Annotated in this window: 38 protein-coding genes and 3 pseudogenes (1 of these 41 running past the window's edge); 20 read left to right on the top strand and 21 right to left on the bottom strand. The window is 68.8% G+C overall.

From position 1 onward, the window contains the following. The 3 genes in view from ACYVKA_RS05525 to ACYVKA_RS05535 are tightly spaced (at most 54 nt apart) and all read left to right on the top strand, a layout consistent with a single transcriptional unit that may run on beyond the window. Positions 1 to 77, top strand: the final stretch of a protein-coding gene (locus ACYVKA_RS05525; RefSeq protein WP_460703670.1) for a glycogen debranching N-terminal domain-containing protein. Its footprint begins 1,888 nt before the window's first position; 77 of the gene's 1,965 nt are visible here — the last part of the coding sequence; its start codon lies off the left edge, out of view; the stop codon is at positions 75 to 77. A gap of 54 nt (positions 78 to 131) precedes the next feature. Beyond that, positions 132 to 1,571, top strand: a complete 1,440-nt coding sequence (locus ACYVKA_RS05530; RefSeq protein ID WP_394275138.1) for an APC family permease — start codon at positions 132 to 134, stop codon at positions 1,569 to 1,571. Then, positions 1,571 to 2,314, top strand: coding sequence for a gamma-glutamyl-gamma-aminobutyrate hydrolase family protein (locus tag ACYVKA_RS05535; protein ID WP_394275137.1), 744 nt, complete (start codon positions 1,571 to 1,573; stop codon positions 2,312 to 2,314). The genes ACYVKA_RS05530 and ACYVKA_RS05535 overlap by 1 nt, the downstream gene beginning before the upstream one ends. A 97-nt stretch (positions 2,315 to 2,411) precedes the next feature. On the opposite strand, the pseudogene ACYVKA_RS05540 reads toward ACYVKA_RS05535, so the two are convergent. After that, positions 2,412 to 3,794: pseudogene (locus tag ACYVKA_RS05540) on the bottom strand (GntP family permease). Between the two features lie 353 nt (positions 3,795 to 4,147). Here ACYVKA_RS05540 and ACYVKA_RS05545 point away from each other — a divergent pair. The 3 genes and pseudogenes from ACYVKA_RS05545 to ACYVKA_RS05555 form a co-directional block, all read left to right on the top strand. Continuing rightward, a complete protein-coding gene (locus tag ACYVKA_RS05545; protein WP_460703672.1) occupies positions 4,148 to 5,014 on the top strand; it encodes an ABC transporter ATP-binding protein in 867 nt (288 codons plus the stop codon). Beyond that, positions 5,014 to 7,545: an ABC transporter permease gene (locus ACYVKA_RS05550; protein ID WP_460703674.1), complete on the top strand. Its 2,532-nt coding sequence runs from the start codon at positions 5,014 to 5,016 to the stop codon at positions 7,543 to 7,545. The genes ACYVKA_RS05545 and ACYVKA_RS05550 overlap by 1 nt, the downstream gene beginning before the upstream one ends. A 528-nt stretch (positions 7,546 to 8,073) precedes the next feature. After that, positions 8,074 to 8,919, top strand: a pseudogene (locus ACYVKA_RS05555) (IS481 family transposase); the annotation flags it as partial. A gap of 5 nt (positions 8,920 to 8,924) precedes the next feature. Here the strand turns inward: ACYVKA_RS05555 and ACYVKA_RS05560 are convergent. From ACYVKA_RS05560 to ACYVKA_RS05570, 3 genes are all read right to left on the bottom strand, one after another. Next, positions 8,925 to 9,725 carry a transposase family protein gene (locus tag ACYVKA_RS05560; protein WP_460703676.1) on the bottom strand — a complete coding sequence of 267 codons (801 nt, stop codon included), beginning with the start codon at positions 9,723 to 9,725 and terminating at the stop codon, positions 8,925 to 8,927. 146 nt (positions 9,726 to 9,871) lie between these two features. Further along, the gene (locus ACYVKA_RS05565) at positions 9,872 to 10,030 is read right to left on the bottom strand and encodes a hypothetical protein (RefSeq protein WP_460703678.1); all 159 of its coding nucleotides are present in this window, start codon (positions 10,028 to 10,030) and stop codon (positions 9,872 to 9,874) included. Positions 10,031 to 10,383: 353 nt separating this feature from the next. Then, complete coding sequence (locus ACYVKA_RS05570) at positions 10,384 to 16,794, bottom strand: DNRLRE domain-containing protein (RefSeq protein WP_460703680.1); 6,411 nt, start codon at positions 16,792 to 16,794, stop codon at positions 10,384 to 10,386. A gap of 421 nt (positions 16,795 to 17,215) precedes the next feature. Here ACYVKA_RS05570 and ACYVKA_RS05575 point away from each other — a divergent pair, with 421 nt between their 5' ends. Then, positions 17,216 to 17,608, top strand: coding sequence for a hypothetical protein (locus ACYVKA_RS05575; protein WP_460703682.1), 393 nt, complete (start codon positions 17,216 to 17,218; stop codon positions 17,606 to 17,608). Between the two features lie 40 nt (positions 17,609 to 17,648). Here the strand turns inward: ACYVKA_RS05575 and ACYVKA_RS05580 are convergent, their stop codons facing one another. Next, positions 17,649 to 18,734 carry an NADH:flavin oxidoreductase/NADH oxidase gene (locus ACYVKA_RS05580; RefSeq protein WP_460703684.1) on the bottom strand — a complete coding sequence of 362 codons (1,086 nt, stop codon included), beginning with the start codon at positions 18,732 to 18,734 and terminating at the stop codon, positions 17,649 to 17,651. Positions 18,735 to 18,863: 129 nt separating this feature from the next. Here ACYVKA_RS05580 and ACYVKA_RS05585 point away from each other — a divergent pair, with 129 nt between their 5' ends. Beyond that, the gene (locus ACYVKA_RS05585) at positions 18,864 to 20,195 is read left to right on the top strand and encodes an MFS transporter (RefSeq protein ID WP_460703686.1); all 1,332 of its coding nucleotides are present in this window, start codon (positions 18,864 to 18,866) and stop codon (positions 20,193 to 20,195) included. Here the strand turns inward: ACYVKA_RS05585 and ACYVKA_RS05590 are convergent. The 4 genes and pseudogenes from ACYVKA_RS05590 to lipB form a co-directional block, all read right to left on the bottom strand. After that, positions 20,176 to 20,457 (bottom strand): hypothetical protein, encoded by a 282-nt coding sequence (locus ACYVKA_RS05590; protein ID WP_460703688.1) that lies wholly within the window; start codon positions 20,455 to 20,457, stop codon positions 20,176 to 20,178. The two genes, ACYVKA_RS05585 and ACYVKA_RS05590, sit on opposite strands and share 20 nt — an antisense overlap. A 121-nt stretch (positions 20,458 to 20,578) precedes the next feature. Next, positions 20,579 to 21,502: a lipoyl synthase gene (gene lipA / locus ACYVKA_RS05595; protein WP_460703690.1), complete on the bottom strand. Its 924-nt coding sequence runs from the start codon at positions 21,500 to 21,502 to the stop codon at positions 20,579 to 20,581. Then, a complete protein-coding gene (locus ACYVKA_RS05600) occupies positions 21,499 to 21,858 on the bottom strand; it encodes a lipoyl protein ligase domain-containing protein (RefSeq protein WP_460703741.1) in 360 nt (119 codons plus the stop codon). Before ACYVKA_RS05600 ends, lipA begins: the two co-directional genes overlap by 4 nt. Positions 21,859 to 22,023: 165 nt before the next feature. Next, positions 22,024 to 22,434 (bottom strand): annotated as a pseudogene (lipB, locus tag ACYVKA_RS05605) (lipoyl(octanoyl) transferase LipB); the annotation flags it as partial. Positions 22,435 to 22,655: 221 nt separating this feature from the next. Between lipB and putP the strand changes: the two are divergent. Continuing rightward, positions 22,656 to 24,164, top strand: a complete 1,509-nt coding sequence (gene putP / locus ACYVKA_RS05610; RefSeq protein ID WP_460703692.1) for a sodium/proline symporter PutP — start codon at positions 22,656 to 22,658, stop codon at positions 24,162 to 24,164. 182 nt (positions 24,165 to 24,346) lie between these two features. Further along, positions 24,347 to 24,709 (top strand): NifB/NifX family molybdenum-iron cluster-binding protein, encoded by a 363-nt coding sequence (locus ACYVKA_RS05615; RefSeq protein ID WP_394276405.1) that lies wholly within the window; start codon positions 24,347 to 24,349, stop codon positions 24,707 to 24,709. A gap of 93 nt (positions 24,710 to 24,802) precedes the next feature. Here the strand turns inward: ACYVKA_RS05615 and ACYVKA_RS05620 are convergent, their stop codons facing one another. Together ACYVKA_RS05620 and ACYVKA_RS05625 are read right to left on the bottom strand one after the other, a co-directional pair. Next, positions 24,803 to 26,284 carry an amino acid permease gene (locus ACYVKA_RS05620; RefSeq protein ID WP_460703694.1) on the bottom strand — a complete coding sequence of 494 codons (1,482 nt, stop codon included), beginning with the start codon at positions 26,282 to 26,284 and terminating at the stop codon, positions 24,803 to 24,805. 162 nt (positions 26,285 to 26,446) lie between these two features. Then, complete coding sequence (locus ACYVKA_RS05625) at positions 26,447 to 27,265, bottom strand: IclR family transcriptional regulator (protein WP_460703696.1); 819 nt, start codon at positions 27,263 to 27,265, stop codon at positions 26,447 to 26,449. A 90-nt stretch (positions 27,266 to 27,355) separates the two neighbouring features. Here ACYVKA_RS05625 and hutH point away from each other — a divergent pair, with 90 nt between their 5' ends. From hutH to ACYVKA_RS05640, 3 genes are read left to right on the top strand one after another with little or no spacing between them, the layout of a single operon-like run. Then, a complete protein-coding gene (hutH, locus tag ACYVKA_RS05630; protein WP_460703698.1) occupies positions 27,356 to 28,906 on the top strand; it encodes a histidine ammonia-lyase in 1,551 nt (516 codons plus the stop codon). After that, positions 28,903 to 30,075, top strand: coding sequence for an imidazolonepropionase (gene hutI / locus ACYVKA_RS05635; protein WP_460703701.1), 1,173 nt, complete (start codon positions 28,903 to 28,905; stop codon positions 30,073 to 30,075). Before hutH ends, hutI begins: the two co-directional genes overlap by 4 nt. After that, on the top strand, positions 30,072 to 33,092 hold the full coding sequence (locus ACYVKA_RS05640; RefSeq protein WP_460703703.1) for a urocanate hydratase: 3,021 nt from the start codon (positions 30,072 to 30,074) through the stop codon (positions 33,090 to 33,092). Before hutI ends, ACYVKA_RS05640 begins: the two co-directional genes overlap by 4 nt. A 67-nt stretch (positions 33,093 to 33,159) precedes the next feature. Here the strand turns inward: ACYVKA_RS05640 and ACYVKA_RS05645 are convergent, their stop codons facing one another. Together ACYVKA_RS05645 and argE are read right to left on the bottom strand one after the other, a co-directional pair. Then, the gene (locus ACYVKA_RS05645) at positions 33,160 to 34,638 is read right to left on the bottom strand and encodes an APC family permease (protein ID WP_460703705.1); all 1,479 of its coding nucleotides are present in this window, start codon (positions 34,636 to 34,638) and stop codon (positions 33,160 to 33,162) included. A 53-nt stretch (positions 34,639 to 34,691) separates the two neighbouring features. Further along, positions 34,692 to 35,924, bottom strand: a complete 1,233-nt coding sequence (gene argE / locus ACYVKA_RS05650) for an acetylornithine deacetylase (RefSeq protein WP_460703707.1) — start codon at positions 35,922 to 35,924, stop codon at positions 34,692 to 34,694. Positions 35,925 to 36,073: 149 nt separating this feature from the next. Here argE and ACYVKA_RS05655 point away from each other — a divergent pair, with 149 nt between their 5' ends. Genes ACYVKA_RS05655 through ACYVKA_RS05665 form a run of 3 tightly spaced genes read left to right on the top strand, consistent with a single transcriptional unit; the run spans position 36,074 to position 37,698 of the window. Continuing rightward, complete coding sequence (locus ACYVKA_RS05655; protein WP_460703709.1) at positions 36,074 to 36,547, top strand: DUF1707 SHOCT-like domain-containing protein; 474 nt, start codon at positions 36,074 to 36,076, stop codon at positions 36,545 to 36,547. Position 36,548: 1 nt separating this feature from the next. Next, on the top strand, positions 36,549 to 37,358 hold the full coding sequence (locus ACYVKA_RS05660; protein WP_460703711.1) for a hypothetical protein: 810 nt from the start codon (positions 36,549 to 36,551) through the stop codon (positions 37,356 to 37,358). Continuing rightward, the gene (locus ACYVKA_RS05665; protein WP_460703713.1) at positions 37,351 to 37,698 is read left to right on the top strand and encodes a metallopeptidase family protein; all 348 of its coding nucleotides are present in this window, start codon (positions 37,351 to 37,353) and stop codon (positions 37,696 to 37,698) included. Before ACYVKA_RS05660 ends, ACYVKA_RS05665 begins: the two co-directional genes overlap by 8 nt. Positions 37,699 to 37,815: 117 nt before the next feature. Here ACYVKA_RS05665 and ACYVKA_RS05670 read toward each other — a convergent pair whose 3' ends face one another. Continuing rightward, on the bottom strand, positions 37,816 to 38,493 hold the full coding sequence (locus tag ACYVKA_RS05670) for an Rv0909 family putative TA system antitoxin (RefSeq protein WP_460703715.1): 678 nt from the start codon (positions 38,491 to 38,493) through the stop codon (positions 37,816 to 37,818). A 194-nt stretch (positions 38,494 to 38,687) separates the two neighbouring features. Here ACYVKA_RS05670 and ACYVKA_RS05675 point away from each other — a divergent pair, with 194 nt between their 5' ends. Then, a complete protein-coding gene (locus ACYVKA_RS05675) occupies positions 38,688 to 40,478 on the top strand; it encodes a glycoside hydrolase family 13 protein (RefSeq protein ID WP_460703717.1) in 1,791 nt (596 codons plus the stop codon). Here the strand turns inward: ACYVKA_RS05675 and ACYVKA_RS05680 are convergent. From ACYVKA_RS05680 to ACYVKA_RS05690, 3 genes are all read right to left on the bottom strand, one after another. Beyond that, complete coding sequence (locus tag ACYVKA_RS05680; RefSeq protein WP_394276796.1) at positions 40,465 to 40,734, bottom strand: acylphosphatase; 270 nt, start codon at positions 40,732 to 40,734, stop codon at positions 40,465 to 40,467. The two genes, ACYVKA_RS05675 and ACYVKA_RS05680, sit on opposite strands and share 14 nt — an antisense overlap. Continuing rightward, the gene (locus ACYVKA_RS05685; protein ID WP_460703719.1) at positions 40,731 to 41,180 is read right to left on the bottom strand and encodes a hypothetical protein; all 450 of its coding nucleotides are present in this window, start codon (positions 41,178 to 41,180) and stop codon (positions 40,731 to 40,733) included. The genes ACYVKA_RS05680 and ACYVKA_RS05685 overlap by 4 nt, the downstream gene beginning before the upstream one ends. A 414-nt stretch (positions 41,181 to 41,594) precedes the next feature. After that, positions 41,595 to 42,143 carry a YceI family protein gene (locus tag ACYVKA_RS05690; RefSeq protein ID WP_460703721.1) on the bottom strand — a complete coding sequence of 183 codons (549 nt, stop codon included), beginning with the start codon at positions 42,141 to 42,143 and terminating at the stop codon, positions 41,595 to 41,597. A gap of 331 nt (positions 42,144 to 42,474) precedes the next feature. Here ACYVKA_RS05690 and ACYVKA_RS05695 point away from each other — a divergent pair, with 331 nt between their 5' ends. The 3 genes from ACYVKA_RS05695 to ACYVKA_RS05705 all read left to right on the top strand — a co-directional run bounded on the left by ACYVKA_RS05695 (position 42,475) and on the right by ACYVKA_RS05705 (position 45,793). Next, positions 42,475 to 43,689, top strand: a complete 1,215-nt coding sequence (locus ACYVKA_RS05695; protein ID WP_460703723.1) for a S8 family peptidase — start codon at positions 42,475 to 42,477, stop codon at positions 43,687 to 43,689. A 159-nt stretch (positions 43,690 to 43,848) separates the two neighbouring features. Further along, a complete protein-coding gene (locus tag ACYVKA_RS05700) occupies positions 43,849 to 45,129 on the top strand; it encodes a citrate synthase (RefSeq protein ID WP_394276801.1) in 1,281 nt (426 codons plus the stop codon). A 118-nt stretch (positions 45,130 to 45,247) separates the two neighbouring features. Continuing rightward, positions 45,248 to 45,793 (top strand): hypothetical protein, encoded by a 546-nt coding sequence (locus tag ACYVKA_RS05705; RefSeq protein ID WP_460703725.1) that lies wholly within the window; start codon positions 45,248 to 45,250, stop codon positions 45,791 to 45,793. Between the two features lie 76 nt (positions 45,794 to 45,869). Here ACYVKA_RS05705 and ACYVKA_RS05710 read toward each other — a convergent pair whose 3' ends face one another. The 4 genes from ACYVKA_RS05710 to ACYVKA_RS05725 all read right to left on the bottom strand — a co-directional run. After that, entirely contained in the window at positions 45,870 to 47,603 is a 1,734-nt protein-coding gene (locus ACYVKA_RS05710) for a fumarate hydratase (protein ID WP_460703727.1), read from the bottom strand. A 79-nt stretch (positions 47,604 to 47,682) separates the two neighbouring features. After that, positions 47,683 to 48,243 (bottom strand): hypothetical protein, encoded by a 561-nt coding sequence (locus tag ACYVKA_RS05715; protein WP_460703729.1) that lies wholly within the window; start codon positions 48,241 to 48,243, stop codon positions 47,683 to 47,685. Between the two features lie 142 nt (positions 48,244 to 48,385). Then, the gene (locus ACYVKA_RS05720; protein WP_460703731.1) at positions 48,386 to 49,162 is read right to left on the bottom strand and encodes a type 1 glutamine amidotransferase domain-containing protein; all 777 of its coding nucleotides are present in this window, start codon (positions 49,160 to 49,162) and stop codon (positions 48,386 to 48,388) included. 159 nt (positions 49,163 to 49,321) lie between these two features. Continuing rightward, positions 49,322 to 49,682, bottom strand: a 361-nt coding sequence (locus ACYVKA_RS05725; protein ID WP_460703733.1) for an LPXTG cell wall anchor domain-containing protein, incomplete at its 5' end; no start/stop codon positions are given.

The raw sequence follows: 49,682 nt of genomic DNA on the forward strand, positions 1-49,682 counted from the left end.
CCTCCTGCCGTCCGCAGGCCTGGGCCGCCACCAGTGCCGTGGTGGTGGCGCGCGCCCTGGGGGCGTTGCCCGGCTGAGTCCACATCCTGACGGGTCGGAAGGTTCAACCCGTCAGGGCGGAGCATGGGCACATGGCAAAGCCCGCCCCCGCCGCGCCCGCGGCCACCCGCAGCCGTTTCGGCTTCTGGTCCATCGTGCTGCTGACCGTGAACGGCATCATCGGCACCGGCATCTTCCTGTCCCCCGCCGGCGTCATCAAGGTGGCCGGCACCTGGACCCCGCTGGTCTACGTGCTGGCCGGCCTGTTCGCCGGCCTGCTGGCAGTCACCTTCGCCTCCGCGGCCAAGTACGTCAGCGAGAACGGCTCCTCCTTCGCCTACGCCCGCCGCGCCTTCGGCGACGACCTGGGCTTCTACGTCGGCGTCACCCGCTTCATGGCGGGCGCGATCGCCTGGGGCGTGATGGCCACCGCCGTGGTGACCACCGTGCTGGGCATCGTCGGTGGCAAGGAGGCGGTCACCTCCACCAGCACCACGATCGGCTTCGTCGTGCTGATGGCCGTCCTGCTGGCCATCAACCTGGCCGGCACCGGCATCACCAAGTGGTTCAACAACATCTCCACCATCGGCAAGGTCGCCGCGCTGGTGCTGGCCATCGTCGCCGGGTTGGTGGTGCTGGCCCGCACCGGGGAGAACCACTTCGGCGAGATCTCCGGCCTGCAGGCATCCGACGGCAGCCCGCTATTCCCGGCCATGTCCACCACCGTCTTCGTGGGCGCGGTGCTGAGCGCCTTCTACGCCTACACCGGTTTCGAGTCGGTGGCCACGGCCGCCAGCGAGATGGAGCGCCCGGAGCGCAACCTGCCGCGTGCCATCCCGCTGGGCGTGCTGCTGGTGATGGTGGTCTACGTGGGCGTCGTGGGGATCGCCATGATGGTCAACCCCACCGGCATCCTCAACTCCACCGAGCCGGTGATCCTGGCCAGTGCCTTCGCCAACCCGGTGGTGCGCAACCTGGTGGTGCTGGGCGCGGTGGTGAGCATGTTCGGCATCAACGTGGCCGCCTCCTTCTCCACCCCGCGCATCTTCGACGCGATGAGCCGGCAGCGGATGGTGCCGGGCTTCATCAGCCGTGAGTCGCGCCGTGGCGTCCCGGTGGCCGCCTTCCTGCTGACCGCAGGCGTGGCCATCGCCATCCCGATGGCCTTCGGCTACTCGATGCGCGGCATCATGGTGATCTCCTCGGTCTCCCGCTTCATCCAATTCCTGGTGGTGCCGGTGGCCGTGGTGCTCTTCTTCTTGGGCCGCGCCCGCCACCAGACCCTGGCGGCGCACCGCAATGTGCTCACCGACGTGGTGGTGCCGCTGCTGGGCCTGGCCGCCTCGGTCTTCCTGATGGCGCGCTTCGACTGGAAGGGCCAGTTCAGCAATCCCGACGGATCCACCAACCAGTGGGCCGTCTGGGCCATGGTGGTGGGCTACGTGGTGCTGCCGCTGGCCCTGTACATTCCCTGGAAGCTCGGCGCCTACCGCGGCGAGCCCACCGCTCGTCGCGACCCCCTGGAGGCCTGATGTCCACCCGTCCCGTGATCGGCATCATCACGAACCTGGAGCTGGACCCGCACTACCTGTTCCCGGGCTATGCGCGGGTGACAGTGAACGAGGACTACCACCGCTCGCTGCTGGCGGCCGGTGCGGTGCCGGTGCTGATCCCGCCGACGCCGGAGCTCTCGGTGCTGCCCGACCAGCTGGCCCTGCTCGACGGCCTGGTGCTGGCCGGCGGCCAGGACGTCGACCCGCTGCGCTACGGCGCCCAGCCCCGGCTGGAGTGCGGGGTGCCGAACCCGATGCGCGACGCCTTCGAGCTGGAGGCGCTGCGGCTGGCGCGCGAGGCCGGCCTGCCCACCTTCGGCATCTGCCGCGGCCTGCAGATCGTCAACACCTTCCTGGGCGGCACGCTGCACCAGGACATCTCGCACGCCGGCAGCCCTCAGCGCCACATGATGGGCGGCAACCCGGCGCTGGGCGCGCACGCGATCAGCATCGAGCCGGACAGCTTCCTGGACGACGCCTGGGGCACCCGCAGCGCCGTGGTGAACTCCTTCCACCACCAGGCGGTGGACCGGGTGGCCGAGCAGCTGGCCGTGGTGGCCCGCGCCGCCGACGGGATCGTCGAGGCCGTGGAGTACACCGGCGCGGAGTTCGACCTGTTCGCGGTGCAGTGGCACCCGGAGATGATGAGCGGCTCCGACGCCCGGGCCAAGGCCCTGTTCACCTGGTTCGTGGACCTGGTCGCCGGCCGCTGGGAGTCCTGAGCCCGGCACGGCCGACGGCGGGCGGACCCACCAGGGTCCGCCCGCCGTCTGTCAGGTCATGCGATGTCGCAGATCACGACGCCGCCCGGGGTGAGGCTCAGAGCACCGCGAAGAGCAGCAGCGAGCCGGCGAAGCCCAGCAGCGACTCCAGGGTCTGCTGCACCGTCCAGGTGCGCAGCGTGGTGGACACGTCCATGCCGAACAGCCGGCCCACCAGCCAGAAGCCGGAGTCGTTGACGTGGCTGCCGAAGACCGAGCCCGCGGCGGTGGCCGGGGTGATCGCGACCACCTCACCGCTGGAGAAACCGCCTGTGGCGACGGCGGGGGCCATCAGGCCGGCGGCGGTCACCAGGGCGACGGTGGCCGAGCCCTGCGCCAGGCGCAGCACGACGGCGATCACCCAGGCGGCGACGATCACGGGGAGGCCGATGCCCTCCATCGAGTCGCTGAGTGCCTGGCCGATGCCGGAGGTGCGCAGGACGCCGCCGAACGTGCCGCCGGCGCCGGTGATGAGCACCACCGAGCAGATGGGGCCCAGCGAGGAGTCGACGATCTTCTCCAGCGCGGTGCCGTCCTCGCCGCGGGCGAAGCCGAGGGCGACCAGGGCCACCAGCACCGAGATGAGCAGGGCCACGGGTGAGGAGCCGAGCGTGCGGGCGACGTGGAACCAGGTGGCGTCCTTGGAGACGGCGCCGGCGGCGCGCAGGAAGTCGAGGCCGGTGTTCATGAAGATGAGCAGCATCGGCAGCAGCAGCACGAGCACCACAGTGGAGACCTTGGGCGGGTTCTTGACCGCGTCGCCGTCGATGGTGCCGAACAGGCCGTCGGTGTCGGTGAGGGGGAACTGGCGCGCGCAGACCTTGCCCCACAGGTAGCCCGAGACGTACCAGGTGGGGATGGCGATGAGCAGGCCGAGGGCCAGCACCAGGCCCAGGTTGGCGCCCTAGAGCTCGGTGGCGGTGACGGGGCCGGGATGCGGCGGCACGAAGACGTGCATCATCGAGAAGGCGACGGCAGACGGGATGGCATAGCGCAGCACGGGCCCGCCGAGACGGGCGGCGACGGCGAAGATGACCGGCAGCATGACCACCAGGCCGGCGTCAAAGAACATCGGGAAGCCCATCAGCAGGGAGGCGACGCCCAACGCGGGGGGTGCGCGGGACTCACCGAAGAGGCTGATCAGCCGGTCGGCCGGCGCCTGGGCGCCGCCGGAGTACTCGATGAGCTTGCCGAGCATCGCACCAAGCCCCACGAGCAGGGCCACCGACCCCAGTGTGTTGCCGAAATTGCTGGTCAGGGTGGGGACGATCTCGCCCGCCGGAATGCCGGTGGCGAAGGCGGTCGCCAGGCTGACCAGCACCAGGGTGAGGAAGGCGTGCAGCTTGAAGACGATCACCAGCACCAGGATCAGGGCGATGGCGGCGGCGGCGATGCCGAGCAGGGGCATGGCCCCCATTGTCTGGGTCCAGCCGTCGATCATGGGGACTCCCTGTGGGATGGGGACTCCCTGTGGGATGGGCTTTCCGCCAAGGCGGGGAAGGGGTGGTCCGGCCCGGACAGCGGTGGGGTTCAGTGCCGACCCTGCGGCCTCCTGGTGGACATCGTGACTCTAGCCCGCCAGGCCGCTGTGCCGGCAGCCTCCTCGGCCCCCTCCTGGCCCCGGGTGCGCATCAGCCCGGCGGTTGAGCGACCAGGGGGTCCGCACCATCCCGTGGGATGACGCCGCGGGCACCAGAAGGCCACCGTGGTCCGTCGCCAACGGCCCCGGTCCCTTCCTAGGCTTGCCGGGTCGGGAGCCATGGGGCTCCGCACCAGCGAGGAGAGGCTTCATCCATGTCGCACCCAGCATCCGAGCACGAGGTGGTCCACACGTCGGCCACGCTACGCCGTGGGGTGGCCCCGGCGTCGGAAACCGAGGCAGCCGCCCAGTCCGTCCGCCCCCGCCCCGCGCCGCGACCTTCGAGTGGTCGCAGTGGGGAACTGGCGGCCCAGGCCGTCGACCTGGTGAAGGTCTACGGTTCGGGACGCACCCAGGTGCGGGCACTCGACGGGGTGGACGTGGGCTTCGAGAAGGGCTCCTTCACCGCCATCATGGGCCCCTCCGGCTCGGGCAAGTCGACGCTGATGCACTGCCTGGCCGGCCTCGACCGGATCACCTCCGGGAAGGTGGTGATGGGCGACAAGGTGCTCAACGAGCTCAACGACAAGCAGCTCACCCTGGTGCGACGCGACCGCATCGGCTTCGTCTTCCAGTCCTTCAACCTGCTGCCGACGCTGACGGCCCGGCAGAACATCGTGCTGCCGCTGGAGCTGGCGGGTAAGAAGCCTGACAAGGACTTCCTCGACCAGCTGGTGAACTCGCTGGGTCTCGACGAGCGCCTGGACCACCGCCCCAGCGAGCTCTCGGGCGGCCAGCAGCAGCGCGTCGCGATGGCGCGGGCGCTGGTCACCCGGCCCGACGTGATCTTCGCCGACGAACCCACCGGCGCCCTGGACTCCAAGACCGGCACGGCGCTGCTGGGCTACCTGCGTCGCTGTGTCGACGAGCTGGGCCAGACGATCATCATGGTCACCCACGACGCCAAGGCCGCCGCCCACGCCGACCGGGCCCTGATCCTGCTCGACGGCAGGATCGTCGACGACATCGACGGCCCCACCGTCGAGTCGGTCAACCAGGCGCTGACCGAGGTGGGCGCCTGATGTTCGCCGACGCAGCACGCGAGGTGCGACAGCACCCCGGGCGGATCGTCGCCACGCTGGTGGCGATCGCGATCAGCATCGCCTTCATGAGCGGTGTCAGCATCTTCATGGAGACCCAGTCGAAGGCGATGGGCCGCTCGATGGCGCTGCCGACCTCGACGGCAGACCTGGTGGTCGACATCGCCTCCGCCAAGGACGGCACCACCGACGCCCAGGTGCGCAAGGCGGTCATGGGGGTCGACGGGGTGGAGGCCGCCGAGCCGAGCCTCAGCGGCGCCTCCGCCCTGAGCACCGACACGGCCACAGCCTACGCCTCCCTCTACGCCACCCCGGCCGAGCAGTTCCGGTGGGCAGAGCTCACCGAGGGGGCCTGGCCCACCAAGAAGGGCCAGGTGGCGCTGTCCACCCAGCTCGCCGAGAAGCTGGGCGTGAGGCTGGGCGGCACGGTGGCCAATGGCGACCAGAAGCTGACGGTGGTGGGCCTGTCGGACGACCCACCCAGCATGTTCTTCCAGTCGGCCTACCTCGCACCCTCGGTGCTCGCGGGCGAGATGGGCTCGACCGGCGCCAGCCCCAGCTGGGTGCTGGCGCTGGCCGACGGCACCGACCAGCAGGTGGTCCAGGACGAGGTCCGACGCCTGCTGTCGCCCCTGGTCACCGACCCGGACAAGACCCCGTCCGGCGCCACGGGCCGCAACCTGGAGGTGCGCACCAGCGAGCAGGCCCAGGAGGCCGCCATGGATGGCGTGACCGGCGACTTCGACGTGATGAAGTACGCCCTGTTCGTCTTCAGCGCCATCGCCGCCGTGGTGGGCCTGATCACCATCGCCAACACCTTCACCATCCTGCTGGCCCAGCGCCGCCGCCAGATCGGGCTCCTGCGGGCCGTGGGTGCCACTGGTGCGCAGGTGCGGCGACGTTTCCTGGCCGAGGCGGTGCTGCTGGGCATGATCGGCTCGGCCCTGGGACTGCTGCTCGGCACGGTGCTGGCCTGGGCCGGGGCGAGCTACACCAGGGCGACCCACTGGGGCCTGGCCTTCCCGTGGGGCGAGCTGGGCGTCGAGTTCCTCATCGGCGTGGTGCTGACCGTGCTGGCGGCGATGCTGCCGGCGCTGAAGGCCACCCGGGTCTCGCCGCTGGAGGCGCTGCAGCCGGTGGCCACCAGCGAGCAGGTGCGACGCACGTCGATCGTCCGGGCCCTGGTCTGCGGGCTGATCACGCTGGCCGGTGCCTGGCTGGCCTGGCGCTCGCTGCGGGTGCCGGTCGGCGAGGACTCCTCGGTGGCCGACAGCCCGGTGCTGCTGGCGGTGGGCGGTTCGCTGCTGATCACGATCGGCGTGCTCTTCGCCGCACCGATCTACATCCCGTGGGTGCTGCGCGCCCTGGGTCGTCTGCTGGGCTTCGCCGGCCCGTCGGCGCGCCTGGCAGCGAGCAACTCCGCCCGTAACCCGCGACGGGCTGCCGCGACGGCCACCGCGCTGATGCTGGCCTGTGGCCTGATCGTGGCCCTGCAGGTGGGCAGTGCGACGGCCGAGCGCACGGTGCTGCACGAGATCGACTCGCGCTATCCGGTCGACGTCCAGGTCTTCAGCCTGGGCGACTTCACCTCGCAGGACCCGACGGCTGCTGCCCAGCGAGGACTGTCGAACCAGGTGGTGGCCAAGCTCAAGGGCCTGCCGAATGTGGAGCGCAGCGTGGTGATGCAGGGCGGCACGGTGATGGACTCCGAGCACCAGCCGGTCACCGTGGTGGCGCTGGACCCGAAGGCCACGGCCATTGCCCGTGACGAGATGAAGCCCACCGTCCCCGAGGGCGGGGCGCTGACCGACGGGATCAAGGGCGGCACGAAGTTCACCGTCACCGGCAGCAAGGGCCAGTCGGTGACCCTCACTGCCCTGCCGGATGCCGCCGCACCCGTCAAGGACGTGCTGATCGTCTCACCGAAGACGCTGGCGAAGCTGGTGGCCGAGCCCAGCCCGCACCTGTACTGGGCCCGTCTGGCCGACCGGGAGGACATGGGCGCGACGATGGCGCCGCTGCAGAAGGTGCAGCAGGCCTCCCCCGGCGTCTTCGCCACCGGCGCGGTGGCGGAGGCCTACATGGTGAGCCGGGTGCTGGACACGCTGTTGCTGATCACCTCGGCCCTGCTGGGCGTGGCGGTGCTGATCGCGCTGGTGGGTGTGGGCAACACCCTGGGCCTGAGCGTCCTGGAGCGCACTCGGGAGTCGGCCCTGTTGCGGGCGCTGGGGATGCAGCGCGGCGGCCTGCGGCTGATGCTGCTGGTCGAGGCCTTGCTGCTGGGCCTGGCGGGCGTGGTGGTGGGCGTCAGCGCCGGCACCTTCTTCGGCTGGCTGGGGATCAAGGCGCTGCTGCGCCAGGCCGGGATCGACGCGTCGATGCAGTTCGCGACGAACTGGCCGATGATGCTGGGCCTGATCGTGATCGCGCTGGCCTCGGCGGCGGTGGCCTCGGTCTTGCCTGGTCGCAGGGCCGCCAATGCGACACCGACGGAGGCCTTGGCCGCCGACTGACGCATCCGGCCTCGTCATCGGCCTGTTCGTCGGGCCGGTGACGAGGCCGTCGGCTGTGTCGGGGAGCTCCTCCAGCGGACCTGACGAGCTCCGGGAGCCCATTTCAGGCGATTCTTATCCTTTTCTTCTGATCTGGTTGGCCCCCGACCCCGCGAGGTGCTTGAATACGAGACATCACCGACGAGAAGTCCCGCAGGATCCATGACTTGCACGATCAACTCATGAGCCCGTGGTTGGCCGATCGGCACTGACGCTCGTGGTGGTCCACATACGCCCTGGGGGTTGCTGGGGGTGACCAGCAGCCCCCAGGTGCCTCTTTTTTGAACGTGCCAACAGCAGCGGCGTCGCTGACTGGGACGCCCGCCTCCACCAGAGCACCCGGACAGCACGCACCCTCACGCTGGTGGCCGCTACCCCTCTAGGTGTTGGTGGCAGGGACGTTCATGACAGTTTGCGGGTTGACGTGAAGGGAGGACCCCCGTTGGGCTGTGACTTGTCAAAGGTCACAGATGAACAACGGAGGTCCTCATGGCCCACTCTAAAGCCCGTCTGAACGTCAACGGTCGGCGTCTGCTGGTCCAGCGCGTCCGCGAGCACGGCTGGAAGGTCGCCCACGCCGCCAAGGCGATGGGAATCTCACGCCAGTGCGCGCACCACTGGCACAAGCGCTACGACCAGCACGGTGAACCAGGTCTGCATGACCGCTCCAGCCGACCCCGCACCATGCCCCGGCGCACCAACCACCAGGTCGAGGTCCGGGTCCTGGCGCACCGCGCGCTGCACCGGCAGGGCCCGGCCCGCACCAGCGCCGCGACCGGTGTTCCCGCGCGCACCGTCTCGGCGATCTGGAAGCGTCATCACATGCCCCCGTTGGCCCACCTCGATCCGATCACCGGAGCAGTGATCCGCGGCAGCCAGGCCACCACACGCCGCTACGAACGCGAACACCCCGGTGAGTTGATCCACCTCGATGTCAAGAAGATCGGCAAGATCCCCGACGGCGGAGGCTGGCGAAGCCGCGGACGGGCCGCGACCAGCACCGAGAGGAACAAGCGGGCAAAGATCGGCTACGACTACGTCGATGCAGCCGTCGACGACCACACCCGGCTGGCCTACATCGAGATCCACGACGACGAGAAGGGACCCACCTGCGCTGGTTTCCTCACCCGCGCCGCGGCCTTCTTCGCAGACCACGGCATCACCCGTATCGAGCGGGTGATCACCGACAATGCCTTCGCCTACCGCAACAGCAGCGACCTCATCGCCGCGGTCGCAGCCCTCGACGCGAAACAGAAGTTCATCAAGCCCCACTGCCCCTGGCAGAACGGCAAGGTCGAGCGCCTCAACCGGACCCTGGCCACCGAATGGNGGTTTTCTCATCACGCTCCCCGCATATGGGGGGCGATCACGAGGGCTGAGCGGACGATGGCGGTGATTCGCCAGGGGTCGAGGGTGACTTTCTGGAGTGCCTCGAAGTGTTTGAGGATGGCATTGGCTCGTTCGGCTGGTGCGCGGAGTTGGGTGATGAGCCGGTTGCGGGTATTGGTGTCTGGGGCCAGGTGGTGGCCTTTGACGGGGTGGCAGATGCCGATGCCGGCTCCGTGGTAGCCCTTGTCGGTCAACGTTTTCAGCCCTTGGGCTGCGGCTGGGTAGAGGGCTGGCAGGACGTGTTGGCGGGCGGCGGTGAGGTCGTGGGTCGAGTCCGGGGACACTGGCGAGGTCAAGATCGGGAAACCGGAGCTGTCGGTGAGGACCTGGGTGTTGCCGCCGTGACGGTGGTGTTTTCCTGAGTACCAGGCATCGGTGGTTTTCCCTTGTCCGGCAGGGGTGTGGACGGCGGTGGTGGCAATCAGGGTGCCGTCGAGACAGAGGAACGCAGCGCCGTGGGCATGTTGTTCGGCGAGGGTCTCGTGGAGGTCGGGTGCGTGGTCGGCGACCACGTCCAATGCCTCGTGGAGGTAGCGGTAGCAGGTGGCCTTCGACAGGCCATGGTCACGCGCCAAGCGGTGGATGGGGGTCGCATCACACATCCAGCGACTGAGCAGGATCGCTTGGGTCCAGCAAGTGGCGGCTCGTTGCCAGGGACGCCGGTCATGTCGACGTCGGTGGGCCGACAGCCACGCTGCGATGCGGCGCACGATGGTCTCGGGAAGGTCAAGGATGGCACGATCCGACAGCATGCGGGCTCGGATTCTGGTGGACGATGGGTGTCTTGGCAGAAACCAATCCTGCACCACCCGACCCGCATGCACCCACCCGAGTCGACCACCACCCCTTGCCAGAGCATCACTGCCGATGTTCTACAGGCAGCCCTGATGAGAAAACCTCATTCTTGGAATATCGGCATTGAAATGCCCCAGTTCCATTTCTTTTCGATGAGCCTAGAGGCCTCGGAAGTTCCACCAATCTCTTGATTGGAAGATTTTGAAAAAATTAGAAGTAGGCGGGGAATAATAAATATAAAACGAAAGAGACGGCCATCCATGCAGGGATTGTGGCGAGCGACAGGAACCCGCTATTGCCTGCATCCTTAGGTTCGCGTGAGGCGAGTCCGCTCGATAGTAGTTCTTTCAATAGATCTTCCGGCATCAAAAGGTCGGGCCTACCTAAAGTACATATTAGAATCAACCAGAACAAGAGACCCCAAATTAGGATCAATCCATCACTGCGCATCCCGAGATACTCGGATCTCCATACTGAAAGAGTAAGTAACGAGAGTGTTAGTAGTGCAAATGCTATGGAAGCGAAGATGGAACGTATTCTCACTCCCAAGAGAACGGTGCAGGCGAGGAATGGAGGAGTCGCGATCCACCAGACTTCGGAATTCAGATCCATCTCTTATCTCCTGTAGTTGTAGGCCCAGCCGCCAAAGGTGGAGACGCCATGGCTATAAAGCCGGTATCCCACCCCGGAATGACCGTACCCGGTAATCCCCCGCCAGCGACCGAAGGACCTGTTATATCCCCGGGCAGCTCTGCGGTAGGTGCGAACGGTTCGCCTCATCGTGGTAGATCGCCAGCCACCTCTTCTGTAAACCCTTCCGCTGCCGCGTCGGACTGCGTGCGCGAATCTCTTTCCATATTTTGTGGACCCACGGAATCGTGTTCCAAATCTTCCGAATCCTCCTAATGCAACCCCGACGGTAGTTGATGCAAATTGCCTTCGAGCCTTCCGGCGATTACCGCCGCGATAATATGCAGCGGCACTCGCATAACCGGTGATCGCTGATACCGCCGAGCAATAGCCACACAATGGGATATATCCAGCAATCTGAGAGACTCGTGCAAGCCCCCCCGCTAATCGGTTCCACCCACCCCAGTTCCCATCAATGTCAGACTTATTGATGGGGTCATTCGGGTATCCGTAGGTAGTTTCATTTCCTCCATGGACGGGGTCGAGGCTGGTGAATAGTCCGGTGGCTTGGTTGTAGAGGCGGGCGCCCATGAGGGTGATGCCGAGTGCGTCGAGGGTGGCGCGTTCGTGGGCGCCGAGCCAGCCGTAGCCGGCCCCGGCCGCGCCCCCAGCTGTGGCTGTCTTGGTAGTGGTGGGTTGTCCGTATTCGGTGTAGTCGGCCCAGGTGTCGATCCCCGTCGCGGGGTTGGTGCCGTCGAGCTTCACCGTGGCGTTCACGTCCCCGCGCAGCCCGGTCAGGGCGAGCTCGGCGGTGGTGGCCCCGCCGGTGGTGGTGTAGGTGATGCCGAGGCCGTCGCCGGTGAGGTCGGCGTACCGGGTGGTGACTGTCTGCTCGCCGCGCACGTCGACGGTCCAGGCGGGGTTGTCCGACGAGTCGGTGTAGTGGCGTGTGAGGGTGCCGGTGGCGGCGCCGGGGACGGCGATGGGGCCGACGGTGATGTTCTGGGTCAGGCGGCGGCCGGCACCATCCAGGGTGAACGTGACCTTGGTGTCCCCCTGCGCCACGGACTGCGCAGCATCGGAGTCGTAGTAGGCCAGGGCCATGTCGCCGCGGGTGGGGTTGGTGGTGTCGGCGGCGGGGATGCTGGTCTGTCGGCCGAGTGGGTCGTAGACGTAGCTGCCTTGCCCGTTCGCGCCCGTGACAGGCTGGTCCGCACCGTTGAAGGCGCGCGCCGTGCTGGTGGCGCCAGCATCGTCGCAGCCGGTGGTGTTGGCGGCTGTGGTCTGGCTGGTGCGGTTGCCGTTGACGTCGAAGCTGTAGCCGCGGCGGGTGCAGGTCGGGCTTTCGGCGCGGGTGTTGAGGGTCTCATCGACCCGGACCAGGCGGCCGGCCTTGTCGTAGCGGTAGGCCCGGTCGGAGGTGACGGCCGGGCTGTTGGTGTCGGTGTAGGCCGATCCTCCGTCGGTGGACCATTCCCGTACCGTCCTACCCGCAGCATCACTACGGCTGGACCAGCCAAACCACTGCTGATCAGCCACCGCCGCGCCCGTCTCCGGATCCGTGCCCTTGCCGGAGTAGGTCAGGTCGACCAGTTCTCCGGCCGGGTCGTAGGTGTGGCGGCGGATGATCCCACCGGGCAGCTTCTCCAGCGTCGCCGCACCCTGCGCGTCGTAGGCGGCGGTCGCACTGTGGGTGATGCCGCCCGAGGTGGCTTCGGTCTTGGTGACCAGGCCGCGGGTTTCGGCCTTGCCGTTGGCGTCGGTGCCGTCGTAGGTGAAGGTCTGCGACCCGTTGTTGTCGGTGACCTTGACGACTTGGCCGAGCTCGTCGTAGGTGGTTGTCGCTGTGTCCGCCGGCTGCCCGGCGGGGGTGTTGGTGTAGGTGAGCTGACGACCCCACGTGTCGTAGGTCATGGCCGTCGACCCGGCGGTGGAGGTGGTGCCGGTGACCTGCCCGACGCTGTCGTAGCTGGTGGTGACGGCCGGGACAGGGGTGGATCCCGTCAGCCCTGCGCTGGTGGTGGTCACCGTCACGGGCCGCGACTTCGCATCAAAGCTGGTGGTGGTGGTCACGGTCGCCGTTCCGGCGATGGTCTGGGTCTGGGCGGCTTGCCCGTCCCAGGTGTAGGAGACGGTGCGCTCGGTCGGCAGGGTGCCGGCGCCGGGCATCGTCTGGCACACCCATCCGGCCCAGGCCGGCTTCCCGCCACAGGCCGCAACTGTGGGGTGTGTTCCTGCGGTGTAGTAGAGGGTCTTGCGGGTCCCGGCATCGGCGGAGGTGCCCTTGGCGGAAGGCTGGCGCTGTTCGATGATGCGGCCTTGGTCGTCGTAGACGGTCTCCCGGGTGATGTCGCCGGCGGTGGCTGCCTCCGTGGCACCCATGCGGGTGGTGGTGGAGGTGGCCTGGCCCAGTTCCCAGCCGGTCTTGCCTCCGGGCGTGGTGCCGTCATAGGAGGTGACGGTGACGTTGAGCAGGTCGTGGCGGTCCCAGACCTGGTCGCCGGGGGTCACGGTGGAGGTGGTGACTGTGGTCGGCAGGCGGTAGGGCTGGCCGGACAGCGGGTTGATTCCTGCGTGGGGTGCGCCCTGGTCGTAGCTGGTGTCGGTCTGGGGCCTGGCCCACACCTCGACGCCGGCCTCGTCGATGAGGGTGCGGGCGGGGCCGCGGGTCTGGACCACGAGGGTGCCGGCGGGGGTGATGACGTCGCCGGTGGCGTTGGTGATGTCGGTGTTGTAGACGGTCTGGGTGGAGGCTGAGTCGATGTCGGTCATGCCGCCGGTGCGCAGTTGTTCGACCGCGCGGGCGTCCCAGGCCTGGACGATGTTGTCCTTGTCGTCGTAGACGTTGGCGGTCCACTGCCACGCCCCGGCGCCGTAGGAGCCTTCGTGGATGGTGTAGCCCTCCCCATCAGTCAGGTAGACGTTGGCGCGCTGCCACGCCGCATCATTCTTCGCGGGGGCGCCGCTGATCTTCTGGTCGGGGCCGAACACCGCGAACGCCTTCGACGCGCGGCGGGTGAGCGGGTAGCCGTCGAACTGGGCCAGGTCGAGGTTCGACACGTCGGTGGGCTGGTCGTAGACGAAGGCCGCCAGCTGCGCGGTGCGATCACCGGCCGCCACGCTCGACGGCAGTGGGCGGGTGACCTTGTCCAGGCGGTTGTTGGCGTAGGTGAAGGTGAAGCCGTCCTGCCCGGGCGGAGTGATCCCGGCCAGCCGCAGCGTCTTGTCGGCCACCGACCCTGTCCAGGCGTATTTCGTGGTCAGGCCGGTCACGACGTCGGTCTGCGAGGCCATCGTCTTGTACTGAGGGCTGGTCGCATCAGTGTTGTAGGTGTAGGTGGACAGCACCCGGTCCGTGGCCTCGGTGTCGACCTGGGCGGTGATCTGGGAGACCAGCCCTTGGGTGTTGTAGGTGAGCTTCAACACGCGGCACCCGGCAGTGCGGGTCCCCGGCACACATGCCGCAGCACCCGTGGGCACGGGAGCGATGATCGCCGTCACCCTGCCTTGGGCATCGCGCTGGTAGGTCGTCTTGCCCGGCGTGGCCGGATCAGTCACATCCGTGACCGCGAAGACACTGTCCGCCGTCGCCGACGGCGCCGCCGTCGCGGTGAATCGGGTCGTCACCCCATCCTCATCCTTGAGCGTGAGCACCGGGGTGGAGCCCGCCACGCTCAGGGTGATGCCGCTGCTGGCCGTGTCGTCATCGGCCGGCTCATACGTGCCCGCCGCGAACGCAGCGGCGGTGCGGCGTGCCGGGGCCGTGTAGATCAGGGTGTCGCCATCGTCGCTGACCAGCGCGATCGTGCCATCCAGACGGGTATTGTCGACCACCTCGGACGCGGACAGGCCATCATCACCACCATCCAACCCGGCAACCCACCCCGGCCCGAAGACCTGCTTCGCGACGGCGACATCCCCAGCGAACGAGTTGTGCGTGCGGGAAACCCCAATCGCCGAGGTGGGCGACGGCAGGTCAGCATCCGACTCCGAGACCTGCAACTCACCCGTCCACAACGCTACCTGCCCAGGCCCCGCCTCACTGGTCGGGAACCCAGAGCCGAAAGCGTGCGGCACCCGCACCACCCTGCGCACCGGCGAGCACTTCGCAGACCCGCCGTAGGTCCAACACACCCGCAACTCCAACCTCGCCGGGACCCGCTCGGGCACCACCACACCCTGCGCATCGGCCTGACCGACCAGACTGGTGGTGTCCATCAACCCACTGACCGACACCTTGGTCGCATCGGAGCCGAAGGTGAACTGGTTGCTGGCCGGCACCGGCAAGAAGCCCGTCGAACCGGCCACCCGCCACTGCACCTGCCCCGCCGTACCGCCCGGGCCGCCCTGCCCGGTGACCTGCACCACATCCGTGGTGGTCTGTCCCGACACCGGCGCCGACATCGACGGCGTGCCATACCCGAAGCCGTAGGTCACCTTCGCCGACTGCCTGCCCACCGGCGACTGGGCCGTCACCGTCACCGTGTGCCACCCGGCCGTGCCACCCACCTTGGGGATCTGGAACGTCGTGGGTGTCGTGGTCGTCGGCTGCGTTACCGCAGCGATCTTCTCCGCACCACCATCCACCGTGTACCGCACATGCGTCGCCGCCGAATTCGACGTCGCCGCAGCCGCCGTCAACGTCACCGTGCACGTCTCCGCCGGCTTGACCGCATCCGCCCACGAACCCTTCGCCGACGCACACGTCACCGTCGGAACAGGCGGCGGCGACAACGTCACCCAGTACTCCTTGGCCCCCGACCAGGCCGACGACAGCATCGAGTCATTCGCCCGCGCCCGAATCCAGCCATGGTCATTGTCCGCCAACGTCGCCGACGTGCACGACGCGGTGGTGCCCGGCGCCCGGTAGCCGGTCGAGCACAACAGATCGCCATAGCCCGATCCCGGCGAGGTCATCCGGCTGTAGTCGACCTTCACCTGGTTGCCATCCGCATCCGACGGCACCACACCCGTCAAGCTCGGCGTCGGGTAGGCAATGAAGGTCTTGCCACCCACCACCGCCGAGTTCCCCACCGACGGCAGCGCTGGGGCAGCAGGAGCCCGGTCGTAGAACAGTCCAATCACCGGCCGATAGCTCGAATCATTCGAGTAGAACCGCTTCCACCCATACGGATCGGCCTCGTTGTCGGCCCGCAACATCATTCCCACCTGCGTGGCCGTCGAGGCAGACCATGCCTTGGCCTGGGCTGTCATGTCGATGCTCACCCGGCCGTCAGGGCAGGAACTCGACGCCCCCACCGTCTGGGTGCTGGTGGCACGCTTCGTGCCAATGCTGGGCTGCGCCGTCCACCGGGTGGCGGTGGTGGCCAGGCCGGCGTCATACGAACTCCACGGCTTGGCCGTGCACGACCAGGAATGGGTCTCCAACAGACTCAGCGAGGCGCTGGTGATCTGCTTGCCCTTGAACGAGGCGGCATCGAAGTTCATGAACGTGCGTGCCACCTGCCCCGACCCGTTGTTGCCCAACTTCAACTCCGACGAGGCCGACTCATCAGTCCCATAGCCCTGCTGCACGAACGTGTCGAAAGCCGGGGACACGCTGGCCAAGGCATAGGTCGGGTCAATCGTGATGGGAAACGTGCGGGCCGGATTGTTCAGCCACGCCACATCGGCACTGATCCCCAGCGACGCAGTCGACTTCTTGCCCTTGCGCGCCACCGTTCCCAGCACGAACTCGGCCTGCGACGGAAGCCCCCGCCCCTGCACTGCGGCGTCGGCTGCATCCCACATCCGCGGGGCATGCAACCGTCCCCGCGCCACACCCTTGCCGTCACGCAGCTCCACCACACCACCACTGGCCTGGGCCGGAACCACATCACCCTGACTGGTCAGCGTCGTGGGCAGCACCACCCGCCCCTGGCGGCCATAGCGGCGCACCAGCTCCGACACGCCCTTCTTCGAGTGCACCAGCCACACCAGCTCGAAACCAGCCGGACGCACCTCCACCCGCACATCCACCCCCGGCACCACATCCCGATAGGTCACCGTCGACCCGTCCAACACCGGCGCCGGCAACTCCACCCCATCCAACGCCACACCCAGCCCTCGACCGGCCGCATCGACCATCGACACCGCCGCATCACCAGCCTGGTCGGCCAACGCCACCGACCCCGGCACCGCCACCGGATGCACACCCTGCGCGTCCTTCACCACAGTCGTGTCGATCGCCCGCCACCCCTCAGTGGCGCTCGCCGTCGCGTCCTTGAACCGGGCCGGCCCCGACGAGATCTCCTCCTGCACCCGACCATCCGGATGCAGCCACACCCGGCGAGTCTCGGAACGCTCACTGAGCACCTCCACCCGCCGCTGCGACGCCCGCGCAGTCACCGACGCCGACATCCAGTCCGGCCGCACCACATCACCACCCAACGGCACCAACCCATCCACACCAGGCTCCGGCGCCGCCGCCGTGGGCGACGGTGACGGGTCAGGATCATCCGCCCACGCCGGCTCCGCAGGCGACATCGTGACCACCAACGCCAGCGACATCACCCCCACCAACCAGCCACGACCAGCACGAACCAGCCGACCCACACCCCAACCAGACATGACAATCCCCATCTCCACGACACGACGTAGCAGACGCAGACTATGCCCAACAACATGCAGCCCGCCGCGACACGCCCAAGATCTTCAGCCTCACCCCCAAACAGACCACGGGCAATGACGGCAGCACACGACGCAGGCAAACCGCCTGGGGACGAGAACCTGACCGACTGGACCGTCCACACCAAGGCCCCAGCCCGTGCAGGAACGGCATCAAACGGGGGGCGTTCCACGCGCCTACAGTGGACACATGAGCCAACGCCAGCAGGATGCCCGCCGCCGCGTCGAACTGGCCGAGCAGCAGGCCAGGGCCGAGGCAGTCGTCGCCCAGCAGATGATCGACGAGTTCGTCGCCGAGGCCACCCGTCGCGGGATCGCACCCACCGCGCTGCGCGCCACCACCCTGCAGGGCCACCAGGTCAAGACCGACCGGCAGGGCTGGTACCTGCGGCAGAACCAGTCCATCGCCATCGGCACCGACGGCGGCTACTACGTCCTCACCGTCCCGGCCGGGGCGATGGCCCGGCTCACCGGCGTGAAGCTCCAGCCCACCGACCCCCCACTGGTGGTGGGGCGCGGCGGGCGTGACGGCGAGACCGGCGACCTGCGCGAATTCCTCGACTGGCGCCTGGCCGCCGGCTGACCGTCGCCTGCCCCGCCCCCTCAGCTCAGCTCGGCTCAGCTCAGCGCCAGTAGCCACGCCAGCGCTGCTTGGGCCACGGCGCGTCCTCATTGGGCACGCCCAGCACGTGCGCGGCGCGCAGCGGCCAGTTCGGGTCGCGCAGCGCCTCCCGGCCCAGCATCACCGCATCGGCCCGGCCCTCGGCGATGATCTGCTCCGCCTGCTCCGGGGTCTCGATGATGCCCACCGCGCTGGTGGCGATGCCCGCCTCGCGCCGCACCTGTTCGGCGAAGGGCACCTGGTAGCCGGGGCCGACGGGAATCTGCGCCATCACATTGCCGCCGGTGGAGCAGTCCACCAGGTCGACGCCATGCTCCTTGAGCAGCCGGGCCAGGGCGACGGAGTCCTCGACGCTCCATCCCTCCTCGACCCAGTCGGTGGCCGAGATCCGCACCGCCAGCACCCCCTGGTAGCGCTGCCGGATCGCGTCGACCACCTCGAGCACCAGGCGCACCCGGTTCTCGAAGCTGCCACCCCACCGGTCGGTGCGGGTATTGCTCAGCGGCGAGTAGAACTGGTGCAGCAGGTAGCCGTGGGCAGCGTGCACCTCGACCACGTCGAAACCGGCCTTCTCGGCACGCACCGCGGCCTCGGCGAAGGCCTCCACCACGCGGGCGATGCCGTCCTCGTCGAGGGCCTTCACCTCGGTGGTGAACTCCTCACCGGCACCGCGCGCACCAGTGGGGCCGACCGGCTGCCAGCCGCCCTCCTCCACCGGGACGGTGCGCGGCGCGACGCCCTGCCACCAGCGGTCGGTGCTGGCCTTGCGGCCGGCATGGGCGATCTGGATGCCGGTGCTGGCGCCGTGGGAGTGCATGAAGGCGTTGATCCGGCGCCAGGCCGCGACGTGCTCGTCGCCCCAGATGCCGGCGTCGAAGGGGCTGATCCTGCCCTCGGGCAGCACGGCGGCGGCCTCGCTCACCACCAGGCCCCAGCCACCGGCGGCGAAGCTGCCGTAGTGCACCAGATGCCAGTCGCCGACGACGCCGTCGCGCTCCTCGACGCTGTACTGGCACATGGGCGAGACCCAGGCACGGTTGCGGACCTCGAGCCCGCGAAGGCTGATCGGTTCGAAGAGGGAAGACATGTCCCCATTCAAGCCTGGCGGTCAAGTCCGCGGCGGCCACCCGCCCCATCCGGCCTCGTGGGAGCTCCTCGCGCCGGCCCGGTAGCATCGCAGGGTCCCGCACCCGCGGGACCAGACCAGGAGGATGCCGTGCAGTTCGTGCAGAACCTGCGACGACTCCTGCGCCACGACCGCTTCCGCAAGCTGGTCACCATCCGCGCCCTGACCCAGTGCGCCGACGGCACCCTGCAGGTGGGCATGGCCAGCCACATCCTGTTCAACCCCGCCCAGCAACCCACCGCCTGGGCGATCGCGGCGATGTTCGCCATCACCCTGATGCCCTTCAGCATCGTCGGCCCCTTCGTCAGCGGACTGCTCGACCGGTGGTCGCGCCGCACCGTGGCGGTGGTGGTGGACGCGACGCGCTGCGTCCTGGCACTGGTGATCGCGGCGATCGTCGCCACCGGCTCGACGGCACCGCTGGTCTCCACCGCCCTGTTCGGCTGCCTCATGGTGGCGCTGGCCCTCAACCGTTTCGTGCTGGCCGGGCTCAGCGCCGGGCTGCAGCACACCATCGACGACGACGAATTCCTCACCGCCTCGGCGGTGATGCCGATGATCGGCCCCACCACCCTGCTGCTGGGCGGGGTGCTGGCCGGAGCAATCCGGCTGGCCAGCCCCTGGCCGGCCGCGATGGCCGATGCCGTCATCTTCTGCTGCGCCGCCGCGATGTGGGCCACCTCGAGCCTGGTGGCCTCCCGGTTGTCGCCGCGCAGCCTCGGCCCGCTCGACCCCGCACCCCGGACCCGCTTCGTCGAGACCCTGCACGCCCTCCACGACGCCGGCCGCCATCTGGCGCACCGGCGTCCCGCCCTGCTGGGGCTGGTGACCATCACCTGCCAGCGGGTGCTCTACGGACTGACCCTGGTCAGCGTCCTGCTGCTCTTCCGCAACCACGTCCACGCCCCCACCGAGGTGAATGCGGCGATGGCCGACATCGGGCTGTGGATGGCCGCCAGCGGTGTGGGCTTCGCCTGCTCGGTGCTGCTGGTGCCGCCGCTGGCGCACCGTCTGGGGATGCGCGGCAGCATCGTGGTGGTGCTGCTGGCCAGCGCGCTGGTGCAGCTGCTGCCCGGTCTGGTGCTGCGGCGCTGGCCGCTGGTGGTGGCGAGCTTCTTCATCGGCTGGTTCGCGCAGTCACTCAAGATCTGCATCGACACCGTCGTCCAGGCCCATGTCGACGACGAGGTGAAGGGGCGCGTCTTCGTCATCTACGACGTGGTCTTCAATGCCGCGATCGTGCTCGCCTCGGTGCTGGCGGCGGCCATCATCCCGCCCGGCGGCGTCTCACGCCCGCTGATGGTGGCCATCGGCCTGGGCTACCTTGCCCTGGCCACCGGCTTCTGGCTGGCGAGCCGTCCGATGGGCTCGGCCGTCTTCAACCGCGGCACGCAGCTGGGTCTCACCAGTACTCGCGCGTGATCCTCTCGGGCAGCCGGCCCTGCTCCCGGTAGGCCCGGCTGATCGCCGCGGCGATCCGGGTGGCCAGCGACAGGTCACAATTGGTGGGCTTCGGCTTGTCGATGCGATGGCAGATGCCCTGGTCGATGACATAGCGGTGGAAGCCGTGGGTCTGCGAACTCAGCTGCACCCAGGTCTCGTAGATGGCCTGCTTGTCGTCGGCCTCCATCAGCACCAGGTCGAAACCCGTCGACGTGTGCTCCTGCATCCCCCCGGTCATCATCGGTCCCCTCCTGTTGTCTGCAAAAAAATCGGCGCTCCCTGGCAACGATCCCTGCCCACATGGTGCACGAGGGCCGGGCGGGTGTCCCCCCGCCCGGCCGTCGCCGTGCTGTGCTGCCAGTTCAAGCGCGGGCCTCGATCGCCTGGCGGTAGAGGCGGCCGGCGCGGTACGAGGAGCGCACCATCGGGCCGCTCATCACGCCGCTGAAGCCGATCTCGGTGGCCTCCTCGGCCAGCTCGTCGAACTCCTCCGGGGTCACCCAGCGGTCGATGGGCAGCAGGGTGACGGCCGGGCGCAGGTACTGCGTGATGGTCAGCAGCTCGGTGCCGGCATCGTGCAGGTCCTGCATGGCCTGGCTGATCTCCTCGCGGGTCTCGCCCATGCCCAGGATCAGGTTGCTCTTGGTCACCAGGCCGGCCTCGCGGGCCATGGTGAGCACCTCGAGCGAGCGCTCGTAGCGGAAGCCGGGGCGGATGCGCTTGAAGATGCGCGGCACAGTCTCCACGTTGTGCCCGAAGACCTCGGGCCGGGCCTCGAAGAGCTGGTCAAGGAATTCCTTCTTGCCGCTGAAGTCGGGGGCGAGCATCTCGACGCCCACGCCCGGGTTCAGCTCGTGCACCTTGCGGATCGTCTCGGCATAGAGCCAGGCACCCTCGTCTTCGAGGTCGTCGCGGCAGACACCGGTGATGGTGGCGTACTTCAGCCCCATCTTCTGCACGCTCTCGGCCACGCGCACCGGCTCGGCCGGGTCATAGCCCTCGGGCTTGGCGGACTCGATCTGGCAGAAGTCGCAGCGACGGGTGCACTGGTCACCGCCGATCAGGAAGGTGGCCTCGCGGTCCTCCCAGCACTCGAAGATGTTCGGGCAGCCAGCCTCCTGGCACACCGTGTGCAGGTCCTCGCCCTTCACCAGGTTCTGCAGGTCGCGGTACTCGGGACCCATCACGGCCTTGGTCTTGATCCACGACGGCTTGCGCTCGATCGGGGTCTGGGAGTTCTTGACCTCGACGCGCAGGAGCTTTCGGCCTTCAGGTGCAATCGTCACTTCTTCAGGTTACCTTCCCGGGAAAGGTGGGCCGCGAGCAGCGGTTCCAGCCGCTCGGCGAGCTCCACGAGGGTGGGCGGCGGGCCGTCCATCTCGGCCGCCATGGTGGTGACACCGGCGTCACTGATGCCGCACGGCACGATGTTGTCGAACCCGTCCAGCGTGTTGGAGACATTGATCGAGAAGCCGTGCAGGGTGGTCCGCTTCGTCACCCGGATGCCAATGGCGCAGATCTTGCGTTCCGGGCGCATCCCCTGGCGAGGGGGGACGACCCCCCTCGAACCCCCCGCGCTCCGCGCGTCATCGAACGGTCCTCGCACGCTCGGACCATGCCCGCTGCGCTCCGCACCACCCATCGCCTGTCCGACGGCCGGGGCCTGGCCCTCGACGCTGGCCAGCTGCAGACCTCCCGTGGCGGGCGCGGCCACCGCGGGGGCATCGAAGGTGAAGTTGCCGGTGCGGTCGGTGTCGCCGGCCCTGTGGTGACGGCCCGGCTCCACCAGCGGAACGGTGCTGGGGTCGTCGGCGGGCAGCCACACCCCGGTGCGCCCCGGCACCCGTCCCGCAAGGATGCCGTAGCTGGCCAGGACGTCGATGACGGCCTGCTCGACCCGACGCACGTGGTCCACCACGCCCACCCGGTCGGGCAGCTGGACGATCGGGTAGCCGACGAGCTGGCCCGGCCCGTGCCAGGTGATGTTGCCGCCGCGGTCGACATCGACCACCGGGGTGCCGTCGAAGGGCCGCTCATGGGGCTTGGTCTGGCGGCCCGCGGTATAGACGGGGTCGTGCTCGACGAAGATCACCTGGTTGCCGGTCTCGCCCGAGGCAACCCGGGCGTGCACCTCCCGCTGGTGCTCCCAGGCCTCGTGGTACTCCACCCGGCGCGGCGGGTGGTCCTTCAGGCCCAGGTACTCGAACTCGACACTCACCCGGCCGAGCCTACGCCGTCGCCAATCACTCCCGAACGGGCACGAGTTGAGGGTGATCCGCAGGAAAATGGCCAGATCCGCATGCTGCAACCTGCGGATGGCAACACTTTCTTGCGGATCGCGGCCGACGAGGCGTCCGCCGACCGGAGCGTGGATCAACCCCGGGGCGATCCTGCGCGCGGTATCGTTCGACGACCCCATCGACGTGCGAGAGGCTCCCCATGAGCGACACCGCCTTCCAGACCATCGCGATGGTGGTCTACATGGCCGCCATGCTGTTCATCGGCTGGTACTCCTACCGCAAGACCAAGAACCTGAACGACTACATGCTGGGCGGACGCGACCTGCACCCGGCCGTCGCAGCCCTGTCCGCCGGTGCCGCCGACATGTCCGGTTGGCTGTTGATGGGCCTGCCCGGCGCCATCTACGCCAAGGGCCTGGTGGAGGCCTGGATCGCGGTGGGCCTGACCGTCGGCGCCTGGCTGAACTGGAAGGTGGTCGCCCCGCGCCTTCGCGCCTACACGCAGGAGGCCAATGACTCGATCACCGTGCCCAGCTTCCTGGAGAACCGCCTGCACGACCGCAGCCGCCTGCTGCGCGTCGTCTCGGGCCTGATCATCCTGGTCTTCTTCACCTTCTACGTCAGCTCCGGCATGGTGGCCGGCGGCGTCTTCATGCAGTCCAGCTTCGGCATCAACTACCGCACCGGCATGCTCGTCGTGGCCGGCGTCACCATCGCCTACACCCTGTTCGGCGGCTTCCTGGCCGTCAGCTACACCGACTTCGTGCAGGGCCTGATGATGTTCGCCGCCCTGATGGCCGTCCCGCTGGTGGGCCTGGTGAACCTGGGTGGCCTCGGCGAGGTCTCGCGTCTGGTGCAGGCCTCCGACGCGCGGGCCGGCATCGACCGGATGGCCGTGCTGCCGCACCCGTTCACCTCGGTGGCGCTGATGGGCATCATCTCTGCCCTGGCCTGGGGCCTGGGCTACTTCGGACAGCCGCACATCATCGTGCGCTTCATGGCGCTGCGCTCCACCGCCGAGGCCCGCGCGGGACGTCGTATCGGCATCGGCTGGATGCTCTTCGCCGTCGTGGGCGCCATCGCCACCGCCCTGGTCGGTGCGGCCTGGCACCAGAAGAACGGCGTGACGCTGGCCGATCCCGAGACCGTCTACATCAAGATGGGCCAGATTCTCTTCCACCCGCTGATCGCCGGCTTCATGCTGGCCGCGGTGCTGGCGGCGATCATGTCGACCGTCTCCAGCCAGCTGCTGGTCACCTCTTCGGCCCTGGTGGAGGACATCTACAAGGCCCTGGACAGGAACGACCGCACCGACGGCCACCACGTGCTGATGGGGCGCATGGCTGTCCTGGTGGTCTCCGTCGTGGCCGCCGCGATGGCGTGGACGCAGAACGACACGATCCTGGCGCTGGTGGCCTTCGCCTGGGCCGGCTTCGGTGCCTCCTTCGGCCCGGTGGTGCTGCTCAGCCTGTTCTGGCGCAAGCTCACCACGGCCGGGGCCCTGGCCAGCATGGTCACCGGTGCCCTCATGGTGGCCTGGTGGGGCAATGTAGAGGGCGGCATCTTCGACCTCTACGAAATCCTGCCCGGCTTCCTCGCCGCCCTGCTGGTGGCCGTCGTGGTCAGCCTGGTCACCCACCGCCCCCACGACGAGATCACGCGCCAGTTCGACGCCACGGTGCACGCCGTCAAGCACGCCCACGACTGAGAGCGGCTGGTCCCGCGTCCACAAACCACGTCGAGAGCGCCCCTGGTTGCAGATGCTGCGGTGTGGGGCGCCGTGGGTGTGGTTTGTGGACGGGGCGCCCAGTATCCCACCCCTTGGTGCCACGTAGCCTAGGAATGAGGTCCGGCAGCCCGTCCGGGCGACCTGAGCAACGAGGAGCACCGATGATCCTGGCAACCCCCACCACCGCCGACGGCCTCAGCGCCCACGCCTGGGGACGGGCCCACTGGGTTGGCGTCGCCGAGGTGCAGCCGTCGGCCACCGGACCGGTCGTGGTCGACTGGCAGGTGCACGAAGTGGCCTGGGACGAGTCGCACGACGCCGGCACCCACGGTGCGCACCATGCCCGGATCGTGCGCTTCCTCAAGGAGCAGGCAATCCAGGCGGTCGTCGTGGACCACATGGGTGAAGGGATGCAGCGCGTCATGCACTCCATGGGCATCCCGATCCTGCCCGCCACCGAGGGCGATGCCCGCACCTCGGTAGTGGCGGCCCTGGCGGCGGTGCAGCAGGCCGAACAGGACTGAGGTCGCCACCGAGTCGGGCAGGAAGCCCGCCGGGGACGACCGGAGCCCGGCACCCCTCGAGGGGTACCGGGCTCCTGTCGTGCGTCGGGAAGGCTACTTGACCGGCTTCATCAGCTGCGTCTCGTCGGTCAGCTCGTGCACGGTGCGACCCTCACCCTTGACCCACAGGCTGTAGGCGATGGCCAGCAGCACCACCCAGACCACGCCGACGATCAGCGCGATACGGGTCTCGGGGAACCAGCCGAGCACCAGCACCACGAAGACCATGAAGACCAGCGAGGCATAGCTGGCGATGGGCCACAGCGGCACCTTGAACTCGCTCTCGGGACGGCCCTTGGCGGCGATCTCGCGACGCATGGCGATGTGGGACAGCAGGATCATGAACCACACCAGCACCGTGGCGAAGGTGGCGATGGAGGCGATCAGGTCGAAGACATTCTTCGGCATGACAGCGTTGAGCACGGCGGCGATCACCAGTGCCCCGCACATCACCAGCACGGTGAGCCAGGGCACGCCGTGCTTGGAGACCGACGCGAAGGCCTTGGGGGCGTGGCCCTGCTGGGCCAGGCCGTAGAGCATGCGCCCGGCGCCGAAGGTGTCGGAGTTGATGGCCGAGACGGCGGCGGTGATGACGACCGCGTTCAGGATCGAGGGTGCGGCGGGCACGCCCAGCGAGCTGAAGATCTGGACGAAGGGGCTGGCCTCGCCGGTGATCGCATTCCACGGCACCAGCGCCATCACCACGCCCAGTGCCAGCACGTAGAAGAGCAGGATGCGCACCGGCACCGAGTTGATTGCCTTGGGGATGGCGCGCTTGGGGTCGGCGGCCTCGCCGGCGGTGATGCCGATGTTCTCGACGCCGCCGAAGGCGAAGACCACCACGGCCAGCGAGGCCACCATGCCGCCGATGCCGTTGGGGGCGAAGCCGCCGTGGTTGGTGAGGTTGTGCAGGCCCGCGCTGGTGCCGGGCTGGTAGCTGACCCCCTTGAGCATCAGTGCCAGGCCGCCCAGGATCATGGCGATGATGGCGCCGACCTTGACGATGGTGAGCCAGAACTCCAGCTCGCCGAAGACCTTCACGTTGCGGGTGTTGATGGCGCCGATGAAGCAGATCACCGCCGCCACCCAGATCCAGCGCGGGGTGTCGGGGAACCAGAAGCCCATGTAGATGCCGAAGGCGGTGACGTCGGCGACGGCGACCACGATCATCTCGAAGGTGTAGGACCAGCCGGTGACGAAGCCGGCGAAGGGCCCCAGGTAGCGGCTGGCGTACTGGCCGAAGGAGCCCGGGATCGGGTGGCGCACGGCCATCTCGCCCAGGGCTCGCATCACCATGAAGACGGCCGCGCCGGCGATGATGTAGACCAGCAGGACCGACGGGCCGGCCTTCTGGATGGCGCTGGCCGAGCCGTAGAACAGGCCGGTGCCGATCGCGGCGCCCAGCCCGATGAACTGGATGTGTCGCAGGCTCAGGCCGCGGGCCAGGCCGCCGGTCTCCTGCGGGACCCCGTACTCATCGCGGACCACCGGGGTGTGGGTGCCGTCCGCGTCGGGGGCAGGCTTGCCAAGGCTCATCTCTCATCTCCTCTTCACTGAGGTGGGCGCCGTGCCCGTAGCTCCCAGTCGACCTGACCCGATGCTTTCGCGAACAGGCCCGTCCACCCACAGCTGTCCCACATGTGGGACGGATCTGTGCACGACTGTGTCATGAGGTGCGGCCGTCATGAGGTGCGGCCGTCATGGGGTCCGCGGCGGGGCGGTGTTGCCCAGGCGGGCGTGCAGGCCCACCACGACGTGGCGGATCGCCTCCGCCAGCCGCTCGCGCTGCCCGGGCGTCACCTGCTCGGCCTCGAAGGTGAGGGCGACGGCCCCCACCGGAAAGCCGGCGCGGTCCACCACGGCCATCGCCACGGAGGCCAGCCCTGGGGTGACGCTGTGCTCCTCCACGGCATGGCCCCGCTGGCGCGTCTGGGCCAGGATTCGCCGCAGCTCGACCAGGCTGGAGGGGCCTCGGCCTTCACGCTGCACCAGGGACCCGTCGTGCGGGAAGAGCGCCGCCACCTGGCTGTCGGGCAGGGCGGCGAGCATCGCCAGCCCAGAGGCAGTGACCTCGGCCGGCAACCGCACTCCCACGTCGGTCACCAGGCTGGGCCGGTGGGGGGCCCGCTCCTCGATGACGTAGACAACGTCGTGCCCATGCAGCACGGTGAAGTGGCCGCTGTGGCCGGTGTTGTCCACCAGCCGGCTGAGCATGGGCTTGGCCATGCGCTGCAGCGGATTCTGGCGCCGGTAGGCCCAGGCCAGCTCATAGGCGCCCACCCCCAGGGCCCAGCGGTTGCTGTCCGAGACGTGCATGACGAAGCCGTGCTCGGCCATCGTCGACAACAGCCGGTAGAGCGAGGCGCGCGGAATGCCCAGCTCGCGGGCGAGGTGGCCAGCCGCCAGCGGCTCGGGCGAGCTGGCCAGGGCTTCCAGCACCGCCAGGGTGCGGCTGGCGGCGGGGCTTGCCATGGCCTGGCCTCGCGCCGGAGGCGACGGCTTCGTCGGGGAGCTCATGGCACCAGTGTGCACCTGGTCTCACTTGTGAGACTCGACCCCGACCCAAGCCCTTGCCGTGCCAAGGACCTCTGCGGATGGAATGGGCCCATGAGCACCGACATCCAGCTTGGCGTGACCCCGCTCGAGATCGACGAGGTCGTCGCCGTCGCCCGCCAGGGCGTCACCGTCAGCGTCCACCCCGAGGCCATGGAGGAGGTGCGTCGCAGCCGCAAGGTCATCGAGGACCTCGCCAGCGACACCGTGCCCCACTACGGCGTCTCCACCGGCTTCGGGGCACTCGCCACCGTCCACATCCCCACCGAGATGCGCGCCCAGCTGCAGCGCTCCCTGGTGCGCAGCCACGCCGCCGGCAGCGGCCCCGAGGTGGAGCGCGAGGTGGTGCGCGCACTGATGCTGTTGCGCATCCAGACGCTGTCCACCGGCCGCACCGGCATCCGCCCCGAGACCCTCGAGACCTATGTCGCCATGCTCAATGCCGGCATCACCCCCGTCGTCCACGAGTACGGCTCGCTGGGTTGCTCGGGCGACCTGGCCCCGCTGGCCCACTGCGCCCTGGCCCTGATGGGCGAGGGCGTCGTGCGCGATGCCGCCGGCGAGAAGATGGATTCCGCCAAGGCACTGGAGGCCGCCGGCATCACCCCGGTCGTGCTCACCGAGAAGGAGGGCCTGGCGCTGATCAACGGCACCGACGGCATGCTCGGCATGCTGTGCCTGGCCATCCACGACCTGCGCAAGCTCTACACCGTCGCCGATCTCGCCGCCGGCATGAGCATCGAGGGCCTGCTGGGCTCCGACTCCCCCTTCGCCCCCGACATGATGGCGCTGCGTCCCCACCCGGGCCAGGCCACCGCCGCCGCCAACCTGGTCAAGGTGCTGGCCGACAGCCCGATCCGCGACAGCCACCGCGACCCGGTCAAGGACACCCGCGTGCAGGACGCCTACTCGCTGCGCTGCACCCCGCAGGTCAACGGCGCCGGCCGCGACACCATCGACCACGTCGCCACCGTCGCCGGCCACGAGCTGGCCTCGGCCGTCGACAACCCGGTGGTCACCCACGACGGCCGCGTGGTCTCCAATGGCAACTTCCACGGCGTGCCCGTCGCCTACGCGCTGGACTTCCTGGCCATCCCGGTCGCCGACCTGGCCAGCATCAGCGAGCGCCGCACCGACCGCTACCAGGACGTCGCCCGCAACCAGGGCCTGCCCGCCTTCCTGGCCGACGACCCGGGCACCGACTCGGGCCACATGATCGCCCAGTACACCGCCGCCGGCATCGTCAGCGAGCTCAAACGCTTGGCGGTGCCCGCCAGCGTCGACTCGATCCCCTCCAGCGCCATGCAGGAGGACCACGTCAGCATGGGCTGGGCCGCCGGTCGCAAGCTGCGCCGGGCTGTCGACGGCCTGGCCCGCGTGCTGGCCATCGAGGTGCTCACCGCTGCCCGCGGCATCGAGCTGCGCAAGCCGCCCCAGCCCGGCCCGGCCTCGGCCGCCGTCATCGAGCTGCTGCACGCCGACGGCTACCAAGGTGTGGGCCCCGACCGCTTCCTGGCCCCCGAGATCGAGCTGGTGCACCAGGCGATCGTCGACGGCCGCCTGCTGGAGGCCGTGAACGCCGCCCTGCCGGAGCCGCTGGCATGAGCTCCACCCTGCTGACCGGCATCGGCGAACTGGTCACCGCCGACGAGGACGGCCAGGCCGCCATTGGTGCCCGCAGCGGCCAGGCCGTCGTCGTCGAGGACGGGCTGGTCGCCTGGGTGGGGGATGCCACCCAGGCGCCGGCCGCCGACGCCCGCCACGACCTGGGCGGGCGCACGGTGCTGCCGGGCTTCGTCGACAGCCATTCGCACCTGGTCTTCGACGGGGACCGCTCCGAGGAGTTCGTCGCCCGGATGACCGGGGCGCGCTATGACGGCGGTGGCATCGGCAACAGCGTGAACGCCACCCGCGGGGCCAGCGACGAGGAGCTCGACCGTCTGGTGGGCATCCGGCTCGACGAGATGCGTCGCCAGGGCACCACCACCGTCGAGATCAAGGGTGGTTACGGACTGGATGTCGCCAACGAGGCGCGCAGCCTTCGGATCGCGCGTCGCCACACCAGCGAGACCACCTTCCTGGGAGCGCACGTGGTGCCGGCCGAGTTCACCGACGACCGCGCGGGCTATGTGGAGCTGGTCACCGGCGAGATGCTGGAGGCCTGCGCTCCGCACGCCCGCTGGATCGACGTCTTCTGCGAGCCCAACTCCTCGCACGCCTTCTCCGGCGAGGAGTCGCGCACGGTGCTGGAGGCCGGCCGCGCGGCCGGTCTGGAGCTGCGCGTGCACGGCAACCAGATCGGTCACGGGCCGGGTGTGCAGCTGGCCGTCGAGCTGGGTGCGGCCAGCGTCGACCATTGCACCTTCCTGTCCGAGGCTGACGTGGACGCGCTGGCGAACTCCTCGACGGTGGCCACCCTGCTGCCGGGCGTGGAGTTCTCCACGAAGTCGCCCTATCCGGATGCCCGGGCACTGTTGGATGCCGGTGTGCACGTCGCCCTGGCCAGCGACTGCAATCCGGGTACCTGCTACAGCTCGTCGATCCCCTTCTGCATCGCCCTGGCGGTGCGCGAGATGGGCATGACGCCCTCGGAGGCGGTGCTGGCGGTGACCCGTGGTGGCGCGGCGGCGCTTCGCCGCGAGGACATCGGACGGATCACGGTGGGCGCCCGCGCCGACCTGGCGGTGCTGGACGCCCCGAACCACCTGCACCTGAGCTACCGCCCCGGGGTGCCGATCGCCTCGACCCTGATGCTGGAAGGAGTGCTGCTGTGAGCCCCCACGTCTGGACGGGCCGCGACGACGGCCCCGGACCGGAGCACCGCCGCTGGCACCAGCAGGTGGAGGTGCTCGACGCCGCATCGACGCCGACCGAGGAGACGGCCGAGGCCGCCGCCCTGGTCGGCTTCTGCTGCGACGCCGGGGTGGCGCGCAACAAGGGACGCATCGGTGCCGCCCAGGCACCCGCGGCCCTGCGCACCGCGCTCGGTCCGCTGGCGGTCCACCAGCCGCTGCCGCTGCACGACCTGGGTGACGTGACGGTGACCGGCGACGAGCTGGAGACCGGCCAGGAGCAGATGGGCGAGCTGATCACCCGCGCCCTGGACTCCCACGGCCTGGTGGTGGTGCTGGGCGGTGGCCACGAGACGGCCTGGGCGAGCTATCTGGGCCGCACCGCCTCGTCCCGGCTGGACGGGTTGCGGGTGGGCGTGCTGAACCTGGATGCCCACTTCGACCTGCGCGAGGCAGATCGTCCCAGTTCGGGCACCCCCTTCCGGCAGATGGCGATGGCCGACCAGGCCGCCGGCCGCGACTTCCGCTACATGGTGGCTGGCATCAGCCGCGCCGCAAACACCCCGGCGCTCTTCCAGACCGCGGAAGAGCTGGGGGTCGAGGTCGTGCTCGACGTCGACTGCCAGCCCCGTCACCTGGACCGGCTGCTGGAGGCTGTCGACGCCTTCTGCGCCCAGGTGGACGTGCTCCATCTGTCGATCGACCTCGACCTGCTGCCCGGCGCCGTCGCCCCCGGAGTGAGTGCCCCGGCCGGCTATGGCGTCCCGATGGAGGTGGTCGACGCCGTGGTGGCGCACGTGGCCGCCAGCGGGCAACTGGTGATGGTCGACGTGGTGGAGCTCTGCCCGCCGCTGGACGTCGACGGCCGCACCGCCCGGGCCGCCGCCCGCCTGGTGCACACCGCCGTCGAGCACTGGCATCCCACCGCAGCCATTTCCGACACCGCCACCCGAGCCCTGATTTCCCTGATCACGAAGGAAGACACGATGACCTACGACAACCGCAGCACCGCCGCTGCGATGCAGATCAAGCTCGACGCCGAGTGGCCCGCCGATCCCGTCTTCAAGGAAGGCATCCGCCGGGCCCCCTCGCGTGGCTTTCGGCTGGATGCCGAGGACACCAAGACCGCCCTGCGCAATGCGCTGCGCTACCTGCCCGAGGAGCTGCATGAGCTGGCCGCCCCCGAGTTCCTGGGGGAGCTGCGCACCTACGGACGCATCTACGCCTACCGCTGGCGTCCGCAGGGGAACCTGTGTGGCAAGCCCATCGACGAGTACGAGGGCAACTGCGTCGAGGGCAAGGCCATGCAGGTGCAGATCGACAACAACCTGGACTTCGCCGTCGCGCTGTACCCCTACGAGCTGGTGACCTATGGCGAGACCGGCAGCGTGTGCGCCAACTGGCTGCAGTACCGGCTGATCATGAAGTACCTGGAGCAGATGACCCAGGACCAGACACTGGTGGTGATGAGCGGCCATCCGCTGGGCCTGTTCCCGTCGCGTCCCGAGTCGCCGCGGGTGCTGATCACCAACTCGCTGATGATCGGCCGTTTCGACAATGCCGACGACTGGGAGCGCGCCGAGGAGCTGGGTGTGGCCAACTACGGCCAGATGACCGCCGGCGGCTGGATGTACATCGGCCCGCAGGGCATCGTGCACGGCACCTTCAACACCCTGCTGACCGCCGGACGTCAGCGCCTGGGCATCCCCGCCGACGGCGACCTGTCGGGGGTGCTGTTCATCAGCTCCGGCCTGGGTGGCATGAGCGGCGCCCAGCCGAAGGCGGCGGAGATCGCACGGGCCGTCGGCGTCATCGCCGAGGTGGACCTGTCGCGCATCCAGACCCGCATCGACCAGGGCTGGATCGGGCACGTCTCCTCCGACCTCGACGAGGTCTTCCGGATCGCCAACGAGCACATCGAGTCGAGGACGCCGGCGAGCATCGCCTACCACGGCAACATCGTCGACCTGCTGCAGTACGTCGTGGACCACGACATCTTGGTCCCGCTGCTGAGCGACCAGACCTCCTGCCACGCCCAGTACACCGGCGGATACTGCCCCGAGGGAATGACTTTCGACGAGCGCACCGAGCTGCTGGCCACCGACCGTGAGGAGTTCAAGCGCCGGGTCGACTCGACGCTGCGCCACCACTACGAGCTGGTGAAGACCCTCACCGAGCGCGGCACCTACTTCTTCGACTACGGCAACTCCTTCATGAGCGCCATCTTCGACTCGGGCATCACCGAGATCGCCAAGGGCGGCGACAACCGCAATGGCTTCATCTGGCCCTCCTATGTGGAGGACATCATGGGTCCGGAGCTCTTCGACTACGGCTACGGCCCCTTCCGCTGGGTCTGCCTGAGCCGCAAGCACGAGGACCTGGTCAAGACCGACCAGGCGGCGATGGACTGCATCGACCCGAACCGTCGTAGCCAGGACCGCGACAACTACAACTGGATCCGCGACGCGGAGCACAACCAACTGGTGGTCGGCACCGAGGCGCGGATCCTCTACCAGGACGCCAAGGGCCGCTGCGACATCGCGCTGAAGTTCAACGAGATGGTGCGCAATGGCGAGGTGGGTCCGATCATGATGGGCCGCGACCACCACGACGTCTCGGGCACCGACTCGCCCTTCCGCGAGACCTCGAACATCAAGGACGGCTCGAACGTGATGGCGGACATGGCCACGCAGTGCTTCGCCGGCAATGCGGCGCGCGGCATGAGCCTGGTGGCGCTGCACAATGGCGGCGGCACCGGCATCGGCAATTCGATCAATGGCGGTTTCGGCCTGGTGCTGGACGGTTCGGAGCGGGTCGACGAGGTGATCAAGAGCTCGCTGATGTGGGACGTGATGTGTGGCGTGGCGCGGCGCAGCTGGGCGCGCAATGAGCACTCGATCGAGGTGGCGACCGACTTCAACACCGAGCGGGCCGGCCAGGCGCAGATCACCCTGCCCTACCTGGTCTCCGACGAGCTGGTGGACCGTCTGGTCCAGTGACGTGCAAGGGCTGACGGCCGCCCCGCACCTCGGTGCGGGGCGGCCGTCGCCGTTGCTGCAGTGGTGCTCAGTCCTCGTCGCGGCGACGCAGGACCTCGCGCAGCGGGGGCACCTCGTTGCTGGGGTGCTCCATCTCCCAGTCGATGTCGCCGAGGTGCTCGACGTCGGCGAACTTCGTCTCCTGCTTGTAGACGAACTTGTTGATGGCGAAGGTGATGGCGCCCAGCACGGCGCCAACCAGCAGCAGCCAGGCGGCGACGATGTAGTCGTGGCTGGCGCGGCCGGACAGCGGGCTGGCGAGGAAGAAGGCGGTGAGGGCGCCCAGGATGGCCATGATCGTCGGGGTCTTGAAGTGACCGGTGTCCTTGACGTCCTTGCGCAGCACCAGCACGGCGATGTTGACGATGGTGAACACGCACAGCAGCAGCAGGGCGGTGGTGCCACCCAGGGCGGTGAGGTTGCTGAACCAGACCAGGCCGAGCGCCAGGATGGTGGTGAAGATCACCGCGACCCAGGGGGTGCGGCCCTTGGCGCTCACCTTGCCCAGCGAGCGGGGCAGCACGCCCTCGTGGGCCAGGCCGTAGAGCAGGCGCGAGGCCATCAGCATGTTGAGCAGGGCGGTGTTGGAGACGGCGAACATCGTGATGCCGGCGAAGATGCCGGTCGGGAAGTTCGGGGCGCCGACCTGCAGCACCTGGAGCAGCGGCGTGGTGCCCTCACCGAGCTTGCTCGGGGCGACCAGCGAGACCGAGGTGATGGCGATCAGGACGTAGATGACGCCGGTCAGGCCCAGGCCCAGCAGCAAGATCTTCGGGAAGGTGCGCACCGGGTCCTTGGTCTCCTCGGCCATGTTCACGGCGTCCTCGAAGCCGACCATGGCGAAGAAGGCCAGGGCGGTGGCGGCGGTCACGGCGCTGAAGGCGGTCTTGCCCTCGGCGACGTTGACCTGGGTCAGGCGGCTGAAGTCGGCGCTGCCCTGGGTCATTGCCCAGATGCCGACGAAGATGACGATCAGCAGGCCGGACAGCTCGATGCAGGTGAGCACAACGTTGAGCTTCACCGACTCGGAGACGCCGCGCAGGTTGATCAGGGCGACCAGGATGAGGAAGCCGCCGGCGATCATCTTGAGGCCCATGCCGTGTTCGTCGAAGTCCCAGCCGAACATGGCGGCCATGTTGCCGGCGAAGGCCTTGGAGGCCGACGCCGAGGAGGTCAGGCCGGAGCACATGACGGTGAAGGCGACGATGAAGGTGAAGAAGTGGCTCTTGAACGCACGCTGCGTGTACAAGGCGGCACCCGCGGCCTGCGGGTACTTGGTGACGAGTTCGAGGTAGCTGAAGGCCGTCAGCAGGGCGACGAGGAAGGCGGCGAGGAAGGGCAGCCAGACGATGCCGCCCACCTGTGCGGCAACCTTGCCGGTGAGTGCGTAGACGCCGGTGCCCAGGATGTCGCCGACGATGAACAGCAGCAGCAGTCCGGGTCCAAGCACGCGCTTGAGGGAGGGCTCGGAGCCGCGTCCCTGCTCGGTGGTGTCGTTGGTGGTCATGCGCAAAGCTTCAGGGCTGGATACCCTCCCTGTCCAGCACCTGGAGCTTCCGATCAGGTCCGGGTTCTGGCGCCGAGTACCTCCACCAGGCGCCCGAGGTAGGCCTCACAAGCGGTGATCTGGTCCAGGGCGAGGAACTCGTCGGCCTTGTGGGCCTGGGCGATGTCACCGGGGCCGCAGACCACCGCGGGGATGCCACCGCGCCCGAACTGGCCCGCCTCGGTGGCATAGGCCTCCTTGTCCTCGCTCGGCAGGCCCCCGAGCTGTTCGGCCAGCTCAACCACCCAGGCGTCGGCGGGGGTGTCCAGGGCCGGGGCCTGGGCGTCGACGACCACCTCGACGTCGGCGGCGGGGTTCTCGGCCTTCATGCGGCTGCGCAGCTGGTCGCAGAAGTCGTGCAGCTCGGCGACCAGCTGGTCGAGGTCATTGCCGGGCACGGTGCGGCACTCGAGCACCAGCTGGGCCCGGCCGGGGACGATGTTGCCGGCGGTGCCGCCGGTGAACTGGTTGACCCCGCCGGTGGAGTGGCTGATCGGGTAGGCCTCGTCGAAGGGGCCGTGCTGCTTCCATCCCTCTGCCACCTGGTTCCACCAGGCCACCAGTTCGGCGCCGTAGTGGATGGCGTTGACGCCGTGGGTGGTCAGCGAGCTGTGCGATTCGACGCCGGTGAAGGTGACGGTGACGTAGCAGACGGACTTGTGGGCGCGCACGATGCGCATGCTGGTGGGCTCCCCGACCAGGGCGGCGCGAGGTGCCAGCCCGAGCTGGTTGATCTGCTCGACGATCGCGTCGCCGCCGCGACAGCCGACCTCCTCGTCGTAGCTGAGGGCGTAGTGGATCGGTTCGGCGAGCTCGGCGTCCACGAAGCTGGGCAGCAGGTGCAGGGCGATGCCGAGGTAGCCCTTCATGTCGGCGGTGCCGCGGCCGTACAGCAGGCCCTCGCGCACCTCGGGCTCGAAGGGCTCGCTCGACCACGGTTGGCCGTCGACGGGCACGACGTCGGTGTGCCCGCTGATCACGACGCCGCCGCGGGTGGAGCCGTCGGCGGCGGGCACGGTGGCCACCAGCCCCTTCTTGAGCCCGTCGGGAGAGTCGAACAGGTGGGGCTCGATGCCGTGGCGGCGGAACTCCTCGGCCACCAGGTCGATGACGCCCTGGTTGCTGCCGCGGCTGGTGGAGTCGACGCGGCACAGCCGGCTGATCCACTCCAGGCTGGCCGGGCTGGCAGGCTGGGCGGGGCTGGCAGGCTGGGCGGGGCTGGCGGTCTGGCGCTGCTCGGGGCTCATGGCTCCCATTGTGCCGTGCAGCGCTGTTTCCCGGACCTCTCGCCCGCCATCGTCCACAGCCTCCGCGCTTGTCCACAGGTGGACCTCGTTCTCCACAGCCCCGGGGATCCGTCCCGAGGGGTGGTCCTGTGTGCGGCATGATGGACAGCGTGAGTGAACCGTCCCCCCTGCGCATCGGGGATGCCGAGCGTGACGACGCCGCCGAGCTGCTGCGCGAACACCTGTCCGCAGGTCGCCTGCGGCTGGACGAGTTCGACGAGCGCCTCGGCCAGGCGCTGGCCGCGCGCACCCAGCCGGAGCTGGACGTACTGTTCACCGACCTGCCCGGGCGACGCCCCGGTCGGTCCTCGGCACCGGCCATCCCCACCCTTGATCCCATCGGCGCCGCCACCAAGAAGGTCCCCTCGCCAACCGGCGAGCAACCTGCCCCGGCGCAGGAGCGGCCGTGGTGGACCAGCTTCTGGATCTTTCCGGCCGCCATCGCGCTGGCGGCGGTGACCAGCGGCCGGATGGGGCCCCTGGTGGCACTGGCCGCCGTGTGGGTCTTCTGGCTGGGACCCACCATCGCGGCCGGCACGCAGTCCCGACAGCTGCCCGACCAGCAGCGCCGGGAACTGGACTGACATGGAGCTCCCCGAGCAGGTGCAGGCCATCTGCGAATCCTTCACCCACGCCCTCAACCACAGCGCCGAGGGCCTCCTGGAAGGTCTCTACCTGCGGGGATCGCTGTGTTGGGGGGAGTTCTTCACCAGCTCCGATGTGGACTACACCGCCGTGCTCTCGCGCCGTCCCCAGGCCGATGACCTGCGCGCCCTGGAGGCGGCCCACGCCCAGGTCTGGCTCGACTTCACCGACCACGACTTCGACGGCCACCACGTCGTCATCGAGGACCTGCAGCGCCCCGCGGACCAGTGCCCGCCGGTGCCGTGCACCCATGCCGGGAGCTTCGAGCCCGAGGGCCGCACCGACCTGAACCCGGTGGCCTGGCACGAGCTGGCCACCCGCGCCATCCGCGTCACCGGCCGCGACCCACGGGTGCTCGGCATCCACTCCCCGCACGAGGAGCTGGTGGCCTACTCCCGGGAGAACCTGGCCGCCTACTGGGCGCGCACCGCCCGCGAGCTGAAACTGGGCTGGCTGGTGATCGGCCGCCATGACGATGCCGTGGCCTGGTCGGCGCTGGGCGTGGCCCGCTTGCACCACCTGCTCGCCACCGGCGAGATGACCTCCAAGTCCGGGGCCGGGCGTTATGTGCAGACCACCCTTGACGAGCGCTGGCACAAGCTCGCTGCGGAGGCGCTGCGGATCCGCGAGGACCCGTCGGCCAGCAGCCACTACGGCTCGCTGTCCGAACGGGGCAAGGACCTGCGAGACTTCGTCGCCTGGGCCGTCGCGGACGGCGAGGCCCGGGCGCAGGAGGCACGGCATGGTTGAGATGGGCCCCGACGAGTTCGAGGAGCTGACCGCCGAGGCGCTGGAGGAGATCCCCGACCAGCTGATGGAGCTCGTCGACAACTGCCTGCTGATCATCGAGGACGCCAACGAGCAGGACCCGACGATCCTGGGCCTGTACGAGGGTATCCCGCTGACCGAACGGGGCCACTCCTACTCGGCAGTGCTGCCCGACCGCATCTTCATCTACCGCCTGCCCACGCTGCGCATGTGCCAGACCCGCGAACAGGTGGCCGACGAGGTGCTCACCACGGTCGTGCACGAAGTGGCCCACTTCTTCGGCATCGAGGACGGGCGTCTGCACGAGCTGGGCTGGGGTTGAGCTGGCGAGTGAGCGCCGCCCGTGACGGTGCGCTCGACGCGTGGCGCACGGTGTGGAAGGCACTGGTGGCCCAGCTCGTCTGAGCTGGGCCACCAGGGACTCTCACGTCATCGGCCGTCAGAAGCGGTTGTCGCCCTCGGCCTTGGTCTCGACGGTGTCCTCGGTCTTCACGGCCCCGTAGAAGCCGCGGTCCTCGTCATCATTGGTCTCGGCGGCACGGCCGGGCTTCACCTCGGCCTCGGAGGAGTTGCCCGACTGCTCGGCGCGGGCGGCCTGACGCTCGATCAGGTCCTCGGCGACGGTCCCGGCGTCGATGTCGGAGCCCTGCTTGGCGGCCTGGTCGGCCTCGGTGCGCACGGCAGTTCCGGGCGTCACGGTCGACCCGCTCCTGGTCTCGGCCTTGTCGAGGACCGAGGCGATGACCTGCTTGATCTTGCTGACGACGCCGGTGGCCTTGCCCTGGGTCTTGGCGTCGATCAGCTCGGCGGCCTTGTCGACGGTGCTGTCGATCTTGGCGCGGTTCTTGTGCACCGCCTCGCTCGCCTTGGCCGCGGCCTCATCGGCGGCCAGGCGAGCCTTGGCGGCGGCCTCCTTGGCCTTCTCCTGGGCCTGGGCGGCCTTGTCGCTGTTGGCACCCTCGTTCAGCTTGGCCTTGGCCTGCTCGGTGCGCTCGGCGGCCTTGGCCTTGGCGGCATCGGCCTGCTCCTTGGCCCTGGCGGCGGCCTCGGCGACCTTGGCCTTGGCCTGCTCGGCGTCGAAGTTCTTCTCGGTGCTGAAGTTCTGCTCGTTCGTCATCATCGCTCCTGATCTCGTCAGTGGGGGTCCTTGCTGGTTGGACCGCGACGGTGCATGTGGTCCTGCCCCGCCACGTGACCCGGGGCCTTCGGTTCCACGGTATTCGTGTCACCTCGTCGAGGGCCAGCCTTCCACCGACGCTGTGGGCGAACACTACTCCCACAAGCAGTGACATCGGGTGACAGGATGGGTGCATGAGCATCCCAGAGCGCTGGCGCGAGGCCGTCGTGCTGCAGGTCTATCCCCGCAGCTTCGCCGATTCCGACTCCGACGGGATCGGTGACCTGCCGGGCATCACCTCCCGCGCCGACCACCTGGCCTGGCTGGGCATCGACGCGGTCTGGCTCAGCCCCTTCTACCCTTCGGAGCTGGCCGACGGTGGCTATGACGTCGACGACCACCGCGCCGTCGACCACCGACTGGGCACCCTGGACGACTTCGACGAGATGGTCGCGGCGTTGCACGAGCGCCAGATCATGGTGATCGTCGACCTGGTGCCCAACCACACCTCGCACCGCCATGCCTGGTTCCAGCAGGCGCTGGCCGCCGGCCCCGGCTCCCCGGAGCGCGCCCGCTACGTCTTCCGCGACGGGGCCAACTGCGGCGGCGAGCCCCCGAACGACTGGCAGAGCCTGTTCGGCGGCTCGGCCTGGGAGCCGGTGGGCGACGGCCAGTGGTACCTGCACCTGTTCGCCGCCGAGCAGCCAGACCTGGACTGGGGCAATCCCGAGGTGCGCGAGGACTTCGAGCGGACACTGCGCTTCTGGGCCGACCGCGGTGTCGACGGTTTCCGCGTCGATGTCGCCCACTCGCTGGTCAAGGACCTCTCGGAGCCCTGGGAGCCGTGGGCCACGGTGCAGCATTTCGCCCGGCCCGACGGCTCGCACCCCTGGTTCGACCGCGAAGAACTCATGGAGGTCTACCGCGGCTGGCGGCGCGTCTTCGACTCCTATGACCCGCCCCGTTTCGCCGTGGCGGAAGCGGCCGTACTGCCCGAGCGTCGCTCCCGCTATGCCAGCCCCGAGACGCTGGGCCAGGCCTTCAACTTCTCGATGCAGGAGGCGGACTGGCGTGCCGACGACGTGCGCGAGGTCATCATGCAGGCCCTCGAGGAGGCGGAGCGCACCGGCGCCAGCACCACCTGGCTGCTGGGCTGCCACGACACACCCCGGGTGGCGAGCCGACTGGGGCTGCCCACCCCGCCCGAGCCGCGGGTCTTCACCGACGAGGCCTTCCCCGAGGAGCCGGCCTTCCGCCACGACACCCAGTGGCTGGCCCGCCAATGGCTGCTGGCCGACGGCGCCCACCCGCTGGTCGACGTCGAGCTGGGCCGGTCCCGCTCCCGTGCCGCCCTCATGGCCGAGCTGGCCCTGCCTGGCTGCACCTACATCTTCCAGGGCGACGAACTGGGCCTGCCCGAGGTGGCCGACCTGCCGCGTGAACTGCTCACCGACCCCTTGGCGACCCGCTCGTCGCGGGAGAAGGGGCGCGACGGTTGCCGGGTTCCCCTGCCGTGGACCCGGGAGCGCAGCGGCTCGCCGAGCTGGGGTGCGGGCGGTTCCAGTTTCGGCTTCGGCGGCGGCGGGGCGCACCTGCCGCAGCCGGAGGTCTTCGGGGAGCTCTCGGTGGAGGCACAGCTGGACGACGAGGACTCGATGCTGCACGTGGTGCGGCGCGCCATCATGCTGCGCTCCCGGCTGCTGCCGCTGGTGTCCGCCGAGCCCTTGCGATGGCTGGCCGGCACCGACGAGTTGTTGCACTGGGCGCGGGGCGGCTGGCACTGCCTGACCAATTTCGGTGACCAGTCGCTGCCGCTGGACGACCCGTCGCTGGAGCGGCTGGGGTTGGGTGGTTGCCAGCTGCTGTTGGGCAGTGCGCCGGTCGAGCTGACCCTGCCGCCGTCGGCGACGGCCTGGTTCGCCACCGAGAAGCTGGCGGCTGCCGTGGCGCACGCAGACCAGGACGCTGGTCTCAGCGGACGGTGAAGCCGGTCAGGCCCTGGTGTGCTCCGGTGGCGACGTGCACCTGGTCGACGCCCGCCCAGCGGGGGCCCTGCCGGCACCACTCGACGAGTCGCTCGACGGCCTGCTGCCCGCCCTCGGCGTGCACCTCGACGGTGCCGTCGGGGCGGTTGCGGACCCAACCGTCGACCCCGAGCTGCTCGGCCTGCTGGGCGCAGCTCCAGCGGTAGCCGACTCCTTGCACCCTCCCTGTCACCACCAGGTCGACGGCGTGGCTCATGGCTTCATCCTTCCGTAGGTGGGGTTGGTGGCAGTGGCCTGTTCCCGGTGGAGTTCCACGACCTCGTGCAGGGCCTTCAGCACATAGGGCGGGTAGTCCATTCCTTGGCGGTCGGCCCACAGCAGGGCCGCCTTGAAGCGGCCGGGCTCCTGCTGCTTGATCGGCTGGATGATGGTCTCGGAGATGGCCCGCTCCCCCAGCGCGTCGAGCTCCTTGGTGAGCGTGGAGTAGGCCAGCACGACCTGGCGTTCGGTGGAGGCCCCGGTGAGGTAGTAGAGCATCCTCGAGACGTCCTGCACCTGGGGGATGTGGGCCAGGGCGCCGAGCACCTTCACCTGCAGGCCCGCCTCGAGGTGGGGGGGCGGTGGTGACCAGGCCGAGGTCTGCCTGGAGCTGGTCGAGGATGGCGCCGTGGGCGAGCTCCTGCGGGCCCCAGACCTCGGCATAGAAGAACTCGTCGACGGTGCTGGGATTGGGCAGGACTGCGAGCAGTTCGAGCAGGTTGCGCTCCACCTCGCGTTCGACATGGGCGAGGTAGTCGAGGGTGCCGGTGAAGCGTTCTCGCATGGCGCGGGGGTTGATGATCGTGCGGTCCACCCCAGCGAGGGCCAGCGGGGGGGGTGCTCGTCGCGCATCCGTTCGACGTGGTCATGGAGGCCCTGGCCGGTGACGCGTGCCATGTCACCATCCTAGGCGGGGCAGCTCGGGTCCAGAGGGCGTCTGACCAGGTGGAAATTCCTGCCTCACCAGCACTGATGGTGCCGTCCGGGCGCGAGCCAGGGGCGCCCACTCCGGGTGGAGTGGACGCCCCTGGCCCGTGCGACCCGTGCACACAGCGTCGCGGCGGTGCCGCGTGGATGTCAGGCCTGCTTGATGGCCGAGATCTCGAACTCGAGGGTGATCTTCTCGCTCACCAGCACGCCGCCGGTGTCGAGGGCCGCATTCCAGGTGAGGTCGAACTCACGACGGTTGACCTCGGTCTTGCCCTCGAAGCCGATGCGCTCGTTGCCGAAGGGGTCGGTGGCGGCACCGGTGAACTCGAAGGGGATCGTGACGCTCTTGGTGACGCTCTTGATGGTCAGGTCACCGGTGATCTCGACGGTGTCGGCGTCGACGACCTGCACCTGGGTGGAGGCGAAGGTGATCTTCGGGAACTTCTCGACCTCGAAGAAGTCGCCGCTGGTGAGGTGGGCATCGCGGTCGGCATTGCGGGTGTCGATGCTGGCGACGTTGATGTCGACGGTCACGCTGCTGGCCGCCGGGTCCTGGCCGTTGACCTGGGCGGTGCCGCTGAAGTCGGTGAAGGAGCCGCGCACCTTGGTGATCATGGCGTGACGGGCCACGAAACCGAGGGTCGAGTGGGTGTTGTCGAGGATGTAGGTGCCCTGGAGGTTCTTCAGGTCAGTCATGTCTTCTCCCTGGATTGCTGCTGTGTGGATTGCTGCTGTGTGGATTGCTGCTGTGTGGATTGCTGCTGTGGCTGGAGCGGTGTGGCCCCGCCCCAGAAGTTCGAGGTGCCGGTCGCCGGGGGGCCGACCAACTGGTTCCCAGCCTAGCCCAGTTTTGGTTGAAATTTCAACCCATCTTCGGGGAGTCAACTCCGAAAGGCATCCCAAGAAGATGAACGCCCTTGCCAGACCGTTCCTGAAGATCCGCGCCACGCCCCCACGTCCCCCTCCACGACGCGGCACGGCCGACCACCTACAGTGACTCCAGACCCACCCGCCCCGAAAGGCTCCCATGACCGCCCAGCAATGCCAGCCCACCCGCCGTGGACCGCTCGGCGCCCTGCTCTGCCTCTCGGTGCTCGGGGCACTCCTGCTCGGCTCCGCGACGCCCCAAGGGGTGCCCGCCGAAGCCGCACCCCGACCCGACACGCGCTGGATCGTGCGCACCACCAGCAATGACAGCCTGGCCCGGGCGCAGACGCGCGCCGCTGCGAGCGACCATCGGATCCACCACCGCTTCACCAGGGTGTTCCCGGGCATGACGGTCACCATGGACGAGGCTTCCGCCGCGAAGCTGCGTGCGCTGCCCGGCGTCGTCTCGGTCACCCCCGACACCCGCATCCACGCCGCGGGCACCCAGAACAACCCGCCCATCGGCCTGGACCGGATCGACCAGGCAAGCCCCCGACCCAGCCGCAGCTTCAGCGCAGTGCACACCGGCGCTGGCGTGACGGCCTATGTGCTCGACTCGGGGCTCAACCTGTCGCACGCCGACTTCACCGGACGCGTCACCCAGGGCCCCAACTACGAGGAGCCCGGCACCCCGCCGACGGACTGCGCCGGTCATGGCACCCACGTCGCCGCCACCCTGGCAGGTACCCGGTTCGGGGTGGCCAAGCAGGCCACCATCGTGCCGGTCAAGGTGCTCGACTGCAGCGGCGGGGGCTTCACCAGCAACATGGTCGCCGCCCTCGACTGGGCTGTGGGAGACCACCGGGCCGGCACCCCCGCCGTGCTCAACATGAGCGTCGGGGGCGCGACGAACAACGAGATGACCGCCGCGGTGAAGGCCGCAGTGGCCGACGGCATCACCGTGGTCGCGGCTGCCGGCAATGCCGAGCAAGGCATGCCAACCGTCGATGCCTGCACCATCAGCCCCGCCAGCACCCCGGAGGCCATCACCGTGGCCAATGCCTCCGTCGACAACCGCCAGGCCGCCGACTCCAACCACGGACGCTGTGTGGACCTCTACGCTCCGGGCGTCGGTATCCGTTCGGCCTGGATCGGCAGCAACAGCGCCACCATGGTGGATTCCGGAACCTCCATGGCGGCCCCACACGTCGCGGGAGCAGCAGCCTTGGTGCTGCAGGCCCGTCCCGCCTGGACCCCGGCGCAGGTGAGCAACCAGTTGCTCACCCAGTCACAGAAGAATGTGGTGATCAAGGCCTCCTCCGGCACCCCCAACCGAATGCTCCAGAGCGTCGGCAGCATCACTCCTGCCCGCTGATCCCGCGGCGGGAGCCGTGGTGGAGACGTATTTCACACCGGCCCCTCTCGCGGTATCGTGTGCCCATCTGCTGGCAACGAGCGCCAGACCGTTCGCCTCACCACCAGCACTTGACCACTCTGTCGAGGCGTTCCGCCTCGGTTCAAGGAGGAACTGCACATGACCAACGCCACCTTCACCGTCGGCGAGAAGTCCGTCGACCTGCCCTTCGTCAAGGCGACGCAGGGCAACGATGGCCACGACATCGTCAAGCTGCTGGCCGGCACCGGCGACACCACCTACGACCAGGGCTTCTCGAGCACCGCCTCGTGCAAGTCGGCGATCACCTTCATCGACGGTGACAAGGGCATCCTGCAGTACCGCGGCTACCCGATCGAGCAGCTGGCCGCGCAGTCCAGCTTCCTCGAGGTCGCCTACCTCGTCATCTACGGTGAGCTCCCCACGGCCGACCAGCTGGCCACCTTCGAGCACCGCATCACCCAGAACATGATCATCGACGAGCGGATGCGCGACTTCTTCCGTTGCTTCCCCCGTCGCAGCCACCCGATGCCCGTGCTCGCCGCCGGCATCATGGGCCTGAGCACCTTCAACTCCGAGACCACCGACCTGACGCCGGAGGCCATCGAGGAGGCGACGATCCGCCTGCTCGCCAAGGTGCCGACGCTGGCCGCCTATGGCTACAAGAACTCCATCGGCAAGCCCACGCTCTACCCCGACTACTCGCTCAGCTACGTCGAGAACTTCGAGCGCATGAGCTTCGGCAGCCCGGCCGAGCCCTACCAGATCGATGACGCCATCACCCGCGCCCTCGAGGTGCTGCTGATCCTGCACGCCGACCACGAGCAGAACTGCTCCACCTCCACCGTGCGCCTGGTCGGCTCCTCGCAGGCCAACATCTACGCCTCGGTCGCCTCCGGCGTGAATGCCCTGTCCGGCCCGCTGCACGGCGGCGCCAACCAGTCCGTGCTGGAGATGCTGCAGCAGATCAAGGACTCGGGCATGAGCGTCCAGGAGTTCGTCACCAAGGTGAAGAACAAGGAGTCCGGCATCAAGCTCATGGGCTTCGGACACCGCATCTACAAGAACTACGACCCGCGCGCCGCGCTGATCAAGAAGCATGCCGACGAGGTGCTCAAGCTCAAGGAGGGTCGCCGCGACCTGCTGGACATTGCCCAGGAGCTCGAGCAGACCGCCCTCGAGGACGACTACTTCCAGTCGCGCAAGCTGTACCCGAATGTGGACTTCTACTCGGGCCTGATCTACGAGGCCATGGGCTTCCCGGTCAACATGTTCACCGTGCTGTTCGCCATCGGCCGCCTGCCCGGCTGGATCGCCCAGTGGCGCGAGCAGCAGGCCGATCCGGCCACGAAGATCGGCCGCCCGCGCCAGGTCTACGTCGGCCAGACCGAGCGCAACTTCGTGCCGATGGACCAGCGCTGACCGGTTCGTCACGCACAGCACTGACAGGGGTCCTGCCTTCGGGCAGGGCCCCTGTCGGTCGTTCTGCCGACGGCGATAGGCCCTTCCCGTGATGGGTGTGGCCTCGCAGACTGGAGCCATGACCCAGTTCACGCAGCAAGAGATCGAGACCATCCGCAACGGTGCCATGGGAGCGATTGCCCTGGTGTCTCAGGCTGAGCCGGGCTTCCTCGCCACCTTCAAGGAGTCGATGGCCGCCTCCAATGCTCTGGCCGGGGCCCCCGAGGAGTTCATCCAGGTGATGAAGAGCGGCATCTCGCTGCCGCCCGCCGCCGGCAACAGGGCCGAGATGGAGGACAGGCTCATCGAGAACCTGCGCCAGGCCGTCGGAGCCGCCAGCAAGGACCCAGCCACCCTGGACGCGCTCAAGAACTACGTGAGCGCCGCAACCCAGCAGGTGGCCGAGGCCGCCAAGGGAGTCTCCCCGGGGGAGTCCGCCATGATGGAGCGCATCCACGGCGTGCTGCAGCAGGACCCGGCCGAGGCCGGGGTCGTCGCCGGCGGGGGGCTCGGCAGCCCCGAGCACGCCGCCGCACCGCAGGCGACCGCCGCCGAGGCGCAGCAGTCGACGCCTCCCACCACGCAGCCCGGCCAGCCCCTGCAGCAGGACCATCCGCAGGCCTGATCCACACCGCACCTGAGCCACGACACACGGGAGGGCCCGGTCCATCTGGACCGGGCCCTCCCGCCGCGTGTGGGGACTACTTCTTGTTGCCCTCGGTGTCACCGGCGGAGTCGATGTCGGGACGGGTGGTGATGGTGCTCACCAGGGGCTTGTTGACCTCGGCGAAGAAGTCATTGCCCTTGTCGTCGACGACGATGAAGGCCGGGAAGTCCTCAACCTCGATGCGCCAGACGGCCTCCATGCCCAGCTCGGGGTACTCCAGCACCTCGACCTTCTTGATGCAGTCCTGGGCCAGACGGGCGGCGGGGCCGCCGATGGAGCCCAGGTAGAAGCCGCCGTGCTTGTGGCAGGCGTCGGTGACCTGCTGCGAGCGGTTGCCCTTGGCCAGCATCACCATGGAGCCCCCGGCGGCCTGGAACTGGTCGACATAGGAGTCCATGCGGCCCGCGGTCGTGGGGCCGAAGGAGCCCGAGGCCATGCCGTCGGGGGTCTTCGCCGGGCCGGCGTAGTAGACCGGGTGGTCCTTCAGGTACTGCGGCATCTCCTCGCCGGCATCAAGACGCTCGCGAATCTTGGCGTGGGCGATGTCACGCGCCACCACCAGGGTGCCGGTGAGGCTCAGGCGGGTCTTGACCGGATGCTTGCTCAGCTCGGCCAGGATCTCGGGCATCGGCTTGTTGAGGTCGATCTTGACCGCCGCGCCCTTGCCGGTACCGGAGATCCCGTCGCTCTCGGCCTCCAGATCGGCGGGGACGGTGTCCGGCAGGTACTTCGCCGGCTCGAACTCGAGCTGCTCGATGAAGACGCCCTCGGGGGTGATCTTGGCCTTGCACTGACGGTCGGCCGAGCAGGAGACGGCCATCGCGACGGGCAGCGAGGCGCCGTGGCGGGGCAGGCGGATCACACGCACGTCGTGGCAGAAGTACTTGCCACCGAACTGGGCACCGATGCCGAGCTTGCGGGTGAGCTCCAGCACCTGCTCCTCGAGCTCGTGGTCACGGAAGCCGTGCCCGGTGATGTCACCGTGGTCGGGCAGGGCGTCCAGGTACTTGGCCGATGCGTACTTGGCGGTGCGCAGCGAGGCCTCGGCGGAGGTGCCGCCGACGACGATGGCCAAGTGGTAGGGCGGGCAGGCGGCGGTGCCCAGGCTGCGGATCTTCTCCTCGAGGAACTTCATCATCGAGTCGGGATTCAGGATGGCCTTGGTCTCCTGGTACAGGTAGCTCTTGTTGGCCGAGCCGCCACCCTTGGCCATGAACAGGAAGCCGTACTCGTCCTCATGGCCGGGGTGGGTCTCGGCCTCGATGTCGATCTGCGCCGGCAGGTTGTTGCCGGTGTTCTTCTCCTCCCACATGCTGATGGGGGCATTCTGCGAGTAGCGCAGGTTGAGCTTGGTGTAGGCGTTGTAGATGCCCAGGCTCAGGGCCTTCTCGTCGGGCCCCTCGGTGAGCACGTGCTGGCCGCGGTGGCCGGAGACGATCGCGGTGCCGGTGTCCTGACACATGGGCAGCACGCCACCAGCGGCGATGTTGGCATTCTTCAACAGGTCGAGCGCGACGAACTTGTCATTGGGGCTGGCCTCCGGATCGTCCATGATCTTCTTCAACTGGGCCAGGTGTGCGGGGCGCAGGTAGTGCGCAATGTCGTGCATGGCGGTCTCGGCCAGCAGGGTGAGGGCCTCGGGCGCCACCTCGAGGAACTTTCGGCCACCGGGGCCTTCGACAACGCTGACACCCTCGGTGGTCAGCAGGCGGTAGGGGGTTTCATCCTTGCCGAGCGGCAGCATGTCCTCGTAGGCGAACTCAGCCATCATCACTCCTTCGTAGCGGGGCTGGGTCCATTCTTTCATGCTGAGGTCTCCCCGACCGGTGCGGGTGGCGCCAAGCGCCTCAGCTCATGAAGATGACCAGGATCACGAAGAGGAAGCCCGCGATCCCCTGGAGGATCTTCATGGGATCGCTGAGTTCGGAACGTGCTGGGCGGCGATCCATCACCTCCTCGCCGTCCGGGTCGTCCTCGAAGGAGATGGTGGCAGGTTCGCCTCGCACAGGGGCAGGCGGACGCCACGCTGAGGGCTCCGGCGCTTCGAAGGACGGGTGAGCCTGCGGTTCGGGGTGGATCTGGTCGGGCCCGAGTGCCTCGCCCCCCTCCGAGAGTTCCCAGGGCAGCAGGTCGTCCAGTGGCACCTCACGGTCCAGCAGTCCACCCGGCAGCTCCTGCGACGGGGTGGACTCCGCAGGGTCCGCGTTGTCCGGACCGGACCCGACGGCCCACGCATGCTCCACACCGCGAAGGGAGGGGTCCTCGATGGTGCTCACGGTGCGCAGCGAGATCATGGTGCTCGGCTCGCTCCACGGACGAGTGGCGAGGGTCGCGCTGGGAGTGGTGAAGCTCCAGTGCTCCAGCCCAGCCTCGACACGCGCCCGCGCGTCCTGTTCCCGCTGTGTCATCGCCCTCCCGTCCGTCAGTGGTCGATCGGTCCCATCGTGGCATGTCACGGGTCACCACATCCCGGAGGGTACCCACACGCAGGTGCCCCGCGTCGGACGGCTCCGACGCGGGGCACCTGCTGGCGAATGTGGGGTGGGCCGGTCACTCGCTGGCCGGCTTCTCCTTCTCGGTCTCGGCGGCCTCCTTCTCCGCATCCTTCTCGGCGCGCAGCTCCTCGGCCGCGGCCTCCTCCTCGGCCTTCTCCTCGCGCACGAGGGTGGTCAGGATCTTGACCACCTCCTTGGCGACCCCTGCGGCGGAGGCGGGATTCTGGCCAGTGACCAACAGGCCGTCGACCACCACATTCTCGGCCCAGTTCTCGGCGGGCACCAATGTGGCGCCCTGGGCCTCCAGCTCACTGGAGAGTAGGAAGGGCACCTGCGCGGTCTTGCCCAGCTCGGCCTCCTCGTCATCGGTGAAAGCGGCCACCTTGCGACCCTCGACGATGCGCAGGCCGTTGGCCAGTTCGACATCGAGCAGACCCGACGGGCCGTGGCAGACGGCGGAGACGACGGCTCCAGTGTCGGCCAAGGTCTTCACCAGGCGGGCGAGGTGCTCGTTGCCCCGGAAGTCCACCATGGTGCCGTGGCCGCCCACCAGGTAGATGGCGTCGTACTGGTCGGCCTCGACGAATTCCACCTTGGCGGTGTTGGCCAGCCCGGCCTGCACCGTGGCATCGGACTCGAACTCGTCGGTGATCTCGTCGCGCTCGCTGTTCGGGTCGACGGGCGGGGTGCCTCCGGCAATGGAGGCGAAGTCGACGACGTGGCCGGCGTCGCGGAAGATCTTCCACGGGTGCGCGGCTTCGCTGAGGGTGTAGCCGGTGGGCTCGCCGGCGATCTCGTCAGCGCTGGTCAGGACAAGCAGTACCTTCTTCATCAGTCCAGACAAGCGCCTCCACCGTCCCGGTGTCCAGCAAGTACGCGGGAAGTGAACTGGCGAACGCATCCGGACGGGTCGAGGGCCCGACGCCGTGTGGTGTCGGGCCCTCTTCCGGATTGCTGACCGTCAGGACGGTCGTTCAGTACTGCGACTGCGTCACTTCTTGCGACGGCCCGCGAAGGAACCGGCGAAGGCGATCGCGCACACGCCGGCGCCAGCCAGCAGCGGCGAGAAGCCGCCCTGGTCACCGGTGCGAGGCAGGGCCACCGGGCGCTTGAGCTCGACGACCGGAGCCTCGGGGGTGGGAGCCAGCGGCAGATCGACCGGGGTGCCTTCGGCAGGAGTCTCCGGGACGACGACGACGATGGTGACCTCTTCCTCACCCTCGGGGGTCTGCGGCAGGGGCAGCTCGGGAACCGGCGTCTCGGCCGGGGTGCTGGGCTCGGGGGTCACCACGGGCTTGCTGGGCTCGGGGGTCACCACGGGCTTGCTGGGCTCGGGGGTCACCACGGGCTTG

It is taken from the genome of Luteococcus sediminum (assembly GCF_054783495.1).

Excerpts from the sequence above, each read along its gene's own strand:
- ACYVKA_RS05530 (WP_394275138.1), top strand. The coding sequence starts at position 132 with ATGGCAAAGCCCGCCCCCGCCGCGCCCGCGGCCACCCGCAGCCGTTTC.
- hutH (WP_460703698.1), top strand. The coding sequence starts at position 27,356 with ATGAGCACCGACATCCAGCTTGGCGTGACCCCGCTCGAGATCGACGAG.
- ACYVKA_RS05535 (WP_394275137.1), top strand. The coding sequence starts at position 1,571 with ATGTCCACCCGTCCCGTGATCGGCATCATCACGAACCTGGAGCTGGAC.
- argE (WP_460703707.1), bottom strand. The coding sequence starts at position 35,924 with ATGAGCCCCGAGCAGCGCCAGACCGCCAGCCCCGCCCAGCCTGCCAGC.
- ACYVKA_RS05615 (WP_394276405.1), top strand. The coding sequence starts at position 24,347 with ATGATCCTGGCAACCCCCACCACCGCCGACGGCCTCAGCGCCCACGCC.
- putP (WP_460703692.1), top strand. The coding sequence starts at position 22,656 with ATGAGCGACACCGCCTTCCAGACCATCGCGATGGTGGTCTACATGGCC.
- ACYVKA_RS05620 (WP_460703694.1), bottom strand. The coding sequence starts at position 26,284 with ATGAGCCTTGGCAAGCCTGCCCCCGACGCGGACGGCACCCACACCCCG.
- ACYVKA_RS05665 (WP_460703713.1), top strand. The coding sequence starts at position 37,351 with ATGGTTGAGATGGGCCCCGACGAGTTCGAGGAGCTGACCGCCGAGGCG.
- ACYVKA_RS05710 (WP_460703727.1), bottom strand. The coding sequence starts at position 47,603 with ATGGCTGAGTTCGCCTACGAGGACATGCTGCCGCTCGGCAAGGATGAA.
- hutI (WP_460703701.1), top strand. The coding sequence starts at position 28,903 with ATGAGCTCCACCCTGCTGACCGGCATCGGCGAACTGGTCACCGCCGAC.
- ACYVKA_RS05720 (WP_460703731.1), bottom strand. The coding sequence starts at position 49,162 with ATGAAGAAGGTACTGCTTGTCCTGACCAGCGCTGACGAGATCGCCGGC.
- ACYVKA_RS05625 (WP_460703696.1), bottom strand. The coding sequence starts at position 27,265 with ATGAGCTCCCCGACGAAGCCGTCGCCTCCGGCGCGAGGCCAGGCCATG.
- ACYVKA_RS05705 (WP_460703725.1), top strand. The coding sequence starts at position 45,248 with ATGACCCAGTTCACGCAGCAAGAGATCGAGACCATCCGCAACGGTGCC.
- ACYVKA_RS05690 (WP_460703721.1), bottom strand. The coding sequence starts at position 42,143 with ATGACTGACCTGAAGAACCTCCAGGGCACCTACATCCTCGACAACACC.
- ACYVKA_RS05700 (WP_394276801.1), top strand. The coding sequence starts at position 43,849 with ATGACCAACGCCACCTTCACCGTCGGCGAGAAGTCCGTCGACCTGCCC.
- ACYVKA_RS05715 (WP_460703729.1), bottom strand. The coding sequence starts at position 48,243 with ATGACACAGCGGGAACAGGACGCGCGGGCGCGTGTCGAGGCTGGGCTG.
- ACYVKA_RS05670 (WP_460703715.1), bottom strand. The coding sequence starts at position 38,493 with ATGACGAACGAGCAGAACTTCAGCACCGAGAAGAACTTCGACGCCGAG.
- ACYVKA_RS05600 (WP_460703741.1), bottom strand. The coding sequence starts at position 21,858 with ATGGGTGGTGCGGAGCGCAGCGGGCATGGTCCGAGCGTGCGAGGACCG.
- ACYVKA_RS05685 (WP_460703719.1), bottom strand. The coding sequence starts at position 41,180 with ATGCCGAGGTCTGGGGCCCGCAGGAGCTCGCCCACGGCGCCATCCTCG.
- ACYVKA_RS05575 (WP_460703682.1), top strand. The coding sequence starts at position 17,216 with ATGAGCCAACGCCAGCAGGATGCCCGCCGCCGCGTCGAACTGGCCGAG.
- ACYVKA_RS05645 (WP_460703705.1), bottom strand. The coding sequence starts at position 34,638 with ATGACCACCAACGACACCACCGAGCAGGGACGCGGCTCCGAGCCCTCC.
- ACYVKA_RS05560 (WP_460703676.1), bottom strand. The coding sequence starts at position 9,725 with ATGCTGTCGGATCGTGCCATCCTTGACCTTCCCGAGACCATCGTGCGC.
- ACYVKA_RS05695 (WP_460703723.1), top strand. The coding sequence starts at position 42,475 with ATGACCGCCCAGCAATGCCAGCCCACCCGCCGTGGACCGCTCGGCGCC.
- ACYVKA_RS05550 (WP_460703674.1), top strand. The coding sequence starts at position 5,014 with ATGTTCGCCGACGCAGCACGCGAGGTGCGACAGCACCCCGGGCGGATC.
- ACYVKA_RS05565 (WP_460703678.1), bottom strand. The coding sequence starts at position 10,030 with ATGGATGGCCGTCTCTTTCGTTTTATATTTATTATTCCCCGCCTACTT.
- ACYVKA_RS05545 (WP_460703672.1), top strand. The coding sequence starts at position 4,148 with ATGTCGCACCCAGCATCCGAGCACGAGGTGGTCCACACGTCGGCCACG.
- ACYVKA_RS05660 (WP_460703711.1), top strand. The coding sequence starts at position 36,549 with ATGGAGCTCCCCGAGCAGGTGCAGGCCATCTGCGAATCCTTCACCCAC.
- ACYVKA_RS05580 (WP_460703684.1), bottom strand. The coding sequence starts at position 18,734 with ATGTCTTCCCTCTTCGAACCGATCAGCCTTCGCGGGCTCGAGGTCCGC.
- ACYVKA_RS05590 (WP_460703688.1), bottom strand. The coding sequence starts at position 20,457 with ATGATGACCGGGGGGATGCAGGAGCACACGTCGACGGGTTTCGACCTG.
- ACYVKA_RS05675 (WP_460703717.1), top strand. The coding sequence starts at position 38,688 with ATGAGCATCCCAGAGCGCTGGCGCGAGGCCGTCGTGCTGCAGGTCTAT.
- ACYVKA_RS05680 (WP_394276796.1), bottom strand. The coding sequence starts at position 40,734 with ATGAGCCACGCCGTCGACCTGGTGGTGACAGGGAGGGTGCAAGGAGTC.